Raw genomic sequence first — 57671 nt, 5'->3', positions numbered from 1 at the left:
CACGCGTCGTTGGTGTAGCGCCCGTACTCCTTGTCGCCGCCGGCCACATAGGTCGAGGCCATCGTGATCGGTACGTTGAGCGGCTGGTCGGGCTCGTGGGCCGGCCGCCCGGCGTGGACGGCGATCGTGGCGGGCTTGTGATCCATGCCTTCGACCCTATTGCCCCCTCCGTCGACGGGTCTCACACGCCGCGCGGTTACGGGTCGGCGTACGGTCCCGGATAAGGTTGCGGCCGTGTTGACGACCCTGCTGGATGGACGTGCCTTCGGTGAGAAGCACGGCAAGGATGCTGCCACCGTCGTGGCCCTGCACGGCTGGGCCCGCAACCGCAGCGACTGGGGATCGACGCTCGAGGGCCTGGACGCGCTCGCGCTCGACCAGCCCGGATTCGGCGCCACGCCGGCTCCGGACGAGGTCTGGGGGTCCGAGGACTACGCCGCATGGCTGGCCCAGATCCTCGAGAGCCTCGACCGTCCGGTGCTCGTCGGTCACAGCTTCGGCGGCCGGGTGGCCGTCCAGCTCGCCGCAAGCCGTCCGGAGCTGGTCCGTGGCGTCATCCTCACCGGGGTGCCGTTGTTCCGCCCGAAGACCGGTGGCAAGCCCAAGCTCGCCTACCGGATCGGCCGCTGGCTCCACTCCAAGGGGTTGATCCCCGAGTCCAGGATGGAAGCGCTGCGCGAGAAGTACGGCTCGACCGACTACCGCAACGCCAAGGGCATCATCCGCGACATCTTCGTGAAGGTCGTCAACGAGTCCTACGCCGAGCAGTTGGCAGCCATCCCGAAGGACCTCCCGGTCCGGCTGATCTGGGGCGAGAACGACACCGCCGCCCCGGTCTGGATGCCCGGTGAGGCGATGGAGATCCTGGGGGACAACGCGACCCTGGAGATCGTCCCGGGCTCCGCACACCTGCTCGACGCCGGGCTGGTCAAGAGCCTTCGAGGCGCCATCGACGAACTTCGTACGAACTGAATCTGAGGGGCTGAAGAAGAAGCATGTGGATCGTCCTGGTCACCTCCGCGCTGACCCTGGTCTCGTACTACCGCTGGCTGCGGGTCGCTCAGCGTGAGCACTACGAGCCGACCCGGCTGTTCGCGATCGAGTGGATCTGGATCAAGGCCCGCCCGGTCGAAGCGATCCTGCTCGGTGCGGTCGTCGTGGTCTGCCTGGCGTCGTTCGTGCTGCCCTACGGTGCGCTCGTGGGCGCGCTGCTGTTCCTCGGCTGGCCCGTGGGCATGTCGTTCACCGGCGCGAAGCGGCTCGTCTGGACCGACCGCGTCAAGCGTCTGGCCGGTGTGCTCCTCGGGCTGCATGCCGTCGTCACCGTCCTGATCGTGCTGTTCGCTCCGGTCGCCGCCGGCCTGCTCCCGATCCTCGCGGTCCCGCTGGCCGAGGCGGCCCTGGCGATCATGTGGCCGGTCGAGAAGGCGATGGCGAAGAAGTGGCAGGTGCAGGCCGCCGCCACGATCAAGAAGGTCAGCCCGAAGATCGTCGCGATCACCGGCTCCTACGGCAAGACCTCCACCAAGAACTACGCCACTCACCTGATGCAGGGCCGCTGGTCGACGCTGGCCTCGCCGGCGAGCTTCAACAACGCGATGGGCCTCTCCCGCGCGGTCAACGACCGCCTCCAGCCCGGCACCGACATCTTCGTGGCCGAGATGGGCACCTACGGTCCCGGTGAGATCGCCGAGCTGACCGAGATCTTCCCGCCCGAGGTCGCCGCGATCACCACGATCGGCGAGGCCCACCTGGAGCGGATGAAGTCCCGCGAGACGATCGTGAAGGCCAAGTCGGAGATCCTTCCGAAGGCCTCGACCGTGGTGCTGAACATCGACGTACCCGAGCTCGCCCTCATCGCCGAGAACCTCCGCGCCAGCAAGCGCGTGATCGCCTGCTCCGCGGTGCCGGGCACCGCCGCCGAGGTCGTGGTGGCCGACGGCAACCTGACGATCGGCAACGAGACGTACGCCGTGGAGCTGCCCGACGAGGTCGGCCACCCGATCAACGTCGCGATCGCCGTCGGCCTCGCTCTCGCGGTCGACGTCCCGATCGAGACGATCACCCAGCGGCTCTCCTCGATCCCGGGTACGCCCCACCGTGCCGAGGCCAACCGGACCCCGGGTGGCGTGTGGGTCGTCGACGACACCTTCAACTCCAACCCGACAGGCGCCGCGGCCGCGCTCGCGAAGGCGAAGCGGCTGGCGGGGGAGTCGGGCACGGTGTGGACCATCACGCCCGGTATGGTCGAGCTGGGCACCGAGCAGGCCGCGCGCAACATCGAGTTCGCGCAGGCTGCCACGGCCTCCGACAAGATGCAGCTGTGCATCGTCGGTCGCACCAACCGAAAAGCGCTGCGGGCGGGGGACCCCGCGCGAACCACTGCGTTCGACAGCCGCAAGGCGGCGGCGGATCATGCTCTGACCGCGGCCAAGGAGGGCGACGTGGTGCTGTACGAGAACGACCTCCCCGATCACTACGCGTAGGACCCCAGGAGCTTCCACCATGAGCGTAACCAAGGCCACCATCGTCTTCGGCGGTCCCAGCGCCGAGCACGACATCAGCATCCTCACCGGCCTGCAGGCAGAGCGGGTCCTCTCCGGTGCCGGCGTCGAGGTCACCTGCCTCTACTGGGCGCGCTCGGACAAGTGGTTCCTGGTGCCCGCCAAGCAGGAGGCGCGCGACTTCCTCGGCGGCGAGCCGAAGGGCTCCAAGGCCGTCGAGTTCCGGCTCGGCACCGAGAAGGGCGACGGCTTCTACACCGTCGGCGGCTTCGGCGGCGGCAAGCGCCTGGAGACCGGCCCGATCCTCTCCGCCTTCCACGGCGGCGCGGGCGAGGCGGGCGGCATCCAGTGGCTCTTCGAGCTCGCCGGCCTGAAGGCGACCGGCGCCACCCCGGCCTCCGCCGCGCTCGGCATGGACAAGCTCGCCTTCGGCGCGGTCATGCTCAACGCCGGCCTGCCGTCGCTGCAGCGCGAGCTGCTCTCGCGCTACGCCGCCCCGTCCTTCGAAGGCCCCTACATCGTCAAGCCGCGCTTCGGCGGCTCCTCGATCGGCATCGAGGTGGTAGACGACTACGAGACCGGCCTCGCGCTCCTCAACACCTCGCCGCACCTGCGTGCCGGTGCGGTCGTCGAGCCGTACCGTCCCGACCTGTTCGACCTCAACGCCTCGGTCCGCACCGCGCCCGAGATCGCGGTCAGCGACGTCGAGCGCCCGCTGCGCTCCGACGAGGCGAAGATGTACGACTACTCCGCCAAGTACGTCCACACCGACGGCTTGTCCTCCTCGCCGCGCGAGTTCCCGGCCCAGGTCGAGGAGTCGGTCACCAAGCAGATCAAGGACCTGGCCGTACGCGTCGTGGAGCTCACCGGCCTGACCGGCATCCTCCGCATCGACTTCCTCTCCGACGGCAAGGGCGAGGTCTTCATCAACGAGGTCAACTCGATCCCCGGCGCGCTCTCGCTCTACCTGTGGCCCGACACCCCGGCCTCCGAGGTACTCACCAGCGCCATCGCCGAGGCCGAGAAGCACGTCCCCCAGGTCACCCGGAACTTCGAGGAGGGCGTCGCCCTCAAGGCCGCCGGCGGCATCGCCGGCAAGCTCACCGGTCTGAGCTGAGGCCGAGTCGGCGCAAGCTAGGGATACCCGGTTGACCGGGTATCCCTAGGCATGACGGGCACTGAAACGGCCGTCAAGCACACGAAGTGACTGTCATGTTGCTCTGACCGTCTCTACCTTTGACCAACTCGGTGGGCCATGGGCCGATCAGTATCCACAACTACACCTCGAGATCGGGTTATCCACAGCGGCAGTTTGGCTGCCCGAAAATGTCGTAGGTCATCGTCAGTGTGATCGGCATGAATCTCGAACCAGATGACGTACGTCTCATGCCCATCCAGCTGCGGCGGGAACTGCTCGCGTCCGGCTACGACGATGCCGCGATCCTGCGAGGCGTCCGATCAGGCCAGTTTTCTCGCGCCCGCCGCGGGGCGTATGTGAACGCTGCGCCGTACGCAGCACTCGACGAGCGCTCGAGGCATGCCGTGCGTGCAAGGGCCGCTGCGAAGCAGGCGAAGACCGAGGTGGTGATCTCCCATGCCTCTGCGATCGCCCTCTACCCAGAAACGGTCCCGACCTGGGGGCTCGACCTGCACCATCTGCACCTGACTAGGCGAGACGGTCGAAGCGGGCGCAAGGAAGCGGGCGTCCAGCAGCATCGTGGGCGCTTGATCGAGAGTGATGTCATTCGCCTCGGTGACGTCGACGTCACTTCGCCGGTGCGGGCGCTGCTCGAGGTCACCACCATGGCACGGGTTGAGGTCGGCCTCGTCCTGGCGAGCTGCCTCCTCCACCGCAAGCTGGTCACGATGGAACAGATCGTCCAGCGGTACGCCGGCACGATCGATCGCTGGCCCCAGACCCTGACCACTGATCTGGTTCTCCGTCTCGCGGACGGACGCATCGAGTCGGTCGGTGAGGGAAGGGTGCTCTATCTGTGTTTTGCCCAAGGCCTACCCATGCCATGCCCTCAGTACGAGGTGAGTGACGAGTCAGGGAACATCGTCGCTCGGCTCGACTTCGCGTGGCCTGAGTACGGCGTGTGGGTCGAATTCGACGGGCGCATCAAGTATCAGGAACTGCTGCGCGAGGGCGAGTCGGTCACTGACGTCGTGCTGAGAGAGAAGCGTCGGCAGGAGATGATCGAGGACATCACCGGTTGGCGGTGCATTCGACTGACCTGGGCTGACCTATCCAACCCGGAGCGGGTTGCCGCCAAGATCCGCGCTGCCCTCGCGCGCTCGGCTGCTTGATGCGTACGTCGACACCCGAATGGCGAGATGCGCGGGGACACGTGACGGGCACTTCGTGGACTTGGTGGGTGTTTCAGTGCCTGCTAAGTCCAGGGATACCCGGTCGACCGGGTATCCCATGCCCGTCCGGGTCAGCGGGCGAGAGCGCGCTTGAGGAGGGCGAGGGTGACCTCGCCCATGGAGGTGCCGTCGTGCTTGGCGGCGAAGGGGAAGACGCTGGTCTCGGTGGCGCCGGGGGTGATGGCGACCTCGAGGACGACGAAGCTGCCGTCGGGGGTGACCATGAAGTCGGTGCGGGAGATGTCGCGCATGCCGAGCAGCTTGTGGGCGCGTACGGCGGTCTCGCCGAGCTCGGTGAGCACCGCGTCGGGGAGATCGGGGCGCCCGAAGCCGACGAACTCGGCGGTGTAGCGCGCCGCGAAGTCGAACTCGTGGCCCTTGCTGAAGTCGATGGCGATCGGCGTCAGCGGCTTGGTGCCCTCGTCGGTCTCGTGGACGACCACGGAGACGTCGATGCCGGCGTAGAAGCGCTCGATGAGCGCCTCGTCGCAGTAGGCGTAGGTCTTGACCAGGGCCGCGGGGAGGGCGGAGAGGCCGTCGACGCCGGTGACGCCGAGCGCCGAGCCGCCGCGCGAGGGCTTGACCACCACCCGCTCGCCCATCCGTGAGATGACGTGCTCCATCAGCACCGGAGCGCCGACGTCGCGGAACGTCGTGGACGACAGCGAGACCGAGTCCGGCACCGGGATGCCCCCGCGGCGCAGGAGCTCGCGGGCAGCGGCCTTGTCGAACGCGACGCGGCAGGAGGTGGAGACGGTGCCGACGTACGGGATCCCGATCAGCTCCAGGAGCGTCTGGATCTCGCCGTCCTCACCGAACTGGCCGTGCAGGGCCGGCAGTGCCACGACCGCCTTGTCGCGCTCGAGGTTGTGCAGCAGCGCCCGGTCGAAGTCGTACGCAGCCACCTCCACTCCCAGCGCCGACAGCTCGCGCACGAGGTTGCGGCCGGAGGCCAGCGACACGTCGCGCTCGTGGCTCAGCCCGCCGGCGATGACGGCGACAGGCCCGGGAAGAGGAGGTTTGCTCATGGCTTCGTTCTAACAGACGGCCGCGACGGGCCGTCAATCTCAGGTGTGGACGACCGGCTCAGATGTGGACGACCGGGCAGGTCAGGGTGCGGGTGATGCCTTCGAGGCTCTGGACGCGAGCGACGACCATCTTGCCGAGCTCGTCGACATTGCGGGCCTCGGCACGGACGATCACGTCGTACGGACCGGTGACGTCCTCAGCCAGGGTCACGCCCTGGATCTTGCCGATCTCGGTGGCGACCTCTGCGGCCTTGCCGACGTCGGTCTGGATGAGGATGTACGCCTGTACGACCATGGTGCTGCTCCTGTTCTCCGTGCCTTCCTTGGCACAACGTCAGGCATGTAACCTATCGCGTTATCTGTCGCTCGACCTACACCGACCCTGGGGATAAGACACGTCATGCGTGTCCCGGTATCTCCGGGCATCGCCGGGAGGGTTGGATACAGGTATGGCTTTTCCGAGGGACACGACACTCGCCGACGTCGGTGAGTTCGGGCTGATCACCGAGATGACCAAGCACTTCGCCCAGGGGGAGCACGTGCTGGTCGGCCCCGGCGACGACGCCGCGCTGCTGCGGGTCAAGCAGGGTCACGTCGTCGTCTCGACCGACCTGCTCGTCGAGGGCCGCCACTTCCGGCGCGACTGGGCCGAGGCGTCCCACATCGGCCACCGGGCGGCGGGGCAGAACCTCGCCGACATCGCCGCGATGGGCGGCGTCGCGCACTCGATGACCCTCGGCCTCGCGGTGCCGTCGGATCTCCCCGCCGAGTGGGCCGTCGACTTCGCGGAGGGGTTCGCCGCGGAGTGCTCGCTGGTGGGCGCCTCCGTCGTCGGCGGCGACGTCACCGGTGCCGACCAGATCGTCATCTCGGTGACCGCCATCGGGGCGGTCGCCCAGGCGCCGGTCCTCCGCTCCGGCGCGGAGCCCGGAGACGTACTCGCGCTGTGCGGTCGCCAGGGATGGGCCGCGGCGGGCCTGGCGATCCTCAAGCGCGGGTTCCGCTCACCTCGGGTGCTCGTCGACGCCTACCGCCGCCCGCAACCGCCGTACGCAGCCGGCCCCGCCGCCGCGGCGGCCGGCGCCTCGGCGCTGATCGACGTCTCCGACGGTCTGCTCTCGGAGGCCAGGCACATCGCCGAGGCCTCGGAGGTCTCCATCGACGTGCACACCTCGGCGCTGACCATCCCCGACGAGCTCAAGGCGGTCGCCTCGGCGACCGGCGCCGACGCGCTCGCGTTCGTGCTGGGCGGGGGAGAGGACCACTCGCTGCTCGCCGCGTTCCCGCCCGAGGTCGAGCTGCCGCAGGGCTGGACCGTCATCGGGTCGATCGGCGAGCCCGGTGGTGAGCCGGTCACGGTCGACGGGGAGGTCTACGAGGGGCCGGCGGGGTGGACGCACTTCTGAGAATCGCGCGACGGTTCGTCTAGGTATGCAGCCGAACCGTCACTTCCCGCGTGGAACTCCGCCGGGGAAGTGACGGTTTCTCTGCATACCTAGACGAACCACCACCACGACCCGCCGACGACAAAGGCCGCCACCCCGAGGGGTAGCGGCCTTCGACGAAGAATCAGCTCAGCGAGCGACCTTGCCGGCCTTGATGCAGGTCGTGCAGACATTCATACGCTTCGGGGTGCCGCCGATGACGGCACGGACGCGCTGGATGTTGGGGTCGAAGCGGCGCTTGGTCGCCTTCTTGGACCACGGCCGGTTGTTGCCGAAGCCCGGCTTCTTGTCGCAGATGTCGCAGACGGCAGCCACCGTGAACTCCTGAGGTTGAATAGATGATCGAGGTCGAATAGATATTGCCGGCGAGCGCGATGAACGGCTGCCCAGCCGAGACAACCGAACAAGCGTAGCCCGTCCGGCTGTGACGAACGAAATCGTCAGTCGCCGGAGCGGCGATCCCGCCACCGGTCCAACGGGGCCGCCAGCGCGGTGGCCAGCTTCCACCGCTTCGACCCGCGCAGATCGTCGATCTCGGTGCGCTGACCGGCCAGCTGCTTGCGCTGCGACTCGAGCCTACGGCGCTGGTCCGCGACGACCTCACGGAGCCGGGCGACCTCCTCGCGCAGCTCGAGGCCGTTCTCGACCCAGTCGGGCAGTCCGGGGGTCTGCGGAAGGTCGGGGGAGAGGCCGCGGCGCAGGACGACGTAGAACTCGATGTCGTTCTCCGGGACCGGCAGGATCTTCTCGACCGACCAGCCGGTCAGCCCGAGACGGCGCAGCTCGGCGATGATCTCGGGGAACGAGCGGTCGGTGTAGGTCCACACGTGGCAGTCGACGTACTCGCCACGGCGGGCCCGCTCGACCTGGGCCAACGTGTAGCCGAGGTCGTGGATGCAGGTCTCGGCCTCGCTCGGACCGCGGTGGTGGAGCCGCTTGGGGTCGTGGTCGACCGCGGCGCGGTGGTGGTCGAAGACGGCACGTACGGACGGAATGGTGTCGCCCGCCTCGTGCGCCTGCAGGATCTGGCCCATCGTCGTGGGCGGGCGGTGGGCGTCGAAGGTGTAGCGCCGGTCGGGGACGACCAGGACCAGGGCCCCGTCGGGGGCGGTGACGGCCTCGACCTGTCCCAGCCATCCGACCAGGTCGGGTACGTGCTCGACGACGTGGCTGGCCAGTGCCCAGTCGAAGGGCGCGCCCTGCTTCGCGGCCTCCTCGAGCGTACGCATCCGGACGCCGTCCCACATCGGATAGTCGATCTCGGGGATGGCCTCGCGGGTCACGTTGGGGTTGTCGGTGTTGGTCTCGTAGAGCCGGTTGCGGTCGTAGAGGTCGAGATAGGACACGTCTGCGGCGCCGCGGGGGACGAGCGGCTTGTGCAGCGGTCCGATCTCCAGGCCGTGGCCGGTGGAGAAGTCGAAGATTTCGGCGACGCGACGAGCGCGTGGGGACGGGGTCGGGATCGACATCCGGAAGTCCTTCGGCGTAGGGAAGTCTCCACACTAGGGATGAATCGTCACCCGTGCGGGGCGCGACCCGGCAGAACTTGTTACTCGCTCGTGTCTTTGCTGCAGCCTCGGATTTGTTCACCCGTCGTTTACCCCGTACCCAGGCACGGCCTAACCTTGGGGCCGCGACGCCGGGAAGTGTGTTCGGCGTCACAGTGTCTGGCTGGATGCAGGGTGTCGAGGAGTAGGGAGGCAGAGTGGCCGAGGTCAAGCTCGATCTGTTCCGCCGGTTCGGCGACCTGGCGACCGACGCGCTCGCGTCGCACCGCGAGGAGATCGACGCGCTCAACGTCTTTCCGGTGCCCGACAGCGACACCGGCACCAACCTCTACCTGACCATCGCCGCGGCCCGCGACCGGCTGCGCGAGTTCACCGGATCCGACTGGCGGGAGGGGCTGCGCGCCTTCTCGCGGGGCGCGCTGCTGGACGCCCGCGGCAACTCCGGGGTGATCCTGGCCGAGATGATCGGCGCCCTGCTGCGCCGCCTGATCCAGGCCACCGCGGAAGAGCGCACCGCCGTCGTCTTCGCCGACGCGCTGCGCAACGCGGCCAACGCTGCCTACGCCGCGGTGGGGGAGCCGCAGGAGGGCACCATGCTCAGCGTGCTCCGCGCCGCCGCGGACGCGGCCGAGGCGTGCGTCGAGATCGACGACTCCGCGCGCACCCGCGACGTGATGTCGGTCGCGGCCAGCGCGGCCCGCGCCGCCCTCGCCCGTACGCAGGAGCAGCTGCCCACGCTCGCCGCCGCCGGGGTGGTCGATGCCGGTGGCCGCGGGATCTGCGTCCTCCTCGACGCCTTCGACACCGCCCTGACCGGGCGCCGGCCGAGCCCGCAGGCACCGACCCCGCACATCCCCATCCCGATCCGGGCCAGTCCGGCAGGTCTGGCCGGGGCGGACGGTCATGCGCTGGAGCCGGGCGGCCCGGCCTACGAGGTGATGTACCTGCTCGATGCCGAGGACGCGGCCATCCCGGATCTCCGCAAGCGGCTCCAGCCGCTCGGCGACTCGCTGGTCGTCGTGGGTGGCGAGGGCATCTGGAACGTGCACGTCCATGTCGACGACGTCGGCGCCGCGATCGAGGCCGGGATCAACGCGGGCCGGCCCCACCGGATCCATGTGACCCACTTCGCCGAGCAGATCGCCGGCCAGGCCCACCGGCACGCGACCCGCAGCGGGCGTGCGGTGATCGCGTTCGCCGCGGGCCCGGGGCTGGCGGAGCTCTTCCGTGGCGCCGGTGCGATCGTGATCGAGGGCGGCCCGCACCGGCGCCCGACGACCTCGGAGCTGCTCGAGGCGATCACCGCCTCCGGTGCGTCCGAGGTGATCGTGCTCCCCAACGACGCGCCCACCCGGCAGTCGGCCGAGGCCGCCGCGCGCACCGCCGAGGACGACCTCGACATCAGCGTCGCGGTGATCCCGACCCGCAGCCAGGTGCAGGGGCTGGCGGCGATCGCGGTCCACGAGCCCGGCCGGAAGTTCGACAAGGACGTGCTGGAGATGACCGCCACCGCGCGACACGCGCGGCACGGTGCGGTCACGATCTCGAACACCCGAGCGATTACCATGGCTGGGCCGTGTATGCCGGGCGACGCGCTCGGGGTGCTCGACGGAGACTTCGTCAAGGTCGGCCAGGACCTGGAGGTATGTGCGACCTACGTCCTCGCCCGGCTCATCGGCGGTGGTGGCGAGCTGGTCACCCTGGTCTCCGGCCTGGAGGACCCCACCGGCGAGCTCGCCCAAGGCGTCGCGGCGTGGCTGGCTGCCAACCATCCGGCCGTAGATGTGATGGTGTACGACGGAGGCCAGGAGCGTTACCCCCTCCTGATGTCGGTCGAGTAGAGGAGAAGAGACGGTGGCGATCACCCTCGAGTCGCCGATCGAGGCCGTGCTGGGCAACAGCAAGCACGCCACGAAGTTCACCAAGGGTCTCGGCCTGCGCACCGTCGGCGACCTGCTCTACCACTTCCCGCGGCGCTACCTGCGCACCGCCGACCTCAGCCAGACCCCGCAGCTGCACGAGGGCGAGATGCTCACGGTGCTCGGCGAGGTGGTCAGGAGCGTGGTCCGACAGCACACCGATAGGCGCACCGGCCGGCCCGCCTATCGCGTCGAGACCCAGCTCAAGGCCGGCACCGCCGACCTGCAGCTGACCTTCTTCTCCAAGTCCCAGCGGATCGCCGAGTGGCGTCGCGGCGTGCTCGCCCCGGGAGTCCGGGGGGTCTTCGTCGGCAAGGCCGGGTCGTTCCGCGGCGAGTGGCAGCTGGCCAATCCGCAGATGGTCGTCTTCGGCGACGACGACGCCGAGAACGCCGCCGAGGCGGCCGACAACCAGATGGCCGTCGAGGAGCTGACCGAGCTCTTCCCGATCTACCCGCTCACCGCGGGGCTGCAGCACTGGGACGTGATGCGCGCGGTGCGGTTCGCCCGGCAGGTCGTCGAGGACGTCACCGACGTGCTCCCGGAGCAGCTGCGGGAGACGTACGACGTGCCGGGGCTGCGCGACGCGCTCGACCTGATCCACGCGCCCCATGAGCTCAAGGACGTCCAGCGCGCCCAGCACCGGTTCCGGTTCGAGGAGGCGCTCGGGCTGCAGCTGGTTCTGGGCCGGAGGAGGCGGGCGCTCCAGGCGCTCGGCACCACCGCCCGCACCGGCGGGGTCCACCACCTGCTCGAGGCCTTCGACGAGCGGCTGCCGTTCACCCTCACCAAGGGGCAGGAGACGATCGGGGAGGAGCTCGAGACCGCGCTGGCCCAGCCCCACCCGATGAACCGCCTGCTCCAGGGCGAGGTCGGCTCCGGCAAGACGCTGGTCGCGCTGCGCGCGATGCTGCGGGTCGTCGACTCGGGTGGCCAGGCCGCGCTGCTGGCTCCTACCGAGGTGCTCGCCCAGCAGCACCATCGCTCGATCACCGCGATGCTCGGTGACCTGGCCGCCAGCGGCCTGGCCGGAGGGCTCTTCGCCGGCGACCAGGAGCAGACCCATGTCGAGCTGCTCACCGGCTCGATGACGAAGACCCAGCGCAAGGGACCGCTGAGCCGCATCGCCACCGGCGAGGCCGGGATCGTCGTCGGCACGCACGCGCTGCTGCAGGACCAGGTGATGTTCGACGACCTGGGTCTGGTCGTCGTCGACGAGCAGCACCGCTTCGGCGTCGAGCAGCGCGCCGCCCTGACCGACAAGGCCGGCACCCCGCCGCACCTGCTGGTCATGACCGCGACGCCGATCCCCCGTACGGTCGCGATGACCGTCTTCGGTGACCTCGAGGTCTCCACGCTGACCGAGCTCCCGGTCGGCCGCGCGGAGATCCAGACCAACCTGGTCTCGCTCGTCGACCACCCCGCGTGGATCGCCCGGGTGTGGGAACGCGTCAAGGAGGAGGTCGAGAAGGGCCACCAGGTCTACGTGGTCGCCCCGCGGATCAGCGGCGACGAGTCCGAGCAGGGTGAGAGCGACCAGCGCGACTTCGACGCCGACGGCAACGAGGTCGCCTCCGCCAAGGGCCAGCTCTCCGCCGTCGACGAGGTCACCGAGGAGCTGACCACAGGTCCGCTGCGCGGGCTGAACGTCGCCAAGCTCCACGGCAAGCTCCCTGCCGAGGAGAAGGAGCGCACGATGAGCGCCTTCGCCGCCGGCGACATCGACGTGCTGATCGCCACCACCGTGATCGAGGTCGGCGTCGACGTACCCAACGCCACCACCATGGTCATCCTCGACGCCGACCGCTTCGGCGTCTCCCAGCTCCACCAGCTGCGCGGCCGGGTCGGCCGTGGCGGCCTGCACGGTCTGTGCCTGCTGGTCTCCCACGCCGAGGCCGGCACCCCGGCCCGGACCCGTCTGGACGCGGTCGCCGAGACCACCGACGGGTTCGCGCTCTCCCGGGTCGACCTCGACCAGCGCCGCGAGGGAGACGTGCTCGGCGCGTCCCAGTCGGGCCGGCGATCGAGCCTGGAGAGCCTGCGGGTGCTCCGTGACGAGGAGACGATCCTGCAGGCCCGCGAGGCGGCCGAGGCCCTGCTGGAGAAGGACGTGGACCTCGCGGCCGCGCCCCTGCTGGCCGAGCGGGTCGGCGAGATCGAGGAGTCCGCCTCCGCCGACTACCTCGAGAAGTCCTAAGGTGTCCCAATGACTCGGATCATCGGAGGCGTCGCAGGAGGGCGGCGCCTACTCGCTCCCAAAGGGGTGCGGACCCGTCCCACCACCGACCGGGTCCGCGAGGCGCTCTTCTCGGCGATCGAGTCGTCCTACGGTTCCCTGGCCGGGCTGCGCTTCCTCGACCTCTACGCCGGCACCGGCGCGGTCGGGCTGGAGGCATGGTCCCGCGGCGCCGGAGTCGTGACCCTGGTCGAGTCGGACCGGCGTACCGCCGGGGTGATCCGCTCCAACGCGAAGGAGCTCGGCTTCCCGCGGGCCAACGTGGTCGCGGCGAGCGTGGCGAGCACCCTGGTGACGCCGCCGGCGGCTCCGTACGACATGGTCTTCCTCGACCCGCCCTACCCGCTCTCGGACGACGCGGTCGCCGAGGACATCGCGCTGCTGGTCAAGCACGGCTGGCTGGTGCCGGGTGCGCTGGTCGTCGTCGAGCGGTCCGCGCGCAGCCCCGAGCCGGTCTGGCCCGACGGGTTCACCGAACAGAAGTCGAAGAAGTACGGCGAGACCACGCTCTGGTACGGCACTGCGCCGGATTGATCGAAGGAGAATCGAAGACATGACGCGTCGCGCGGTGTGCCCGGGGTCGTTCGACCCGCCCACCTTCGGCCACCTCGACATCTTCACCCGCGCTTCGGCGATCTTCGACGAGGTCGTCATCGCCGTCGGGGTCAACCCGTCGAAGTCGAAGCGCCTGTTCACGCCCGAGGAGCGGATGGAGATGATCACCGAGATCACCGCCCCGCTGGGCAACGTCCGGGTCCAGACGTTCACCGGGCTGGTCACCGACTTCTGCGTCGAGATCGACGCCCAGGCGATCGTGAAGGGGCTGCGCGGCGCGCCCGACCTGGAGTACGAGGCGCCGATGGCGCAGATGAACGCCCACATGACCGGCGTCGAGACCGTCTTCCTGCTCAACGACCCGCGCTGGGCCGCGGTCTCCTCCAGCCTGATCAAGGAGATGGCCACTTTCGGTGGGGATGTGTCGGCTTTCCTGCCGCCGGATGTTCTTGCACGACTCACCAAGCGTTTGGCAGAACGTTCCGAGTAAGGGGCACGGTTCGCCGGTATCGTCTATCAGCGCTGCCCGTCATTCTTTCTCTGGAGATCAATGTCCACCTCAGGCCGTTCACCGCTTTCCTTGGCCAAGCAGTCCTACGCCGCTTCCCTCAAGGCCGTCGGTCGCGGGCTGACGAAGACGGGACTCGCGAAGGAGACCGCTCCGCCGGTCGAGCAGCGCTGGCGTCACTGGACCCACTCGCTCACCAAGGTCTACGACTCCCTGGCGATGGCGAAGCTGGACGTGCCGTGGTGGACCTACGACGCGATCACCGCCGTCGACGCCTGGCTGAGCGAGCGTGAGCGCCCGATCCGGGTCTACGAGTACGGCTCCGGCGCCTCCACCATCTGGCTCTCCCGCCGCGCCGACGAGATCCACTCCGTCGAGCACCACAAGGGTTTCGGCGAGATGATGCAGGCCGAGCTCGCCGGGGAGGAGAAGATCTCGCTGCGGGTCATCGAGCCGGTCCCCAACGACAACCCCGTGGTCCCCTCGCAGAAGGAGGGCCACGCCGGCCTCGACTTCGAGGCGTACGTCAACTCCATCGACGACGTCGACGGCGAGTTCGACCTCGTGGTGATCGACGGGCGTGCCCGCGAGGCGTGCCTGGAGAAGGCCAAGGACCGGCTCGCGCCCGGTGGGATCATCGTCTTCGACAACAGCCGCCGCAAGCGCTACGTCGAGGCGATCGCGGCGTCCGGGCTGAAGGAGACCATCCACGCCGGCCTCACCCCGACCCTGCCCTACCCCGAGCGCACCTCGGTCCTGATCAAGGGCTGAGACCCACGTCATCACGGGCGCCCGGCGTGGATCATCCATGCCGGGCGCCCGCTCTCATAGGGTCGCCGTCATGGCGTCACCTGGGGACCTGAGAGCTGATCACGCGGAGCCGGTCGGGACCGTCAGGTGGGCGACGTTCGCCGGCGTGTGCGTGCTGGCGCTGCTCTGGTCGGCCTACTCGGTCGGCGCCCAGAACGGCACCTTCCTGACCCAGGACTTCGGCGCGCAGTACCACCTGGCGAAGATGACCGCGCACGGCGCGATCCCACTGGTCGACTTCGAGCACGGCTGGAACGCCGGCTCCTTCTGGGTCTCCTCGGTCCTCTACGCGGTCGCCTCCGGGTCCCCGACGATCTGGTACTTCCTCTGGGGCCGCCTCCTCGGCGCCGGCCTCGGCGCCGTCCTCGCCGCCGCCATCGGGCTGCGGCTGCGGCTGCACCCGGTCGTGATGGTGGCGGTCGCGCTCGGCGTGCTCCTGCTCGCGACCCCGCTGCACATCAAGTACACGATCTGTCTCCTGTGGGTCTTCATCCTGCTGCCGACCGGTCGGCTCGAGTCGCGGCCACGCCTGGCCGCGGTCGCCCGGGTGCTGCTCCCGGCGCTGGTCTTCTGGCAGTACGTCGAGCTGGCCGTGCTCCTCACCGGAGCCTCGGGTCTCTTCGAGCTCTTCGCCCGCCGGGACGTCGCCTGGCGCACCCGGATCGTCAACTGCGTCCAGCTGGCCGGCGGGTTCGTGCTCGGGCTGGTTGTCCAGGCTGCTGCGTACAAGGTGCTGTGGGGACTCTCCTTCGCCGACTTCAACCGGCAGGTGATCCTCGGCCAGACCGAGACGCACGAAGGATCGCAGTACGCCGTCTGGAACTTCTTCGACCTGCCGACCGAGTCCGGGCGGTTCTTCATCCTGGCGCTCTACCCGTTCGCGCTGCTGCTGCCGTTCGTGCCGCTGGTGTGGCAGCGGATCTCCGACTCCACCCGGCTGATCGCGCTCGCCGGGCTGGTCCTCGTCGTGGTCCCGATCCGGCGCGTCGACAACCCCCACACCACCACCGTCTCCGCTCTCGTCCTCCTCGCCGTGGTCCTCGCGGTGGCGGAGCTCTATCGCCCTCCGTCGGTGTCGAAACCAACGCGGTCACTCATCGCGTTACCTCTCGGCGTGGCCGGCGCACTGTGGGCGGCCGCGACCCTCTGGATCGGGTTCGGTCTGCAGAGCATGACGGGCGGGGTGCTGCTGGTGGCCCTCGCGGTCGCCGGCGCGGTCCTCGGATCGACGTTCCTGCGCGGGACGGTCGCCGCGGTCTCCGCCGGTGCCCTCGTCGTCCTCGGCTGCGTACCCGCGCTCGCCTCCGTCGACCACCTCGACGACCTGCGCCGTGACGCGAAGTCCTTCCAGGTGACCGACGCGATCACCCGCTGGGCCGGTCCGGAGTACGACCGCTGCAGCGGCGGCACCCGCGAGGCGCTGGTCATGCCCAACTATCTCGAGCTCTACGACACCCTCGACCTCACCAACCCGACGCCCTACTACCTGTTCCACTACGACTTCGCGCAGTACGAGGACGTGCTGGTGCCTCAGCTCGAGGACGGGTCGATCCCGGTGATCATCGAGACGATGCCGCTGCACACGCCGCAGCCCTGGCTCACCGACGCCATCCACGCCAACTATGTCCCGTGCTCGATCGTGAGGATCGAGAAGCAGGCGACGACGGTCACGATCTGGACCCACAAGTCTCGGGGGAGTGTGGAGCGGCGTGATCTCAGTGTTCGGGGTGGGGAGCTCGTTCCGACGCGCTGATTCGGCTGTTCTTTGTGGTCGGTGTTTGCCGCGGGGGCCCTGGGTTGGGTAGGGGCTTGGGCTCTGGGGTGAACGAACTTTCGTTCACCTGCTGTTGCGGCCGGGCCCAAGGGTGGCTCGGTCCGTGAAAGAAACTCTTCCTTCACCTCGGGGAGCGCTGGGCGGGTTGGTCGCGGGGTGAATGAATTTTCGTTCACCGTGGAGGGCCCACCTCCCGAGGAGCGACTGGCCCGCGGCCACACTGGGGCGGCCCAGACCCGCCCCGAAAACAACAGTCGTTGGACACGCTGAGCCAAGCAGCGCAGGCGCGCGTAGCCGTCATAGGCTCGCCACCCAAGCCCCCTGAGCCCAGCCGAAGGTCGCGAATGCCCCGATCCACACACGAGGACGGTGCCGGCGTACGTCTCCCGAGACGGATCCTGGCGGCGATGGTGCTGGTGGCGATCTTCGCGCTGAGTCTGAGCAGCTACGTCGCGCTGACCCGGTCGCTCCAGTACCAGACCCGCGACGAGGGACCGAACGCCGGCTACGCGGTGGAGCTCGCCTCGGGGCGGCTGCCGACGATCGACACCACCGTGACGACGGATGCGCGGCGTTATCCGCAGGTCGTCGAAGGGCTGGAGACCATGGTCGACGAGCCGCACCGCCACATCTGGACCGCCAACCACCCGCCGCTCTACTACCTGATGTCGCTGCCGTTCGTGGCCGCTGCCGGAGCGCTCGATGCACCCCAGGTGATGGTCGTCGGGATGCGGATGATCAATGCCGTCGGCTCCGCGCTGTGTGTGCTGCTGGTGGGCCTGATCGCCTTCGAGGTGACCCGGAGGGCGGCGACGGCGTTCCTGGCCACGGGGATCAGTGCCTCCTGCGCCGTGCTGGTGACCTCGGGCGGTCACATCGCCAACGACGGGGTCGCGGTCGCGGCCTCCTCACTGACCCTGCTGGCCACGATCCGGATCCTGAACCGAGGCCTGTCGCCGGGGCGCCTGGTGCTGGTCGCGCTGGCCGGGACCGCCGCGGCCGGCGCGAAGGCGCCCGGTGTGCTGACCGTCGTCCTGTGCGGCGCCGCCATCGCCGTGGGTCTGCTCCTGCAGGACCGCTCCTGTCGAGGGGTGCTCCGCGCGCTGGCGGCGGCCGCCGTGGCGACCGGGGTTCCGGGGCTCGCCACCGGCTGGTTCTACGTACGCAACATCGTGCTCTACGGCGACCCGACCGCCTCCGAGGCGCTGCTGGAGAAGTTCGACCGGGAGCCCAACGGAACCTGGTGGCAGGTGCTGACCGACGGCTCGCTCTGGCTTGACTGGTACGAGCGGCTGTGGGCGCCGTTGCTGGCCGAGGGGTACGCGGTGGTCGCCGACGTGCTCGCGATCGTCGCGGTGATCGGGTTGATCGTGCTGCTGCTCCGCCGGTGGGTCGCCGGGCCGGACCAGCCCGCGTCACGTGCCGGATGGCTGCTGCTCACGGTCCACGCCGCGGTGATCCTGGCGAACCTGGTCGGTTTCGTCGCGGGCGGCGGGAACCCGAACGACCGCTACCTGCTGCCGCTGATGCCGCTGCTGGCCACGGCGCTCGCGGTCGGTGTCACGGCGCTCGTCGATCTGGTCCCGGTGGGCGCGCGGGAGTCGCGGGCCCACCTGGCGGCAGCCGCGACCACCCTCGCACTGGGTCTCTACGCATTCCTGATCTTCAGGTGGTTCGTCGACTCGGTGACGTACGTGGGCCGTCTCCCGAACTCCGAGTCGCGGAACGCGGAGCTCGTGGTCGCCGCCGGGCTGGTCTGCGGTCTGGTCGCCGTCTGCCTGGCGGCCCGGCCTCCCCACCCCGTCAGGACGTACGCCGCCCGGCAACCGCTCCGAGACCGGCCAGCACCACGTCGGCGATGAGCAGGAGGACGCGCGAGGCGAGCGCGACGGTGAGCGCCTCGGGGACTCCGATGATCGGGCCGAGGGTGAGCGCGAGCAGCGCCTCACGGATCCCGGCGCCGGCAGGCGCGGGGATGAACGCGATGCCCGCGGCCCAGGCCAGGGCCATCCCGCCGGTGGCGGCCGCGGCCTCGAGCAGCCCCACCGAGGCGTACGACTGCATCATCACCGCCAGATGAAGACCGAAGGCGACCCAGGCGAGCACCGCCCAGCCGATGGCGGTGAAGAGGCCCCGCGCGGTGAGACGTACGCCGAGGGGTTCTCGGCCGAGCCGGGCGAACAGCCAGTCGAGCATGCCGGGGACGACCCGCGGGTGCAGACACACGGCCAGCGGCACGAGCAGGAGCAGCAGCCACCAGTAGCGGCTGAGGCCCTCGGAGGAGGACCAGGGGAGCAGGAGGGCGCCGACGCCGATGCCGCTGGCCACGACGATGCCCATGAAGAGGATGTTGGCGCCCAGCATCGTCCGGCGAGCGACGCCCCAGCGCAGCCCGAACTGCATCTGGGCGACGACCGGCCACACCGAGCCGGGCAGGTATTTGCCCAGCTGGGAGACGTAGAAGACCGAGTGGGAGTCGCGTAGCGAGGGGCGGATGCCCATGCCGTGCAGCAGGGCCACCCAGATCTGGCCGATCAGCATGGTGCCGACGATCGCCAGGACCCCTGCGATCGCGAAGCGGCCGACGCTCAGCTCCTGGACCGCGGTGGCCAGGTCGTCGCGCTGGCGCCAGACGAGATAGGCGCCGCCGAGCACGACCACGAGGGCCAGACCGATCTTGAGCAGCCGCTTCTTGAGGCTGGGTGTAGCCGACGACCCGGCCCCCGTAGCGGAGACCGGGTCGGAATGGGTCGCTGTCACAGGCTGGTCGTCCACGTCTCGCCGGACTGGGCAGTCGCACGCGCCTTGGTGTGCGGCAGGTCGAACTCCGCGACCGAGGTCTGGTCGCGCAGCATCTCGGTGCCGGACTTGCCGAAGCGCGCCTTCTTGGTGTGCTCCAGGTCGTCCTCGATGAGCACCCGGTTGGTGCGGATCAGGTCGGAGATGACGCCGAGCATCGCGGACATGAAGGCCAGGTTGATCAGCACGCCGCCGAGCAGCAGCGACTGGATGTGGTTGCCGTTGTCGCCGCTGAGCCACAGCACGAGGTAGCGGACGAACGGGATCGCGCCGAGGATGAAGAAGAAGGTGGTGAGCCAGACGAAGATGGCGTACGGCTTGTACATCATGTAGCTGCGCACGATCGCCGCGCCGGACTTCATGATGTGCTCGGGCATCGACTTGAACAGCCGCGACTCACGCGTCTTGGCGTTGGTCTCGATCGGCACCGAGGCGATCTTCATCCGCTTGTTGCCCGCCTGGATGATCGTCTCCATGCAGTAGGAGAAGCGGGTCACGGTGTTGAGCAGCATCAGCGACTCGCGCGAGTAGGCGCGGAAGCCGCTGGCCGCGTCGGGCAGGTCGGTCTCGGCGGCCATGTTGACGACCTTGGACCCGACCTTCTGCAGCTTCTTCTTCAGCCCGGAGAAGTGCTCGATCTGGTCGACCTGGCGGTCGCCGATGACGATGTCGGCCTGGCCGTTGATGATCGGCTGGACCAGGTCGGCGATGCGGTCCTGCGGGTATTGGTTGTCGCCGTCGGTGTTGACCACGATGTCGGCACCCAGCTCGAGCGCGCGGACCACGCCGTCGTGGAAGCTCCGGCCGAGACCCTGGTTGCGGGAGTGGTGCACGAACTCGCGCACGCCGTGCTCCTTGGCCACCTCGACCGTCCGGTCGGTGCACCCGTCGTCGACGATCAGGATCACGATCTCGTCGATGCCGGGGATCTGCTTCGGAATCGACTCCAGGACGGACGGGAGCGTCTCCTCCTCGTTGAGGCAGGGGACTTGAACGACAAGCTTCACAGGGACCTCAGGGCAAGTAGTGGGACCGAACACAGAAATTCGGGGTTCGTGAGGGGCTTCTGAGCGGCCACATTACCGCGTGGATTCCGCGGCCCCACGCCCCCTCGCGGGTGTCATCCGGCGTATGTGCTAAGGAAACCTGGTGTTCAGGACGGGTCCACGCGGCGTCTGCCGCGACGGCGATCCACCAGCCACGGAACGAGCACCAGACCCAGCGTCACCAGGGCGCCGAGGAGCGAGACCACCGCACCCGTACGCAGCCCCGGAGCCTCGTAGCGCAGCGTGACCGTGTGGGTGCCGTCGGGGACGGGCACGGCGGCCAAGGCGTGGTTGCCGGCGACCAGGTCCACCGGGCGGCCGTCGACCGTGGCCGACCAGCCGGGGCGGGCGATCGAGTCGGCGACGACCAGATAGCCGGCACCGTCCGCATCGACCTCCGCTGAGATCGTCTCGGGCTCGTCGCGGCGTACGTCGACCCGGGCGGTCGAACCGGACGCGGCAGGCGTCGAGGAGTCGTCGAGGAGCACCGTGCCGGGTTCGACGCCCTCGGTCAGCCGCTGCACCCGGGTCGCGCCGTCGGTGACGACCTCGCTGGTGCCGGCCCAGCGGATCCGGGGCAACGCGCTCGCCCGTTCGTAGACGACCGCGCCGGCCGAGGCGTGCACGACCCGGAGGCCGTCGCCCTTCTCGGGCCTGACCGCCGCGCAGATCACGGAGCCGTCGGTGCGGCCGGCCAGGTGGACGGGCTTCCGCTTCCCGGCGAACGTGATGGTCACCGGCACCGGACCGGTGGTGAAGCGGTGCTCGGGCATCGCGACGCGCAGCTTCTCACCGCGCTTGAGCGGCCGGTTCACGGCGACGGCCCGCTCGGAGGTGACCTTCTCGGCGCCGGTCCCGACGCTCACCCGGACGACGGTCGGCTGCTGCGCCCGCGGCTTCAGGCCGTCGGGAACGGTGACCTCGATCCCGCGCAGGTCGCCCTTCGGGATCTGGCACATCGCCTGCTGGCCGGGCATCACCGTCAGCGCCCGCCGTTTCGCGGGCGGCACCGGAGTCGGCTCGGCCGCACCGATGACCTCCTGCGGCTGGGTCACCCAGTAGCGCACCGCGAGCTGGTCGAGCACCGGCAGACGCCCAGGCGTGGGCACACCGGAAGGGAAGTCGCTGTAGGTCGTCGACAGCTGCGCGTCCGGGCTGACCGCCGCGATCAGCTCCTTCCACTCCGGCGAGGTGAACTCATGTCCCGTCGGCGTACGCAGCCGGTAGTGGTCGGCGACCGCGGAGTGCTCCCAGCCGGAGGCGCCGTAGCGCTCCTCGCCGAGGTGCTTCTTCAGGAACGCGTGGGCGGGGGTGACCGGGTAGAAGTCGTCGCGGTCGGTGAGCGGCAGCACCTCGCGGGCGAACATCGTGCTCTGCGCGACCACGGCCAGCACGAGCACCAGCGGTCCCAGCAGCCGCAGCCGGCCACGCAGCAGCAGCGTCGCCGCCACGGCGAGGAGCGAGACCACCAGCAGCAGCGCCGGCACCCGCAGCTTCGCGGCGACGTCCGGGATCGGCCGCTCGGCGCCGTCGATGAAGGCGTAGGCGGCATACAGGACGTACGCAGCCACCCCGACGGCAGCGAGCAGCACCAGCAGCGACACCACCAGGCGCGGCCGCCAGGACCGGCTCGCCGTGCGCGATGGGTCCGCCTCCTCGGCGCGCTGGGCCAGTCGCTCCAGCCCGATCCCCGCCAGGACCGCGCACAGGAACCCGAAGATGGAGTTGGCCCGCCCGAAGCTGTTGGAGCTGTAGCCCGGCAGCTTCTGGAGCAGCTCGAGCGGCAGCCCGCCGATCCACAGCAGCCAGACGATCGCGGCCACGACGACCGCGAGCAGTGCCGGTGTCGACGGACGGCGACCGCCGGGCAGCCGGACGACCAGGGCGCACAGGACCAGCACCAGCGCCGCGACCCCGATGAAGGCGATCGACTCGATCGGGTTGTCCTCGCCCGCCCAGAGCCCGTCGACGCAGGTGCCGTAGACGTCGGGCGCGACGGTGGTGAGCGCAAGGCTGGCGGGCTTGACCTGGTTGGGGACCCGCTCGTCGATCCCGAGCGCGCTCATGTTGAGCGCGAACGGAAGGACCTGCACCGCGGAGAGCGCGACCCCGAGCCCGACCCCGCCGGCGGCGATGCCACCGCCGATCAGCGTGCGCCGGACGTCCCGGAGCGCGAGCGCCCGGACGACGACGTAGATCCCACCCAGCGTCAGCGCGAACATCGTCACCGCCGGGAACCCGCCGAGCAGCATCGAGGCGACGACCAGGCCGACGGCGGCCAGGTCGCGCGCGCCGCGCTCGTGGACGGCTCGGTCCAGCGCCCACAGCAGCAGCGGGACCAGGCAGGCGACCTTGGTGTGCGGCCAGTTGGTCCACATCATCATGAACCCGGAGGTGAAGAAGACCAGCCCGGCGACCAGCGCGATGCTGCGCCGCACCCCCAGACGGCCGAGGAACAGCACCATCCCGACCAGCACGAGCACCAGCTCGGTCAGCTTCACCCACGCGGGCGCCAGCCACATCGGCATCACCCAGTAGGGCCACGAGACCGGGCTCAGCACGGCGTGGTTCGGCAGCGAGGCCAGGGGAGCGCCGCCCACCTCGTAGGGCGCCCAGGTCTGCCAGTTGCCGTGGCGTACGCCCTCGACGATGTTCTCGACGCCGGGCAGGTAGTAGTCCCAGGTGTCGCCGCGGCACCACAGCGTTCCCTGCGGGATCGGGCCGTCGGCGGCGTACGGCATCATCGCGTGCAGCCAACCGGTGTCCAGCAGCATCCCGCGACCCACGAGCGCGGGGCCGAAGGTCACCGCGACGAAGAGGACGAGAAGCGCCAGCACGACGCCCGAGCGCCACCGATCCGATGAGAACACAAGCCGAAAATCTATGAGTAGTCGGAACCGGGCGCCGGTAGCGCACGCGGCAGTTCGGTCAAGTCTTCTCCGGCGGCGGGATCAGTCACGTCGGGTCGCGACGGCCACCAGTCCGGTGCCGGTGTCGGGGCGTAGCCGCTGCAGGGCCATGAAGGGGCTGGTCGCGAGGGCGATGGCGGCGCCCCTGAGCCGGCCGCTCGGCTGGAACGTACGGCCCGTTGCCCGGGTGAGCTCCTCGGGTGTGAGGTCGCCCACCTTCTCCAGCTTCCGGGCGTCGATCCGGTTGCGGACCGCCTCCAGGGCGTAGCCGAGCGGCCAGCCGTAGACGGTGATCTCGACGTCGCCCAGGCCGGCCTCCTCGAGCCGGGCGGTGAGCTCTGCGGGGCTGTAGCGACGGAAGTGCCCGGCGTGCCGGTCCATCGGGCCGAACCGGTCCTGGAAGGCCGGCACCGAGAGCACCAGATGTCCGCCCGGGCGGACATGCGTGACCCACTCGGCCAGCGCCCCCTTGTCGTCCTCGATGTGCTCGAGGACCTCGAAGGCACAGACCAGGTCGTACGTCGCCCCCGGCTCCAGCTCGGAGGACATCGCGTTGAGCACCCTGCCGCCCATGCACGTGATGCGCTCGTAGGCCACCGTGAACGAGTCGGCGTCGGGCTCGACGCCGAGGTAGTCGGCTCGCATGGCCAGGCGCGCCCCGAAGGCTCCCTGGCCGCAGCCGATCTCCAGCGCTGTCGTCGGAGCCAGCCGGTCGATGATGCGGCTGACGACGTCGTAGCGCAGCCAGGCGCGGGGTGCGAGCGGTGGCAGCGGGCGGTCGGTGGCGGTGAGCGACATCTGGTTCCTGGGTCGGGGTGGAGTCAGGTGAGACATTCGATGAGGGGGGAGGCGACGGCTTGCGGCGTGTAGTGCTCCTTGGCCTGCTCGTAGGCGGCCTCGCGCAGGCGCTGGGCCTCGTCGGGGTCGTCGGCGAGCTTGGCCAGGGCGGAGGCGAGCTCCTCGGGGCTACCCGGGGAGACCAGCATGGCCGAGCTCTCCAGCATCCGTCGCTGAGGTGCGGTGTCGGAGGTGACGACCACCGCGCCGGCCGCGGCGCCCTGGAACGCCTTGTTGGGCACCACCCGGCGAGCCTGCGGGACGGTGCCGAAGATGCCGAGGCTCACGTCGAACCCGGCGACGAAGTCGGGCAGGTCCTCGGCGTCGACCCAGTCGACCCAGGAGACCCGCGGGTTGCCGGCCGCGAGGCGACGGGCCTCCTCGTACTGCTGGCCCTGGCCGACCATCGTCACCTCGATCCGCTCGTCGTCGGCGAGGAGGTCGAGCGCGTCGGCGATCACCGGGGTGCCGTGGGTGGGGGAGAAGAGGCCGACGAAGACCGCCTGCAGCGGGGCTTCGGTCGGCCGCTCGAGCGCCCGGGCGCCGGCGTCGAACCACTCCGTGGTCGCACCCACCGGGCAGACGACCGAGTGGGGGCGTACGTCCTCGGGCAGTGCCTGCTGCTGCTCGACCGTGTCCACGATGACCACGTCGGCCCGCTTCAGCGCCATCGCGTCGATCGCCTTCATCAGGCGCAGCTTGAGGCCGCCCGAGCCGGCCAGCCGGCGGTTGGTGGCCACGCCCGCAGCCGAGACCATGTGGTCGAGCAGGATGGTCGAACGGGGATGGAGGAGCCGGGCCAGGTGCACGTCGAAGTGACCCAGGTAGCCGACCAGGACGGCGTCGGGACGCCCGTGCCGACGGCGTCGCAGCGACTGCGCGACCAGCCCGCTCCAGCACACCAGCAGGCGGAGCACGAGCAGCGGCAGCCGCCACGGTTGTCGCAGGATCGCCACCCTCGCCGCGGTGTCCAGACCCAGCGGCCGGTTGACCTCGGTGACCTCGGCGCCGCAGGCGCGTAAGCCCTCGATGAGTACCGCGACCCGCGGATGGGAGGCCACGTCGTAGGTGCCGAAGGCGACGATGTGCATCACCTCAACGTTAGGGTCGAGGTCAAGGAGAGATCGAGCAGCACACCCCGCATCTGAGATGTCGGCACCCGAGAAGTGCTGCCTGGGAGGACCTGTGGGCCGAGGCTGGACGAAGGTGGCGCCGCTCAAGGCGGTGGTCGTCGCGATCGTCGTCGCGGTCGCGGCCTACGCGATCCACCGCAACTGGGACGCGCTCGTGCGGGGCTTCCAGGAGCTCCCGCTGTGGGTGCTGGCGGTCGCCTTCGGCCTGACCGTGCTCGCCCAGGGCGTCGCGCTGCTGATGTGGCGGGTGGTGCTGGCCGATCTCGGCTCGCCGCTGCCGCTGGTGCCCGCGGCCCGGATCTTCTACGTCAGCCAGCTGGGGAAGTACCTGCCCGGCTCGGTGTGGACGATCGTCGGTCAGATGGAGCTCGCCCGCGCGGAGCGGGTGCCGCGGCGTACGTCCCTGACCCAGGGTGTCCTGGTGCTGGCGATCGCCGTCGGTGCCGGGGTGATGGTCTCGGTGCTGCTGATGCCGTTCCTCGGGCGGGAGACGTTCGCGCGCTACTGGTGGGCGGTGCTGCTCCTGCCGCTGATCCTGGTGGCCCTGCATCCGCCGGTCTTCGCGAAGGTGGTCGACACCGGGCTGCGGCTGCTGCGGCGGGAGCCGCTCGAGGTGCTGCCGACCTGGCGGGGGATCGGCAGGGCGTTGGCGCTGCAGGGCCTGGTCTGGCTCCTGCTCGGGCTCCAGGTCTGGGTGGTCGTGGTCGGCCTGGGCGGTGACCCGCTGCCCTCGTTGCTGGTCAGCGTCGGCGGCTACGCGCTCGGGTTCAGCCTGGGCATGGCCGCGATCGGGCTCCCGGCCGGCGCCGGGCTGCGCGAGGCGGTGCTGGTGGTCGCCCTCTCCGGTGTCCTCACGCCAGGGCTGGCGCTGCTGGTCGCGTTGCTGGCTCGCGGGATCGCTGTCCTGGCCGATGTCGTCGTCGCTCTCCTCGCCGCCCTCCTGACCCGTCGCGCCGGCGACCTGCCGCCACCTGCTCAGCCATACGACAACGAAACACTCGGGAGATCTCTGTGCCCACCCCACGGCCCACCGCACCGCAGCTCTGGACCGCAGGCCTGATCGCCAACCTCATCACCTGTGCCGGCGTGTGCGCCGGCTACGCCTTCTCCTCGCCGCTCTACGGCACCAAGGACGAGGCGGCCCACGTCGACCACGCCTACCAGCTCTGGCACGGAACTCTGATCGCCATCGGCGAGCCGATGCGGATGCCGCAGATCTGGGGCTACACGCTGCCCTTCGACTGGACCGGCCAGCATCCCCCGCTCTTCTACCTCTTGCTGGCACCCGTGGTCGGACCGCTCACCGACGCCGGCCACCTGCTCGCCGCCGGGATGGCCGCCCGCGGCGTCGCCCTCGTGATCACCTGCCTGGTCGTGGCGGCGGTGATGTGGACGACGCGGCAGATCGTTCCCAGCCGGCCCGAGGTCGCCGTCGCGGCGGGCCTCGTCACCGCACTCAGCCCGGCGCTCACCAGGCTCGGCGGCGTCGTCTTCAACGACAACCTGTTCGTCCTGTGGGTCACCCTTCTGGTCGGGCAGACCGTCTGGCTGCTCCGCCACGGGCCGCGGAGCCGCGGCCTGGTGCTCTTCGGTCTGTACGCCGCGGCGGCGCTCGGCACCCGGCTGCCCGGTGTCGTCTTCATCGGCCTGTGCGCGAGCACCCTGGGCCTCGTCTGGCTGTTCACCGGCGGGCGCCGCGACTGGGCGGGCGTGCTGCGCCTGGGCGTCGCGGTGCTCCTCGCCGTCGCCGCCAACGCGTGGTTCTACGTCCGCAACTTCCGTGCCACCGGCAACTGGTCCGGCATGCAGACCGACCTGGTCGGAAAGGCGGGCGGCCCGCTGCAGGAACGGGAGGTACGCACCGTGCTCGACCTCGCCACCGACCCGGACATCTGGCACCAGCTGCTGATCCCGCCGGCGCTGCAGGAGCACGTGGTCGTCGGTGCCGTGCTCACCGTCGGCCCTCTCCTGCTCGGCCTGGTCGTCGGCCTCCGCGCCTTCTCGCGGGAGCGTCGGGAGCCTGTCCGCGTCGCCACGGCGCTGCTGCTGCTCGCCCTCACCGCCGTCATCGTCGCGGTCCAGCTCAACTACGCGGCCGGGGGCGGGGGAGCGTACTGGCGCTATCTCCTCCCGCTCACGATCGTGACCAGCCTGCTCACCGCGCTCGGGCTCACCGTCACGCCCCGCCTGGCGGGGCCGTTGGTAGGGGTCTGGGCGGCGGCGACGTACGCCGTCTTCGTCGCCCACATCGCCCCGCCGAACCCCGCTGGCGGCGACCTGGCCACCGCCCCGGTCTTCCAGAACGCGGCCTGGGTGGCGGCGGGCGTCGCGGGGGTCGCGTGCGCGGTCGGCGTGGCGACCGTCCTTTTGGTCGCCGTCGCCCGGTCCCGTTAAGATCTATCTGATCTGTCGTGCCCTCATCCGGAAGTGAAACATGACTGGCCTGGACCCGAGAGCGCCGCTCGTGCTCGATACCCGCGAGCTCGGCCGCCGCCCGGGGTCCGAGCGTCACGTCGAGCTGACGGTGCCGGCGCCGGCAGATCTTGGTATCGAAGTCCTCTCTGTCCCCGAGGGATCGCCGGTCGAGTTCGACCTGCGGCTCGAGGCGGTCATGGAGGGTGTGCTGGTCACGGGGACGGCTTTCGCCGGCCTCGAGGGCGAGTGCGTGCGGTGCCTGGAGCCGATCGACGACGAGGTCGAGGTCGACATCCAGGAGCTGTACGTCTACGACGACTCTCGTGACGGCCAGGACCCTGACGAGGACGACGAGACCAGCCGGACCGAGGGCGATCTGATCGACCTCGAGCCGGTGCTCAGGGATGCGGTGGTGCTCGCGCTGCCGTTCCAGCCGATGTGCCAGGACGACTGTCCGGGACTGTGCCCCGAGTGTGGGGCGCGGCTCGCGGACGAGCCCGGGCACAACCACGGCGACAAGGTCGACCCGCGCTGGGCGGGGCTGGCTTCGTTGAAAGACGACTCCAGCAACTAGGATCACCCAGCACAACAGGCTTCAGTAGCCGGTCGAGATCCGGCCGGTCGAATTATGAGGAGATAACAGTGGCTGTTCCGAAGCGGAAGATGTCGCGCAGCAACACCCGCCACCGCCGCTCGGCCTGGAAGGCCGTCGCGCCGACCCTGGTGACGTGCGCGAACCCCGCCTGCGGCGCCAAGCACATCCCGCACCGTGCGTGTGGCGAGTGCGGCCAGTACGGCGCTCGCGCCGAGCGTCGCCAGGTCCTCTGATCTGACACGCGGTTAGTCTCCTGACCAACTACGCCGAGCTACGCAAAGCGCTCGGGGATCCGATTCTGGACCCCGAGCTGCTTGAGCGTTCGCTGACTCACCGGTCCTACGCCTACGAGAACGGTGGCCTGCCCACCAACGAGCGCCTGGAGTTCCTGGGCGACTCGGTGCTCGGCGTCGTGGTCACCGAGACCCTCTATCGCACCCACCCCGACCTGCCCGAGGGCAAGTTGGCCAAGCTGCGGGCGGCGGTTGTGAACGCCCGCGCCCTGGCTGAGGTCGGTCAGGCCATCGGCCTGGGCCAGCACATCAAGCTGGGCCGGGGCGAGGAGGCCACCGGTGGGCGCGAGAAGGCGTCGATCGTCTCCGACACCGTCGAGGCGGTGATCGGAGCGGTCCACCTCTCCGGCGGCATCGAGGTCTCCACCGTCCTCGTCCACCGGCTCTTCGACCCGCTCATCGAGAAGGCCTCCGACCTGGGGGCCGGTCTCGACTGGAAGACCTCCCTGCAGGAGCTCGCCGCCGAGCGGGCCCTCGGTGTGCCCGAATACGTCATCACCGACGAGGGCCCCGACCACATGAAGACCTTCACGGCGAAGGTCCGGGTCGGCGACCAGCTCTACGGCAACGGCGTCGGCCGCTCCAAGAAGGAGGCCGAGCAGGCCGCCGCGGAGACGGCCTACGGCGAGATCCAGGCTTCCGCCTCCTCCTCCGCCTAGATGCCTGAGCTCCCCGAGGTCGAGGTCGTACGCGCCGGCCTCGAGCGCCACGTACTCGGCGCGAGGATCGTCGCCGTCGATGTCCTGCATCCCAGGCCTGTACGCCGCCACCTGGCCGGTGCCTCGGCCTTCGCCGACGAGCTGAAGGGCCGCGTGCTCACCGGTGCCCGCCGGCGCGGCAAGTACCTGTGGCTGCCGCTCGATTCCGGCGACGCCCTGATGGCCCATCTGGGCATGAGCGGCCAGATGCTCGTCCAGCCTCCGGCCTCGCCCGACGAGAGGCACCTGCGCGTCCGCATCCGGCTCGAAGGCGCCGCCGAGGGCCGCGAGCTCCGCTTCGTCGACCAGCGCATGTTCGGTGGCCTCTCGATCAGCCCCGGGGGAGCCGAGCTCCCTCCCGAGATCGCCCACATCGCCCCCGACCCGCTCGAACCCGCCTTCGACGCCGAGGCGGTCGTCCGGCGGGTCCGGAGATCGGCCAGCGGCATCAAACGCATCCTGCTCAACCAGACCGTGATCAGCGGCGTCGGCAACATCTACGCCGACGAGGCGCTGTGGCGCTCGAAGCTGCACGGCGAACGGCCGGGGGAGCGGCTGACCGCCCAGAAGGTGCGCGAGCTGCTCGGCCACGTACACGACGTGATGACCGAGGCCCTCGCCCAAGGCGGCACCTCCTTCGACGCGCTCTACGTCAACGTGAACGGCGAGTCGGGCTACTTCGATCGGTCGCTGGCTGCGTACGGACGTGAGGGTGAGCCCTGCGACCGCTGCGGAACCCCGATCCGCCGCATCGCCTTCATGAACCGCTCCTCCTACTTCTGCCCGAAGTGCCAACCCGCTCCTCGGGCCCGGAGGGTCACGGCGGGATAGCCCGTTCGGGCTATTGCCCACGGCCCCTTTGGACCCCGCCAATGTTGCGGGCGCATGTCAGTTCCCCGTTTCCTCATCGTTCGTTAAGGATTCAGGATTCGGGTGGGTTAAGGTTCGGGTCGTTCGTCCTGGGTGCAGCGATCTGCACTCCGCGCAAGGCGGACGACACACCGCTGTGTTCGGGCCGGCGGTTCAAGCCGGGTGGCGACGTGGTCACCCGGATCTCGGGGACGAAAAACCAAGGCCCTCCTCCACCGGCACAGGCGTGAACCACACTCCCAGCCACCGGGGCGGTCAAAGCTCGACAAGGACAACAGGTGGCTCCCCACAAGCTCGCCGTATCCGATCAAGCGCCCACGAAGCGCCCGCAGGATCTGGACTTACCGCAACCCCGTACTGACGCTGGCCAGCCCGAGCAGACCCGGACCATCCCGGTCGCCATGGCCGCCGACCTCAACTACGCCAAGCCGATGTCCGTGGCGATCACGTCGCTGCTGGAGAACTCGGGCACGGACACCGGATATGACCTCAGGATCCTGGTGGCTGAGGAGTTTCCGGCAGACGTACGCGACCAGTTCCTCTCCTTCGAAAGTCGTTATCCGGGCAACACGATCTCGTTCGTCGTCGTGGACGGCTTCGCCGACGTCAAGGTCAGCACGTCACACCTGACGGCCCCGGCGTACTTCCGGCTCAAGCTGCCGGATCTCTTCCCGGACGTCGACAAGATCATCTACCTCGACGTCGACACCGTCATCGAAAGCGATCTGTCGCCGCTCTACACGCAGGAGATGGATGACGTCTATGTCGCCGCGGTGCCCGCCGCCGCCTACCATCTTCGCTCCGCGGAGGCCGCTCAGGCGATCGGCCTCCCGTCCTTCGACCGCTACGTCAACTCCGGCGTCATGCTGATGAACCTGAAGCAGATGCGGGAGCACGGCCTGGTCGCGAAGTTTCTCGAGCTCTCCTCCAAGGGGTTCGACTCCGATGATCAAGACATCATCAACATCGTCTGCTACGACCGCATCCGCCATCTTCCGCTCCGCTTCAACCTGATGACGAAGTACGGCCCTAAGAACGTCGAGGAGTTCTGGAGCAGACCGGCCGTCCAGCGGGTCTGGTCCCGTGACGAGTACGACGAGGCGATGAGCTCGCCGGTCATCATCCACTTCGCCGACAAGCGCAAGCCGTGGGTGGACGTCTCGGCCGACTTCGCGGAGCGGTGGTGGCAGTACGCGGCGATGAGCCCGATGTGTGGCGAGATCGTGGCTGTCTACCTCGCCGACGCGGTCGCGGCAGCAGCCGGCGTCACCTCGGCCGTCCGCAAGCGGCTGAGAAGCCGAGTGGTCAGCCTCGAGCAGGAGCTCCAGGGTCGTGACCAGGAGCTCGCCGACACCCGCAGGTCGGTGTCCTTCAGGATCGGCTCCTTGATGACGTCCGGACCTCGCGTCATCCGCAACTCGCTCAAGCGGGACCTCCGTCCGCCACAGCCGCAGATCCGCGTCATCGAGAAGTAGTCCGCATCGTCGCGGGCCATGCGCCGACTCGACCACAACCAGACCAACCGCGGGACGGCCCGCACTTTCGTCACCCCAGAAACACAAGGAGGAACCATGCCTGCCGGTATGGGCGACCAGCCGACCAACAAGCTCGGGCTGCGTCATCGGATGGTGCGCGTCGCAGAAGTGGATGGGGAGCACAAGCTTGTGCTGTTCGGCCGTCCGACCAGCGGCGGTCCGGTCGTGTCCCGCTACACCCGCCTCCTGGACCGACAGTCGGGCCTGAACGCGAAGATCGAGCGGCTCCGTGCCCGCCTCGGGGAGACCCCGGGCGAAGATCTGGAGACCGGGCGGCCGTACTACCTCAAGCCAGACAGCCTAGAGCGGCTCAGCGTCGACGAGATGGTCGACAAGCTGGCCGCGTACGACGTGGTCTCGTTCGATGTCTTCGACACGGCGCTGTACCGAGCTGTGGAGTTCCCGAAGGATGTCTTCCGGATCATGGGGTCGAGGCTCGGTATCGAGAGGTTCCCGAGCATCCGCAGGCAGGCCGAGGATCACGCGCGTCGCGAGAACGACAACCACAAGGGCTCTCGCGAGGTCACACTGCGTGACATCTACACCGTGATGGCGGAGCGGTACGGCGCGGATCCTGCATGGGAGGTGTACGAGCAGAACCTCGAGATCGAGCTGTCCGAAGCGAACCCGTATATCAAGGAGGTCTTCGATCGGCTCCTCGCCAAGGGCAGGACCATCGTGTTCACCTCTGACATGTACCTCCCCCGGGAGGTCATCGAGGAGATGCTCGTGCGCAACGGGTACACGGGCTACGAGAAGATCTACCTGTCGAACGAGTACCTTCGTCGCAAGGGTGACGGGACGCTGCAGCAGGTTCTCCTGGAGTACTACGGCAGCGAGACGTCGATCGTGCACGTCGGTGACAATCTCGAGGCGGATGTCGAGCAGTCCGAGCGAGTCGGTCTTCCGGCGGTGTACAACGAGGACCAGCGACGGCTGGTTCGGGAGCCGTACATGGAGGTTCTGGCCGGCAGTTTCTACGGGGCGCTCCTCAACAACACGATCGGTTCAGGCGCCTGGACGGAGGGTCTGCATTACACCCACGGGTTCCGCGTCGGCGGCGTCTTGGCCGCGGGGTTCTGCGAGTTCCTCGAGACGGTCGTCCGTGAGAAGGGCATCGACCGGATCCTGTTCTGCGGGCGCGACTGCGACGTGATCTCGCGTGTCTACGACCGCTTCTACGGCGGCGCCGACAGTGCCTACATCGACGTCTCGCGCTACGCAGCGGCTGGTATCACTCTCGATCTGAACTTCGACGACTTCGTCGGGCGTTCCTTCTTCCGCTGGTTCAAGGAGTCCAACAACACCAAGACCATCGAGCAACTGCTGATCGACACCGGATTCGACTACCTGCTGCCCTATCTGGACCAGGCGGACATCGAGCGGTTCCTGTTCCCGGCGAGTGCCACCAGGCGGCGCCTGGAGCGGTTCTTCTGGGACCACAAGCACGTCATCGAGGAGCACAACCGCACCAGCGTCGATGCGGCGAAGGAGTACTTCACCGAGGCCGTCGGCGATGCCCGGCGGGTCCTGATCGTCGACATCGGTTGGAGCGGCACCTGCATCACCACCCTCCGCCACTTCTTCCGCACTGCGATGGCTGACCGCGAACTCGAGGTCTCCGGTGCGCTCATGTGTACGAGCCGCACCGAACAGGTCACCGACATGGTGTCCGATGGCTTCATCAGCGCCTACTCGTACTCGCCGATGGCGAACCTGGACCTGGCGAGGTTCATGATGCCTGGCGGACCGAAGGCGGCACGCAAGACGGATCTGCTGCACCACCCGCTCGAGTACCTGTTCACCCAGGTTGCCTCCAGCGTCGTCGGTTATGGGTTTGACGACCTCGGCCGGCCTGTCGCTCTTCGGGGGAACAACGCTCCGCGCAACGTCGAGCAGATCACCGAGATGCAGCGCGGGATCATCGACTTCGTCGAGGCCTACCTGGAGCGGACCAAGAACTATCAGGACATCCGCCCGATCTCTCCCTACGTCGCGTTCAACCCGCTGAAGGCGGCGATCGAGAACGAGTCGTACTCCCACGAGGTCTACAAGGACTTCCTCTACGACGCGACTCCAGCTCTGTTCGGTGAGGAGACGCACACCGAACGATTCGGTGACCTGTTCGACCTCAGCGGACCGATCCAGGCGCTAGAGCCTGCGGGCACGGCGCATGACATTGCTCAGGTCTCGCGGTCGCGACGCATCGTCTTCGTGTCGCCCGAGATGACGTACACCGGCACGCCCCGAAGCCTCCACCGGATGTGCAAGGTCGCGATTTCCCTGGGGTACGAGCCGGTGGTCTGGACTGCGAAGCCCGGTCCTTTCTCGAAGGAGTTCGCGGCACTCGGCATCGCGGTGAAGGTGGTGCGCGCCGGTCAGCTGGGCCCGAAGCGGATCAACAAGCTCATCGAGAGCGGCGTCGAGCTCGTCGTCTGCAACACCGTGGCGACAGACGACTACGTACGAGTCTTGGAGGGCCGGATCCCGCTCGTCTGGTACGTGCGCGAGGCGACCAACCTGCCGGACTTCTTCGCTGCAGCTCCCGAACGTCAGGAGACGCTCCGCCAGAGCCGCAGCATCTGCGTGGTCAGCGAGTACGCCGCGGCTGCGGTCGCGGAGCACGCAGACGGTCCCGTCGAGATCGTGCGCAACAGCGTCGTGGACGTGTCCGAGTACGCACAGCCGTACGAGATCGCGGCCGGTGGCACGTTCAAGTTCGTCCAGCTCGGCACCATCGAGCACCGCAAGGGATACGACGTCTTCATCGCCGCCTTCAAGGCGATGCCGGCGGAGTATCGGGCTCGCGCAGAGCTGCACTTCGCGGGTGGGTTCATCAACAGTGGTACGTCGGTCACGTCCTACGTGTTCGCTCAGATCGCGGGAGAGGAGAACATCCACTACCACGGCGTGATCTCCGACGAGCGCAAGAAGATCGAGCTGCTCTCGCAGATGGACACCGTGGTCGTCGCGTCACGCGACGAGTCATGCTCCTTGGTCGCTCTCGAGGGAGCGATGCTGTCCAAGCCCCTGATCGTGACCGAGAACGTCGGCGCCAAGTACATGGTGAGCAGCGCCAACGGTCTGGTGGTCGACACGGGTGACGTGATGTCCCTGCGCGACGCATTCATGTCCATGATGGACAAGGAAGCGGCGGCGCTCGAGAAGATGGGCAGCGCATCCCGCAGGGCCTATGAGGAGCGGGCCAGCATGGACGCGTACACCAAGGACCTCGGAGCCCTCTTCGAGCGGCGGATCGCCGCCGGCACCGGTCGGAGGCTCCAGCCGGCCAGGTCGACGACCGAGCGAGGACGTGGACCGGCTTCGTCAGGCGCACGGGAGGTGGTGGTGTCGCTCACCTCGATTCCTCACAGGATGCTCAGCATCGGTCAGTGCATCGACTCCCTCGTGGAGCAGACGAGGCGGCCGGACAAGGTGCTCCTGTGGCTTTCCACCGAGAACTTCCCCAACCGAGAGGCCGACGTACCGGCCGAGGTCCTCGAACGTCGAGATGCCTGCTTCCAGATCCGCTGGGTGGAGGGCGACCTCGCTCCGCACAAGAAGTACTTCTACGCGGTTCAGGAGAATCCCGAGGCACTCATCGTCACCGTGGATGACGACGTCATCTACGACGACAACCTCGTCGAGACGCTGTATGAGGGCCACCTGGCCAACCCGCACGCCATCATCTGTCAGCGGGCGAACCTGGCCTTGTTCCGCCCGGATGGCACCCTTCGTTCGTACGACGGGTGGGTCTATGACTGCAACTATCTGCGTGGCAAGGCGAGCTACCAGCTCCTCCCCACGGGGATCGGTGGCGTGCTCTACCCGCCGCACTCGCTGCCCGCGGCCACCTTCGACGTCGACGCGATCTCCAAGACTTCGCTGTACGCCGACGATCTGTGGCTCAAGGCGATGGCGACAGCCAACGGCTACCCGGTCTGGATGCCGCGCGAGCGCGCCGGCTATCAGCAGATCCAAGAGGCACAGGCTGTCGCACTCTGGCGCCGCAACGCGTTCCAGGGCAACAACGACCTCGTGCTGGAGAAGGTTTTCGACCACGTCGAGAACAGCGTGGGGGTCCCCCGGGATGCGCTTCTGCAGCGGATCCGAGGTGTCGCGGATGACGGTCGTGTGATCGGCCCGGACGACATCGACATGGCGTCGCTTCTCTGACGATGATGACGGTGCACGTGGACAGGCGCGTTTCATGACGATCCTGACGAGTACGCAGCCGGCCGATGCGCCTGCGGCTGCCGACGCGCAGGCCCCGGCGGAAGGGTTCCGGCCAGACATCCAGGCGTTGCGGGCGATCGCGGTCCTCTCCGTGTTTGCCTATCACCTCGCTCCAGGGCGTCTGAGTGGTGGGTACATCGGGGTGGACGTTTTCTTCGTCATCTCGGGCTTCCTCATCGGCAGTCACCTGCTCCGGGAGGTCGAGACGACCGGCCGCATCCGCCTGGGTGCGTTCTGGGCCCGGCGAGCGAAACGGCTTCTGCCGGCTTCGCTCCTCGTCCTGCTGGTGAGCGCCGTCGCGACCTTCGTCTGGGTGCCGCGAAGCCTCTGGTCGCAGTTCCTGACCGAGATCGCCGCCTCGAGCCTGTACGTCGAGAACTGGCGGCTCGCCTGGGCGAGCGTGGACTACCTGGCAGCCGACAACAAGGCTTCCGCGGTTCAGCACTTCTGGAGCCTCTCCGTCGAGGAGCAGTTCTACGTGTTCACACCGCTCCTGTTGCTCGCGGTGGCGCTGCTTTCCCGGTCGATCCGTCCCGGGTCGTACGTCACCACCCGACGACTCGCCGGCTCGTTGTTCGCCCTCGTCGTCTGCGCTTCCTTCATCTACGGGGTCTGGCTCACCGGGAACACCCCGGAGGCGTACTTCTCCGCCTTCACGCGGGCGTGGGAGTTCGCCGCCGGAGTTCTCATCGGAATGCTTCCGGTGATCGGGTCGAGAGCGGCGCGCGCTCTCGGGGTTGCGCTGGGCCTCGCGCTGATCGCAACGGCGGCGACGCAGTACACCAGCGCCACTCCCTTCCCGGGGGTCGCCGCCCTTGTTCCGGTGAGCGGCGCCGCACTCGCCATCTGGCTCGGTCGTGGGACGTTTCTCGCGCGAGTCGGGTCATGGCGACCCGTATCCATCGTCGGCGACACCTCCTATGCCATCTACCTCTGGCACTGGCCGCTCATCGTCTTGGTGCCGTTCATCACCGATGCACCCCTGAACGCGGGGACGAAGCTGGTGATCCTCGGTGTGACGTTCCCCCTCGCATGGCTCAGTACGACGCAGTGGGAGGACCGTGTGCGCTTCTCCGGACGCCTTCTCGGTGGACGCTCTCCGGTCACGGTTGGCCTGTGGAGCGCTGGGGCGATGGTGGTCGTGCTTGCCGTGGTTGCCACCGGACTGGCCGTCAAGGCGAGCGGCGCAGCCCAGTCGGAACGGAAGGTGAACACCCTGCTCGCCCAGAACATGTCATGTCTGGGCGCAGCCAAGCTCGCGGATCCGACCTGCGAAAACCCCGATCTGAAGGGCGTCCTCGTCCCAGACCCGTCCGAGCTCGCGACGGACGAGGCCAACAGAGCGGAATGCTGGTCGAGTTCGGCCGCCAAGACCGGGGAGGTCGTCATGTGCCGGCTCGGCCCGAAGAATGGCTACAGCAGGCGACTGCTTGCGGTTGGCGACTCCCACAACGACCAGTTGGTCGGGGCGTACGAGGACATAGCGAAGGAGTTCGGCTGGCGGATCGATGTTGCCGGCCGAGTCGGCTGTTATTGGACGGAGGCCGACCTTCAGAAGAACAGCACCGCAGACCAGCTGATGTGCGAGGAGTGGCGGCGCAGCATCAGTGCGTACGTCGAAAAGGCTGATGACCTGGATGCCATTCTCACCTCCAAGGCGCGGAACTCGTCTCCGATCCTGGCCGACGACAACGTGACGACCTCGGTCGCTGTGACGGCTGAAGGGCTGGCTCGTGCGTGGGCGCGCCGGCCGGCACCTCGAAAGGTGCCGGTGATCGCGATCGAGGACAACCCGGCGATGCCAGAGGGAACGATGGCGTGCGTGGAGGCGCAGCGGCTGGACGCAGCCACAGCGTGCGCACAGCCTCGCAGAAAGGTCCTTCCACCCTCGGGCCTGGCAGAGGCAGTTGCCGTCGACCCGAACGCGGTGCTGGTCGACTTGACGGACCTCTACTGCGAACCGAAGGTCTGCCGGCCGGTCGTCGGTCACGTGATCGTCTACCGTGACGACGGTGAACACCTGACGCTCACCTACACGCGAACTGTCGCGCCGTACCTGGGGCGCGCCATCGATGATGCCTTGCGACAACGCTGACGGCGTCGAGGCACCTGTTCCGTCCCATCCTTGCGATGCGAAAGTGATCACCAATGTTTGACAGCACGATGTCTCCGGCCCCCATGACCACGATCGAGGTCGGGGGACGGAGCTATGCGGTCTGCGTCCCGCACGCCGAGGCGGACTACATCCAGTCGAACCTGGTGAGGACCGGCCGCCCGTACGAGGAACTGATGCTCCAAGCGATGGTCGCCGCTCTCGAGCCCGGAGACCTCGTCGTCGATGTCGGGGCGAACATCGGCAACCACTCCTTGTACCTGGCGGTGGTCGGAGAGCTTCACGTCGTCGCTTACGAGCCGAACCCCGAGTTGGTCGCCGGAATCTCCGCCAGCGTGGAGGCGAACGGCCTCAGTGACCGTGTCGTCATTCGTGACGTCGGCGTCCACGCGAGCTCCGCACGCGGCACGATGGCCAATCTCGACGCGACGAATCTGGGAGCGCAGTCGGTGGCGGTCGCGGACGAGGAGGGCGACTTCGCTGTCGTCGCTCTCGACGACGAACATTTTCCGGCCCGCGTGGCGGCGCTCAAGATCGACGTCGAAGGGGCGGAGATCGACGTGCTCGAGGGGGCGACGGCACTCATCGAGAGGGACCGACCTCTCCTGTACGTCGAGTGCGGAACGCTGGCGGGATACCAGAAGGTCTCCTCATGGATGATTCGGATGGGCTACGCCCAGACGGGCACCTTCAACCTCACTCCGACCCATCTGTTCCGGCCCGCCTCGGGAACGCCGGAGGAGGCAGAGGTGGTCGCGGCCCTGGTGATGGCGACCGAGGAGATCTACCGTCTGAACTCCCTCAAGGCGGCCCTCCGGGCGCAGCTCGAGGAGCAGGGCGTCGGAAGCGGATCGGCGTGACCGACTGGCGCCAGCTGACCGAAGCAGGAGTCCGTCGGGCGAGGGACCTCCTGCGGGGCAGGCCGACGCTCAGCGTGGTCGTGCCGGTCTACAACGTCGCCGAGTACGTCGAGAAGAGCCTGCGCAGCGTCCTGGACCAGCCGCGCGACGAGATCTCGAGGCTCGAGGTGATCGTCGTCGACGACGGCTCGACCGACGGTTCGGCGCAGATCCTGCGGCGCATCGCCTCGGAGGAACCCGGCGTCACCGTCATCACCCAGGCGAACTCGGGGGTGTCGAGAGCCCGTCACACCGGGATCGACGCGGCGACCGGGGACCTGCTGACGTTCGTCGATCCCGACGACATCCTTCCCTCGGACGCATGGTCGGCGATGGTGCGGTCGCTGCGGCGTACGGGCTCGGACTTCGCGGTCGGCGCCGCGGAGCGGGTCAGTGTCGACGGCGGGGTGGAGCGGAGGTTCATGACGCCGCTGATGCGCCGCAACCATGCGGAGGAGCGGCTCAGGTGCCGGATCGAGGACGCGCCGCTGATGCTGGCCGACATCTTCGTGTGGAACAAGATCTTCCGGCGGTCGTTCTGGACGAAGAACGCGATCGTCTTCCCCGAGCGCACCCGCTACCAGGACCAGGTGGCGCTCACGCAGGTGTTCCTCGCCGCCGACTCCTTCGACGTCCTGACCGAGATCGTCTACGACTGGCAGGTTCGCGCCGACCGGTCCTCGGCGACGCAGAAGCGTGCGCAGACGGCCAACCTCGTCGAGCGGATCGACACCAAGCGCCAGACCGTCGAGATGGTCCGCGCGGCCGGTTCGGCGAAGCTGATGGAGACGCTGCTCGTCGAGATCCTGCCGATCGACATGTGGGAGCACTTCCGAGCGGCGGTTCACCCCGACACCGAGGATCCGCGGCGCTACTGGGAGCTTCTGCGCGCCGCCGTCCTGGAGTTCTGGTACGACGCCGGTGTCCCGTTCGAGGCCACGACGGTCCCGCCCGTTCAGCGGCTCATGGCCTGGCTGGTCGCCCAGGACCGGGCCGAGGACCTCGCCGCGCTGATCGTGATGATCGACAGATACGGCGCGGGCAAGGCGTTTCGCCAACATCCGTGGCGTGAGGATCCGGCGCTACCGCCGCAGCTGCGTGACATCGAGAAAGTCGATGGGAGTGCCCTGCTGACGCGGCAACCAATGCGTGGATAGGCTCGGCCCCGTGCGAGAACGTTTCCGGTTGTCCCCAGGCGGTCGTTACCCCCACGAGCCTTGGTTCCACATCGGTTCATTGGGGGTGACCACGACATGGCTCGTGGTCTTCGCGAGCATCGTCGGACTGGTGCTCTTCGCCATCCTCGGTGGCGGGGGCGTGCTCGGGCTGGCCCTGGTCCAGCCCAACATCGCCGAGCTCAAGCTGTGGACGCTGCTGACCTGGCCGTTCGCCTATCCGCAGTTCGGCATCTTCGACGTACTCGCGATCTTCTTCTTCTGGTACTTCGGCTCCGACCTCGAGCGCAACGAGCTCGGCCGGGTCCGGTTCGCCTGGCTGCTGGTGGCGTTCACCGCGGTGCTCTCGGTCCTGGCCGTCTTCTTCGGCGCCGTACTGGACCCCTCCTACGCCCTCTTCGGCCTAGGCATGCTCGAGATGATGGTGGTGCTGCTGTGGATCGCGCAGTGGCCCGACCGGATGTTCATGTTCAACATCCCGGCCTGGCTCTTCGGTGTGATCCTGGTCGGGATCCAGCTGATCCAGTACCTGGGCTACCGCAGCTTCGTGATGCTGCTCGTCTTCGTCGTCGGCATGGCCGTGAACGCATTCGTCGCGCGCCAGTTCGGACTGCTCGACAAGTTCGCCTGGATCCCGCGGGTGGCCGGTCCGGCCCAGCCGAGGGCGCCCAAGCCGGCCAAGGCGAAGAAGCGCAAGTCCGGCCCGACCGTGGTCACCGGCCCGTGGGAGTCCTCGACCGTCTCCAAGGACGACCAGCGGATGGACGAGCTCCTCGACAAGATCCACGCCCAGGGCGCCGACTCGCTGACCAGCAAGGAGAAGAAGGAGCTCATGCAGCTGCGTGAGCGCCGTCGCCGTGGGTGACCGGTGATCGGGGCGAAAGTTGAGTGCGAGGCACTCAGGTTTCGCCCCAAAATCGGCCTTTGCATGGTCAGAGGTCCCGGCTTTGGACGCGCGACGTTGACGCTTGTCGATAACGGTGTCACTCTTGTAGACGGCCCGGTATCGCGGGAACTTCTAGTGATTCCAACGAAGGAAACGTATTCATGGCGAAGGCGCTGATCGGTTACATGAGCAGCGACCTGCGGACTCCCGCCCACCTCACAGCCGAGAATGCTCGGCTGCGTGCACGTGTGCGTGAGCTCGAGGATCTCGTTCTCTCCCTCAAGACTGAGAACGACGCACTGGTCGCGGCCCACACCGCGGACCTGGACACCTCGATGCAGGAGATGCAGCCCGCCTGACCTGCGGGCACTCTGCAACACCACGGGCGAGAGCTATTTCCTGATCAAGACTGGTCTCGCTCAGGGGGAACCGACTCTGGTATCAGAGTCGGTTTCGACCTTTTGGAGGGGCGTACGCACTGGTCTCCGAGTGTTCATCTGAGGTTCGGCCGACGGGCGCTCGGGACAACCCGGCGTCGCTACGCTCGCGCGGTTCGCCACCACAGGGTGGCTGTCCGTCTCGTGATCCCCCCAGGAGCCCCCGTTGTCCTCGTTGCGCCATCACCCGGTCCTCCGCTCCGCAGCACGCCGCCTGCCGGACCCGCTCAAGCAGCAGATCAGGGCGGCCCTGGCCCGCCGCGAGCGGCGCGGGCGCAAGCCGGTCATCGGGCTGGCCGGGTTCTTCGGTGCCGGCAACTACGGCGACGAGCTGTTCCTGTCGGTCTATGAGCAGTACTTCGGCGAGGAGTTCGAGCTGCGGGTGCTCGCCGACAACATGACCAAGCCGTACTACGACCGGCCGCTGCCCGAGATCGTCGACGAGGTGGACGCCATCCTCATCGGCGGCGGGGACATCCTGCAGCCGTGGCAGGCGGACCCGCGCTACTTCAACCACAAGATGCTGGCCAAGCCCGTCTTCGTCGTCGGCATCGGAGTGCCGATCTACCGAAACACCGAGATCAAGCCCCACATCATCGAGAAGCACAAGAAGTTCCTCGAGCACCCGAACGTGAAGTTCATCGGCGTCCGCGACCAGCAGACCGCCGACTGGATCCTGGGCAACATCTCCGCCGACCTGGATATCAGGGTCGCCCCGGACATGGTCTGCTCGCTGGACCTTCCTGCGGCGACCAAGCCCGAAGGTGCGCCGATCCTGGGCGTGGTCACCCGCTACCGGCCCAACCTGGAGGAGCCCGACGACTACTCGCGCGTCGAGGAGATGGCAGGCAAGGCGATGGCGGACGGCTGGCGCGTACGCCACCTCATCCTCGGCACGATGGAGGTCGGCCGTCGCGACGTGGCCAACGCCGACGACCTCGACATCCCGGGCAAGGAGGTCGTCTACACCGAATCGCTCGATGACCTGACGCGCGCGATCGGGGAGTGCAGCGCGTTCGCGAGCATGAAGTTCCACGGGTCGGTGGTGGCCACGATGTACGGCGTGCCCTCGATCGTGATGATCGCGACCAACAAGAACCGCAACTTCATGAAGCGCATCGGCCTGGACGCCAACGTCTCCGCCTTCGACGCCGCCGACCTGGCCGAGAGGTTCACCGAGCGGGTCGTCCCGGATCCCGAGGCGGTCGCCGGGCTGCGTACGGCCGCGGACGCTCACCTGCGGGAGCTGCGGGCCGAGGTGAAGCAGACGCTGGGGCTCTGAGACTCTCCCTCGAGGTCCGCGGATCGCGACGCCCGGCGGGTTATCCTCGACCCGCTGGGGTTCCCCTGAGCAGCGACGATTAGATTTGCTGGCTCACCTCAGCCACGCTGATGTGTTGCGAACTGTGTACGACCACGTGGTCCTGAGCCGGGGGAGAAGTCGATGTACCTCAAGCGTCTGACGCTGAAGGGTTTCAAGTCGTTCGCCTCCGCCACGACCCTCGAGCTCGAACCCGGCATCACCTGCATCGTCGGGCCCAACGGCTCGGGCAAGTCCAACGTCGTCGACGCGCTCGCCTGGGTCATGGGCGAGCAGGGCGCCAAGAGCCTGCGCGGCGGCAAGATGGAGGACGTCATCTTCGCCGGTACGTCCGGCCGCGCCCCGCTGGGCCGGGCCGAGGTCTCGCTGACGATCGACAACACCGACGGCGCGCTGCCGATCGAGTACGCCGAGGTCACCATCTCGCGCACGATGTTCCGCAACGGCGGCTCGGAGTACGCCATCAACGGCAGCCCGTGCCGGCTCCTGGACGTCCAGGATCTCCTGTCGGACTCCGGCATCGGCCGCGAGATGCACGTCATCGTCGGCCAGGGCCAGCTCGACACGATCCTGCGCGCCACCCCCGAGGACCGGCGCGGCTTCATCGAGGAGGCAGCCGGGGTCCTGAAGCACCGCAAGCGCAAGGAGAAGGCGCTGCGAAAGCTCGACTCGACGCAGGTCAACCTGGACCGGCTCCAGGACCTGCTCGTCGAGATCCGCCGCCAGCTCAAGCCGCTCGGCCGCCAGGCGGAGGTCGCCCGGCAGGCGCAGACGGTGCAGATGGACGTACGCGACGCCAAGTCCCGCATCTACGCCGACGATCTGGTCACCGCGAAGACCGAGCTCGACAAGGAGCTCGCCGACGAGGGCGCGCTGCTGGCCCGCCGCGCCGAGGTCGAGGAGACCATCGCCGAGGGGCGCGAGCAGGAGGCGGTGCTCGAGGCCGCGCTGCGCGAGGATCTGCCGGCGCTGGCGGCCGCGCAGGAGACCTGGTTCGCGCTGAACTCCCTGCGCGAGCGGCTGCGCGGCACCCAGTCGCTCGCCTCCGAGCGGGTGCGCAACGCAGCCGGCTCGGAGGATCTGGAGGTGCGCCAGGGGCGCGACCCCGAAGAGCTCGAGGCGCAGGCCGAGATCGCGCGCGAGCAGGAGGAGGCCGCCGACGCCGAGGTCGAGGAGCTGCGCTACTCCCTCGAGGAGGCGGTCGAGGCCCGCAAGTCTGCTGAAGATGCTGCCGCCGAGGAGGAGCGCCGGGTCAAGGGCCTCGAGCGTGCCGCCGCCGACCGCCGCGAGGGGCTGGCCCGGCTGACCGGCCAGGTCAACGCGCTCAAGTCGCGCGCCGCTGCCGCCGACGACGAGGTCGGACGACTCACGGCCGCCCGTGAGGAGGCGCTGGCGCGCGCGGAGCGGGCCCAGCGGGACTTCACCGCCCTGGAGACCAAGGTCGCCGGGCTGGACGCGGGGGAGGAGGGCCTCGACGCCGAGCACGAGGCCGCCGCCGCGGCGCTGGAGGACATCGAGGAGCGGCTCGCGAAGCTGCAGGCCGAGGCGCAGCAGGCCGACCGTGACCGCTCGACGTTGGCCGCCCGCAAGGACGCGCTGGAGATGGGTCTGAACCGGAAGGACGGCGCCGGCGCACTGCTCGGTTCCTCGCTTCCGGGGGTGTTGGGTTCGGTCGCGTCGCTGTTGGCGGTGCGCTCCGGCTACGAGGCCGCCGTGGCCGCCGCTCTCGGGACCGCATCGGACGCGGTCGTCGTCTCCTCCTCCGAGGAGGCCATCGGGGCGATCGAGCATCTCAAGGCCGAGGACCTCGGCCGTGCCGGACTGCTCCTGGGCGGCTCGCCCGAGGAGACCGGCGGCTGGCCTGCGTTGCCTGCGGGTGCTGCGTACGCGCTGGACGTGGTGGAGTGCCAGTCGGTGCTGCGGCCCGCGGTGGCGCGGCTGCTCGACAAGGTCGCGGTGGTCGATGACCTCACCGCCGCCCAGGCGCTGGTGGCCACGGAGCCCCAGATCACCGCGGTGACCCGCGAGGGTGACCTGATCGGCGCCCACTTCGCCGCCGGCGGCTCCTCCAGCGTGCCCAGCCTGATCGAGGTGCAGGCCGCGGTCGACGAGGCCACCGCCCAGCTCGCCGAGGCCCACGCCGTCTCCGAGCGAGCCACCTTCGAGACCTCCCGCCTGGAGGCCGAGCGGCTGGCCGCTCAGAAGCGGGTCGACGTCGCGCTGGCCAAGCTGCACGAGTCCGACGCCACCCTCGCCGCCGTCGCCGAGGAGCTCGGCCAGTTCGGCGCCCAGTCCCGCGCCGCGCGCGGTGAGGCCGAGCGGCTGCTGGCCGCCGTCGAGCAGGCCCAGGAGGCCCGCGAGAACGCCGTCGCCGGGCTCGCCGAGCTCGAGGAGCGCCTCGCCATGGCCGAGGAGGAGCCCGAGGACGAGCCGGACCTGAGCGCCCGCGACGGCCTGGCCGAGGCGGCCCGTAACGCGCGCCAGCGCGAGATGGACGCGCGGTTGGCGCTGCGTACGTCCGAGGAGCGCGCCCGCGCGCTGGCCGGCCGTGCCGAGGGGCTGCTCCGCGCGGCCCGGCAGGAGCGGGAGCAGCGCGCCAAGGCGGCCGCCCGTCGTGAGCAGATGCGCCGCGAAGGAGAGGCCGCGCGAGCGGTCGGGACCGCGGTGGCGTACGCCCTGGACCGGCTGGAGGTCTCGGTGCAGCAGGCCGCCAAGGCGCGCACCGAGATCGAGGAGTCCCGCGCCGGGCGGGAGCAGGCGCTGCGCGAGTGCCGCTCGCTGCTGCGCAACCTCGGCAAGGAGCTCGAGGAGCTGGTCAACTCCGTCCACCGTGACGAGATGGCCCGCGCCCAGCAGCGGATGCGGATCGAGCAGCTCGAGGAGCGGATCCTCGAGGAGCTCGGCCTCGACGCCGAGGCGATCGTGAAGGACTACGGCCCCGACCAGCTGGTCCCGCAGCACCCCGACGAGGACGGCAACGAGGTCGCGCCGATTCCCTACGTCCGCGCCGAGCAGGCCAAGCGGCTCAAGATCGCCGAGAAGAACCTGCGCGCTCTGGGCAAGGTCAACCCGCTCGCGCTGGAGGAGTTCGCCGCGATGGAGGAGCGCCACAAGTTCCTCACCGAGCAGCTCGAGGACCTCAAGCAGACCCGCAAGGACCTCCTCGACATCGTCAAGGAGGTCGACAACCGCGTCGAGCAGGTCTTCACCGAGGCCTGGGAGGACGTACGCGTCGCCTTCGACCACGTCTTCGCGCGGCTCTTCCCGGGTGGTGAGGGTCGCCTGGTCCTCACCGACCCGGAGAACATGCTCACCACCGGCATCGAGGTCGAGGCCCGGCCGCCGGGCAAGAAGGTCAAGCGGCTCTCGCTGCTCTCCGGTGGCGAGCGGTCGCTGGTCGCGGTCGCCTTCCTGGTCTCGCTGTTCAAGGCCCGGCCCAGCCCGTTCTACATCCTCGACGAGGTCGAGGCCGCGCTCGACGACACCAACCTCGGCCGGCTCCTGGAGATCTACGAGGAGCTGCGCGAGAACTCCCAGCTGATGGTGATCACCCACCAGAAGCGCACCATGGAGGTCGGCGACGCCCTCTACGGCGTCACCATGCGCGGCGACGGTGTCACCACCGTCATCTCGCAGCGGCTGCGTGACGCGCAGCCGGCCTGAGTGTTGTTTCCGCTGGTTGAGCCGCGAGCGGCGGCGAGTAGCGACAGTGAGACCGTCCTCAACATCGAGGAAGCACGGCCACGCTGGGTTCAAACGGCTGGACAGCTCGCTTCCATGAGCGTATGAACCCGGGACGCCTCGGCGTACGCGCGCTGACCTCAGGCTCACTCGCCGGCTCAGGGGTTCTTGCCTACGTGGCAGCGTGGCAACGCTGGTCTGAGGTGTGCCCGCGTGGCGGCTTCGACGAACCCGCCTGCCTCCAGCGGCAGGACCACCTCTACGACTACCAGTGGCCAGCCAGCCCGTGGCAGCCGATCGGGCATGCGGCCGAGATCTACGGGCTGTCGGTCCTGCTGCTGGCCGTCGCCGCGTTCACGCTGCCGTTTCTGCTGATGCCCGTCTTTCGTCGCCACACGCTGTGGCCGCTCGCCGTCATTCCGGCTGTTGTGCTCGTCGGCATCGGCGTGCTGGTCCTAGCCTCAGGGATCGCGGGCAGGCCGGTCGCCGTTCCAGGCTTCGACCTGACGGCACTCATTGTCGTCGGGGTGCTGTGGCCCACCGTGCTGATCATCTCTGCCGTGATCGCAGCGAGTGGGTATGGCCCGGATGGATGGCCAGAGGCCGCCGAAGACCGGCCGTCCACCGCCCGGTCCGTGAGCACGGTGGTCACGGTGCTCCTGATCGCCGCGACGACTGTGCTGCCGACATACTTCGTCGTCGGCCCAATCGCCGCGGCGTACGTCTCGCACGACACTGCCCCGTGGTCTGAGGCTCCGGCTGGTGTGCTTCTCGTCCTCGCCGCCATAGTCATGTGGCCGGCGACGACCCGCATCACCGACCGGAAGCCGACCAGTGATCTTCAGCCCGAACCGACGTGAGTGTCTTGAGTCCGTAGAGCATGGACAATGCTGCGGGCTCGCGCGCTATGCGACGCCCTGATGTGGGTTCGATGAACCGTCGATGAACCCGTGATGAAGGCATGCGGGGAAGCCGTTCGAGTGGTCAAAGTGGGCCCATTTGCCTGCCTAGAATCCTGCGGTCACCGGCCGGACCGGGACACCGGCGAGACATCGTCTCGACGCTCGGGGGATCGTCACGGTTAAGAACTTCAAGGACCCCCACATGCCCTCGACCCTGCTCTCGTTCCCCTACTACCGGAGCAATCCGTACCTCACGATGCTCACGGTGGCACCACGGGCGGCGGGCTGGGACGTCGTCGAGGGAGTGCAGGGTCTGCACCGGCTCGAGGCACGGGCAGCACACCTCGGCCGCGGCGACGTGCTCCACGTCCACTGGACCTCACCGGTGACCAGCGGCTGTGAGAGCGTCGAGGAGGCCTGGTCCAACGCGGCCCGGTTCGAGGACGTCCTGAGCGGCCTCCGCGACCGGGGTGCCGATGTGCTCTGGACCGTGCACAACTCGATCGCCCACGAGGCCGACCACGTCGACGTCGAGCTCGCCGTCGCGAAGGCGCTGGCGAGCTACGCGACCCGGATCATCCAGCTCAACCCGGCCACGATCGAGGAGACCGCGGCCTACTACTCGCTCCCGCCCGACAAGGTCGTCGACCTGCCGCACTCCTCCTATCTCGGCGTCTATCCCGACGGCGGCGACGACGCCGCCTCGCGCGAGCGCATCGGGGTTCCGCAGGGTGTGCCGACGGTTGGCTTCATCGGTCAGATCCGGGCCTACAAGGGCCTCGACGTGCTGTGCCGGGCGGTCGAGATCGCCGCCGAGCAGGTGCCCGACCTGACCTTCGTCGTGGCCGGCAAGGTGGTGCCCGCCTCCGACCTGGAGACGGTCGAGGAGATGCTCTCGGCACCCAACATCGTCAAGCGGCTCGGGTTCGTCGAGACCGCGGACTTCTCCGACTGGCTGCGGGCCAGCGACGTGGTCGCGCTGCCCTACCGGCGGATCCTCAACTCGGGCTCGCTGCTGGCCGCCTGCACCTTCGGCCGCACCGCTCTGATCCCGGAGGACACCCCGGTCGCGCGGCAGTTCGCCGACCAGCCGTGGGTGGTGACGTACGCGCCGGAGCCGGACGAGCCGGTGGCGCTGGCCGCGGCGATCCTGGAGGCCCTCGACGGGCAGGAGTCGCGGCATCGGGCCGCGCACGAGTTCACCCGTGCGTACACGCCCTACGACATGTCGCGCGACTACCTGCGGCTGCTCGACGAGCTGGCCGGCGATCTGGAGGGTGCAGCCCGATGACCACACCTGAGCTCTCTGTCGTCGTCCCGACGCACAACGTCGGCCTGTGGGTCGGGGAGCTGCTCTCCTCGATCCTCGAGGACCAGTCCTCGGCCGCCGACCCGGTGCACCTCGAGGTGATCCTCGTCGACGACGCCTCCACCGACGACACGTTCGAGATCGCCGAGACGTACGCAGCCCGCGACCCGCGCCTGAAGGTGGTCCGTTCGCCCGGAAAGGGCGGGGGGCAGGCACGCAACCACGGCGTCTCGCTGGCGCGCGGCCGCTTCCTCGCCTTCGCGGACGGCGACGACCTGGTCCCGGCCGGGGCGTACGCCGCGATGCTGCGCAAGACGCGGGAGACCGGCTCGGACATGGTGGTCGGCCGGTTCTTCAAGCTGTTCAGCGACCGGGTCTGGTGGCCGGTGCGGGCGTGGCCGGCCTTCGACGAGGAGCGCACCCTGGTGAGGCTCGCCGAGGCGCCGTCCGCCCTGCGCAACCGGGCCTGCTGGAACCGGGTCTTCCGGCGCGACTTCTGGGATTCGGCCGGGATCGAGTTCCCCGACGCCTCGCGCTCCAACGACATCGAGCCGATGGTGCACGCGCTGACCACGGCCCGCTTCGACATCGTGACCGGGACGGTCTACGTCTACCGCGACCGGCCCGGGCCGGGGTCGATGACGGCGAAGTCCCACTCGCCGGCGGGGATCATCAGCTACCTCGAGCAGGAGCTGCGCTGTGCCCGCCGGATCATCGAGCTCGGCGACCCGGAGGTGCGCGCCGAGTACGCCTCGCTGATCTTCGACGCCGACGGCTGGATGGCGATCGTCCGGGCGCTGCGCGGGATGGCCGTGATCGACCCGGTGGCGCTCGAGCCGGCGCGGGTCCTGATCGCCGAGCTGATCGCCCTCTTCGACGACGCCGGCATCGAGGATCTGATCGATGACCTGGAGCGCGACAAGCGATGGGGCTGGCGGCTGGTCTCCTCGGGCCAGTGGGCGACCGCGGCGCGGCTGATCGGAGACGACGTCCGCTGGGGTGACCGGCCGGTCGCCGACCTGCTGGAGACGCTGCAGCTCGTCGCCGACAGCGGCGTGGTGCCGCTGCGTACGCTCCAGCGGCCGCTGGTCAACGCCGTCGCGACGATCTCGCTGGACGACGAGACGCTGGTCGGGGACGACCTCGCCGACCTGGTGCTCAAGCACCGTGACCTGTTCACCGCGGTCGCCGAGGCGGTGGCCGCCGGCGAGGCGGGAGAGGAGCCGGGCTGGCGGCTCGGCCGGATCATGGCCGCCCTCGACGAAGGTCCCGAGCTGCTGCGCCAGGTGGTCTCCGGTGCCACCGATCCGGTGACCGCGACCTCGCTCTCGCTCGTCGACGGCCGTGCCCACCTCCACCTGGCTCACACGATGGTCGAGCCCGTTAGGCTCCGCGTCGTGTTTCTCCACGACCGCCGGCGCCGGACGCTGGACTACGACGCCACCGAGCTCGCCTCCGGCAGCCTCGAGGTCACGCTGCCCACCGCCGCGCTCTCGGGCGGTCGCTGGCGGGTGCGGTTCGAGGGCCGCGACGCGCTGGGCGAGTTCGACGGGCCGGTGATCATCCACGAGGACGCCATCGGCGAGCGGATCGGCGAAGGAGCGCAGATCGTCGAGCTCGACGGTCGCCCGCGTCACGGGATCGAGATCCCGCTGAGCTTCGGCGAGCGCGGCGTCCGCAAGGCCCGCCGGGTGGCGGGCCGGATCGTCCGCCGGGTGCGCCCGTGACCGCTGTCGTCGTCGCGCCCGCCACGGACGGGCAGCCCGGGCAGGCCGGGCAGCCGGTGCGGGACAAGCGGCTGGAGATCCAGGCTCTGCGTACGGCCGCGGTGCTGGGAGTTGTGCTCTTCCACCTCTGGCCGGGGGCGATCCGGGGCGGCTACGCCGGCGTCGACGTCTTCTTCGTGATCTCGGGCTTCCTGATCACCTCCCACCTGGTGCGCGAGGCCGCCAAGCCCGGTGGGGTGCGGCTGGGCGCGTTCTGGGCCCGCCGGATCCGGCGGCTGCTCCCCGCGGCGCTGCTGGTGCTGATGTGCGGCATCGGGGCGACGTACGTCCTGGTGCCGGAGGCCCTGTGGCAGCAGTTCCTGCGGGAGGCAGTCGCGGCCGCGTTCTATGTGGAGAACTGGCAGCTGTCCTGGGCGGCGGTCGACTATCTCGCCGCCGAGGACCCGCCATCGCCGGCGCAGCACTACTGGTCCCTCTCGGTCGAGGAGCAGTTCTACTTCATCTGGCCGCTGCTGATCGTCGCGGTTGCGCTCCTGACCCGGCGACGGCCCACAGTGCGGCTGACGGCGATCCGGGCGGTCTTCCTCGCCGTCTTCGTGGTCAGCTTCGTGGCCTCGGTCTACGTCACCGCGACGAAAGGCGCCGACTCCTACTTCGTCACCTACGCGCGCGCCTGGGAGTTCGCGGTCGGCGGTCTCATCGCGGTGCTGCCGCTCTCCCTCAAGCGCGTGCCAGGGCGCTGGGCGCCGTACGCAGCGATGGCCGGCTGGCTCGGGGTGCTCGGCGCGCTGCTGCTCTTCAACGACTCGCTGCCGTTCCCGGGCTGGGTGGCGCTGCTGCCGGTCGTCGGCACCGCGCTGGTCATCTGGGCGGGCGCGCCCCGCGGCCTCGGGCTTCGGGTCGTCGGCCATCCGGTCGTCCAGTGGATCGGGACGGTCTCCTACTCGCTCTATCTGTGGCACTGGCCGCTCGTGGTCGTGCTCCCCGAGACCGGCCCCGTGCTCGGCACCTGGCTCCGCGAGCCGCTGATCCTCCTGGTCACCATCGGCCTCGCGGCCCTGACCTACCGGTACGTGGAGACGCCGTTCCGCACCGGACCGATCCTGGGGACCACCCCGCGGGCCTTCCTCTTCGGGGTGCTCGGAGCGGCCCTGGTCGTCGCCGCCGCGGTCCCCGGGATCCTGCACGGACGCAACCTGGTCGAGGAGAGTCGCGGCCAGGCTGAGGCGCTCGCATCGGGAGACACCGAGTGCTTCGGCGCCGCCGCCCTGATGGAGGGGTGCCGGAACCCGGAGCTCGACGGCGTACTTCTCCCTGCGCCGATCGCCCGCAAGGATGACACCGGCCGGGCCTACCGGTGCTATCTCCCCGAGATGGAGACGTATGCCGCCGACGCCCGCCCCAAGGTCTGCCACCTCGGCTCCGACGACCCGGATGCACTCCGGGTCGCGCTGGTCGGGGACTCCCACGGCGCTTCGCTGATCCCCGGCCTGACCCGGGTCGCCGAGAGCTCAGGATGGTCGGTCGACACGTTGGTCGCCAACGGCGGAGGGCTGCTCCCCGCCACCGCGGGTGACCCGCGCCGCGCCTACCGCGAGGCGCTGATCGAGCAGCTCGACCAGGAGGCGTACGACGTCGTGCTGGTCACCCAACGCCGCAACCCGAACCTCGCGGCCGGCGAGCCGGACCCGGCCGCCGACCAGCTCGCCCAGGCCTGGAAGCCGATCCTCGAGCGGGGCACGAAGATCGTCGCGCTCGCCGACAACCCGTACCTCACCCCCGGGGCGGCGACCTGCCTCGACGAGATCGAGACGCTCGCGGACGCCGGCGCGTGCGAGATGACCCGCCAGGAGGCGTACGCCACCTCTGACCCGCTCGCCGAGGCGGTCCGCCTGGCGGGGCCGGGCGCTTCCCTGATAGACCTCTCTGCGGCCTACTGCGACGAGGACCGGTGTCCCCTGGTGGTCGGGCACGTGCAGGCCTATCGCGACCGGAGCCACATCACCGCGACCTTCTCGATGACGCTGGCGCCCTATCTGGTCCGTGCGGTCGAGGACGAGCTCTAGGATCTAAGATCGGCCGCGATGAGCACTCCTGACCGCAAGGCCCCGACCCGCGCCGACTACGTGCACTGGCGCACGATCACGACCCGCTGGCGCGACGACGACGCCTACGGTCACCTCAACAACGCGACCTACTACGAGTACTTCGACACCGCGGTCAACGCCTACCTGTTCGAGACGACCGGTGTGAACGTGCGGAAGCTGCCGAAGATCGGGATCGTCGCGGAGACCTCGTGCCGCTACCTGCGCGAGATCGGGTTCCCCGAGCCGGTCGAGGCCGGGCTGGTCGTCGACAAGGTCGGGAGCTCGTCGGTCATCTACCGGATCGGCCTCTTCCAGGGGCCGGGCGAGGAGGCCGCGGCCGAGGGCCGGTTCGTGCACGTCTACGTCGACAACACCGACCCGTCACGTCCGGTGACGCCGATGCCCGACGAGATCCGGGAGGCGGTCATGCCGCTGTGGCGGCAGAATTGACCTTGACAGTTCGGTGAACGTGCGTGGCGCCGTTCACCGCGACTCGGCACTGTGACAGTCTGACCCACTGCCGAAGCACGATCTAGAGCGTCTTGGGGGACCTTTAGTGGACGAAGAGTTGAAGCGCATCGCACGTGGCGGCCTGCGCAGAGGGCGAGACCTGGCCCGCAAGGTCTACAACGACTCGCCTCTCTACAGCCGGGCCGACGACGTGCGCCTGCTCGTCGACTGTCCGTTGTTCGACCACGAGTGGTACGCCGAGCAGGTCGGTCAGCGGCTCGACCGCAAACGGGCCGCCCGCCACTACCTCGAGCAGGACCGCAGCAAGCAGCTGGCCCAGCCCAGCCCGCTCTTCGACCCGGAGTTCTTCGTCGCCCGGTTGACCCCGCGGCTGCGCAAGCAGATGGGCGACCAGGACCCGTTCCTCTACTGGCTGCGCGCCGAGCTGTGGCTGCAGCCGACCCACCCGCTCTTCGACACCGACGGCTACACCGAGCGGCGCAAGACCGAGAGCTTCTACGGCGGCGCGATCGGGCACTACGTCGACCGTGGCGCCCGCAACGGCCGGCGTGCCAACGACTGGCTCGTCCAGGTCGACGGCCGGTTCCCCGACCTGCGTGACTGGATCCGGGACCGACGCGCGGAATGGCAGGCCCGGCAGGGCGTCCCGCGGACGTGGCGGGCGTCGATCGAGCCGGTCCGTGCGGTTCCGGCCGGTCGTGAACCCGTCGGCACCGTCAGCGTCATCGTCGATCTCGGTGCCTCCGACGAGCTCGCCCGGGTGACGCTGGACAGCGTCGCCGCGCAGCACGGTGTGGGCACCGAGGTCATCGTCATCGACCGTGGCCTGACGCCGTCGGTCACCGAGTCGGTCGACGGTGTCGTCCCGGGCGCCCGCATCGTGCCTGGCGACCCGGACCGCGGCGAGCCCGGCGTCGCTGCCGCGTTCGCGCAGGTGAGCAGCGACTTCGTCGCGTACGTCGCCGGGGGAGAGGTCTGGAAGCCCGGTCGTCTCGCGCGGCTGGTCTCGGTGGCCGAGGCGGCCGGGAGGCCGCTGGTCGCCGACGTGCTGGAGCGGCCGTGGTTGCCGGAGCAGCGGTTCGCCGTCGACGTACCTCCTGCTTCGCCGGGGCCCGATGTCCCGGGTCCGCTGATGCGGGCGCTGCTCTCACGACTGCTGATCGCCACGCCGCTGCTGCGAGAGGTCGGCGGGCCGCGCGACGACATCGGCGTCGGCTGGGCCTACGACCTCGCGCTGCGGCTGACCTCGAAGGCGGAGGTCCAGGTCGTGCCCGAGGTCGGCGTCGAGCGACGGCAGGGCATCAACCCGCGCCGTCCCCGTCAGGACCGGCTCCCGCTCGACCCCTTCGACCTGGAGTCGTGGGAGGACGTCGTACGCAACCGCACCTTCGTCGACTGGGACACGCTCGCCGCGCGCACCCCTGACCCGGACGTGGTCTCGGTGGTCATCCCGACCTACGACGACTCGCTGCTGACCGTGGGTGCCGTCGAGGCCGTGATGGAGCACGGTGCGGGGGAGAAGCGGCTCGAGATCGTGGTCTGGGACAACGGCTCCTCGGCCGGCGTCTCGGCTGTGCTCGACTCGCTGCCGCTGCGGTTCCCCGAGGTGAAGGTGGTGCACAGCACGGTCAACCACAACTTCGCGCTCGGCAACAACCTCGCCATCGCGTACGTCACCGGGGAGACCGTCGTCTTCCTCAACAACGACACCACCGCGCTGGCCGGCTGGCTCTCGCCTCTGGTCGATGCTCTCGAGGATCCCGAGGTGCTCGCGGTGCAGCCGCTGCTGCTCTACCCGAGCGGGTCGGTGCAGTCGGCCGGGGTCGTCTTCCCGCCCTACGGCGGGCTGCCCTACAACATGCTCGCCGAGTACCCGCCCGAGGACGCCGCCGGCCTCGAGGGCCACCGGTTCTCGGCGCTGACCGGCGCGGCGCTGGTGCTGCGCTACCGCGACGTCGTCGCGCTGCAGGGATTCGACCCGATCTTCACCAACGGCATGGAGGACGTCGACCTGTGCCACCGGCTCGCGGAGCTGCGACCCGGGTCGTTCCGGGTGGTGACCTCCTCCGAGGTCGTCCACCACGAGTCGAAGTCGAAGGGCCGCTTCGCCCGCGCCCCACGCAACCGGCTGATCTACCTCGACCGCTGGGTCGGTCGCAACGAGCCCCGCGACGACGAGGCCGCGTGGGCGGCCTGCGGCTATCAGGTCGTCGGCCGGGCGATGGCCGGCGAACCGACCGGTCACGCCAAGACGTACGCCGCCACCCGCCCGGTCCTCGCTCCGCTGCCCCGGGTTTCGGTGGTGGAGGGCGTCCCGCAGCTGCGCTGGTCGATCAAGATCTCCGCGCCCGGGGCGCCGGAGGGGGAGCGGTGGGGCGACACCCACTTCGCCCGCGCGCTGGCGCGTTCGCTGCGCAAGCTCGGTCAGTCGGCGGTCGTCGACCACCACTACGAGTGGGAGCGGCCGAGCTCGCTCGACGACGACGTCGTGGTCACTCTGCGCGGGCTCTCGCGCTACTTCCCCGCGCCCGACGGCCGGATCAACATCGGCTGGGTGATCTCCCATCCCGACGCGGTCACCCGCGCCGAGGCGGCGGGCTTCGACCGGCTGCTGGCGGCCGGGCCGCGGTGGGCCGAGCAGATGTCGGCACGCTGGGGGATCCGCGTCGACCCGCTCCTGCAGGCCACCGACCCCGAGCTGTTCAACCCGGACCGGGCCCTGCCCGACTCCGGTCACGCGGTGCTCTTCGTCGGCACCTCGCGTGACGTCGAGCGCCCGATCATCCACGACGCCGTCGCCGCCGGGCTGCCGCTGTCGGTCTACGGCCACGGCTGGGAGCCCTACATCCCGCGCCACTACGTCAAGGCCCAGCACATGTCCAACACCCGGCTCGGCGCCGAATACCGGGCCGCCGGGGTCGTGCTCAACGACCACTGGGCCGACATGCGCGACTACGGCTTCATCTCCAACCGGCTCTTCGACGCCGTCGCCTCAGGTGCCCGGGTCATCTCCGACGACGTCGTCGGCCTCCGCGACGTCTTCGGCGACACCGTGCAGGTCTACGAGACCTCCGAGGACCTGGTGAAGTGGTCCTCGATGCCCGATCCTTCGGTCGTCTTCGGCACCGACGAGCACATTCGCGCCGAGGCCGCCCGCATCCACCGCGACCACGGCTTCGACGCACGTGCCCGCTCCCTCCTCGACATCGCGCTCGAGGAGCGGGCCAAGCGGGACCACGCCTAGCCGAGACGTCGGCCCCGTCGGCCGAGACGTCGCCGGGGTCGGCCGAGGCGTCACCCTCACGGTGCCAGAACCTGTCAGAGTGTCCGCATGACGAAGCTCTCGACGATCCAGCTGCGCGAACGGGACGCGCTGGCCGGCGACCTGAGGTCGCTCGCGCCCGACCAGTGGCGATCCGCGACGCTGTGCGGCGAGTGGGACGTCGAGGAGGTCGTGGCGCACCTCGGCGCGGCCTCGCGGCTCTCCTTCCCGGGCTGGCTGCGCAGCATGATCGGGGCACGGTTCGATCCGGACGTACACAACCGCCGGCGGCTCGAGGAGTTCCGCGGGTCCACGCCCGAGGAGACGCTGGCACGGTTCGCCGTGATCGGACCGATCAGGCTGCCGCGTACGGAGAGCGTCGGCGGGCTGGGCGAGATGATCGTCCACAGCGAGGACATCCGGCGGCCGCTCGGGATCAAGCACGACCCCGATCCCGAAGGTCTCTCGGCGGTCGCGAGGTTCTTCGCGACCAAGGACTTCGCGGTCAACAGCAAGTCCCTGGTCGCGGGGCTTCGACTCCGCGCGGTCGACACGGAGTTGGTGGCAGGCGACGGCCCTGAGGTCAGCGGCCGCCTGCTCGACCTGGTCATGGCGATGGCCGGCCGCCGCGAGGCGGTGGCGGACCTGGCCGGGGACGGTGTCGCTGAGCTTCTCGGCCGGTTGGGCTGAAGCCGTCCGGGTAGTCCAGGGAGTTTCGGTCGCTCTACCGGCCAGTAACGGACGGAAACTCCCTGGACTACCCGGTGGTTCCGCGCCCCCGTAAGGTGTCTGGTGCGATGAAGGCGGTACGGCAGGGACGAGACGGGTCAGGCAGCGACCGGAGCAGGCTCGAGCGGTTGATGCAGGAGTCCGTACGGATCTCCCCGGCGCCCGGAAGCCATTCGCCCGCCTGGCGGGCGAGCGTCACCCTGCTCATCGGGCTCGTGGCGCTGGCCGTGACCGGACACATCGAGCTGGCCGCGTACGCCTGTTTCGGCACCTTCGCCTCGGTCTACGGCGGCCGGCAGCCGCTGCGAGGGCGGTGGCGGACCCAGACCGCGGCCGGGGCGCTGATGTGCCTCGCCGTCCTGTGCGGTGCGCTCGTCGCGACCTCCTCGCATCGTGCCTGGCTCGTCATCCCCGTCGCCGCGGTGTGGGCCGCGGCCGGCTCGATGCTGTCGGACCGGTTCGTGCTGCGACCGCCCGGGCCGATGTTCCCGGTCTTCGCGGTGGCGACGTGTGCGGCGCTTCCGGTGACGGCGTCCGGGGTCGCGGTGGCGGTCGGGGTGGCCGCGGCCGCGGCCCTGATCGCGGTGGTTCTCGGCCTGCTGGAGGAGCGGTTGGCCGGCAGCGGCGCTGCGGTCGAGGTGAGTCGTGG

General features: G+C 69.2%; 45 protein-coding genes (2 of these 45 cut by a window edge). 35 read left to right on the top strand and 10 right to left on the bottom strand.

All coding sequences use genetic code 11. The annotated features are described in order from the left end of the window. On the bottom strand, positions 1-146 hold the beginning of the coding sequence (locus OG984_RS11840) for a trans-sulfuration enzyme family protein (RefSeq protein WP_328531771.1). It extends 922 nt beyond the left edge of the window; the window shows 146 of its 1068 coding nt (coding positions 1-146); its start codon is at positions 144-146; its stop codon lies off the left edge, out of view. 88 nt (positions 147-234) lie between these two features. Here OG984_RS11840 and OG984_RS11835 point away from each other — a divergent pair, with 88 nt between their 5' ends. The 4 genes from OG984_RS11835 to OG984_RS11820 all read left to right on the top strand — a co-directional run bounded on the left by OG984_RS11835 (position 235) and on the right by OG984_RS11820 (position 4814). Beyond that, the gene (locus OG984_RS11835) at positions 235-972 is read left to right on the top strand and encodes an alpha/beta fold hydrolase (RefSeq protein WP_328531770.1); all 738 of its coding nucleotides are present in this window, start codon (positions 235-237) and stop codon (positions 970-972) included. 23 nt (positions 973-995) lie between these two features. Next, on the top strand, positions 996-2486 hold the full coding sequence (locus OG984_RS11830) for a UDP-N-acetylmuramoyl-tripeptide--D-alanyl-D-alanine ligase (protein WP_328531769.1): 1491 nt from the start codon (positions 996-998) through the stop codon (positions 2484-2486). A 19-nt stretch (positions 2487-2505) separates the two neighbouring features. Further along, a complete protein-coding gene (locus OG984_RS11825; protein ID WP_008358334.1) occupies positions 2506-3621 on the top strand; it encodes a D-alanine--D-alanine ligase in 1116 nt (371 codons plus the stop codon). A gap of 239 nt (positions 3622-3860) precedes the next feature. Further along, positions 3861-4814: a hypothetical protein gene (locus OG984_RS11820; protein WP_328531768.1), complete on the top strand. Its 954-nt coding sequence runs from the start codon at positions 3861-3863 to the stop codon at positions 4812-4814. Between the two features lie 131 nt (positions 4815-4945). On the opposite strand, the gene OG984_RS11815 is transcribed toward OG984_RS11820, so the two are convergent. Both OG984_RS11815 and OG984_RS11810 read right to left on the bottom strand, forming a co-directional pair. After that, entirely contained in the window at positions 4946-5902 is a 957-nt protein-coding gene (locus OG984_RS11815; RefSeq protein ID WP_328531767.1) for a D-alanine--D-alanine ligase family protein, read from the bottom strand. Positions 5903-5960: 58 nt separating this feature from the next. Continuing rightward, positions 5961-6197 carry an Lrp/AsnC family transcriptional regulator gene (locus OG984_RS11810; RefSeq protein WP_008358330.1) on the bottom strand — a complete coding sequence of 79 codons (237 nt, stop codon included), beginning with the start codon at positions 6195-6197 and terminating at the stop codon, positions 5961-5963. Positions 6198-6351: 154 nt separating this feature from the next. On the opposite strand from OG984_RS11810, the gene OG984_RS11805 reads away from it, so the two are divergent. After that, positions 6352-7308, top strand: coding sequence for a thiamine-phosphate kinase (locus tag OG984_RS11805; protein ID WP_328531766.1), 957 nt, complete (start codon positions 6352-6354; stop codon positions 7306-7308). 168 nt (positions 7309-7476) lie between these two features. Here the strand turns inward: OG984_RS11805 and rpmB are convergent, their stop codons facing one another. Next, positions 7477-7662: a 50S ribosomal protein L28 gene (gene rpmB / locus OG984_RS11800; RefSeq protein WP_183546560.1), complete on the bottom strand. Its 186-nt coding sequence runs from the start codon at positions 7660-7662 to the stop codon at positions 7477-7479. Positions 7663-7787: 125 nt separating this feature from the next. Beyond that, positions 7788-8816, bottom strand: coding sequence for a class I SAM-dependent methyltransferase (locus tag OG984_RS11795; RefSeq protein WP_328531765.1), 1029 nt, complete (start codon positions 8814-8816; stop codon positions 7788-7790). A gap of 236 nt (positions 8817-9052) precedes the next feature. Between OG984_RS11795 and OG984_RS11790 the strand changes: the two genes are divergently transcribed. From OG984_RS11790 to OG984_RS11760, 7 genes are all read left to right on the top strand, one after another. Beyond that, the gene (locus tag OG984_RS11790; RefSeq protein WP_328531764.1) at positions 9053-10696 is read left to right on the top strand and encodes a DAK2 domain-containing protein; all 1644 of its coding nucleotides are present in this window, start codon (positions 9053-9055) and stop codon (positions 10694-10696) included. A gap of 13 nt (positions 10697-10709) precedes the next feature. Beyond that, complete coding sequence (locus tag OG984_RS11785; RefSeq protein ID WP_328531763.1) at positions 10710-12971, top strand: ATP-dependent DNA helicase RecG; 2262 nt, start codon at positions 10710-10712, stop codon at positions 12969-12971. 9 nt (positions 12972-12980) lie between these two features. After that, a complete protein-coding gene (rsmD, locus tag OG984_RS11780) occupies positions 12981-13544 on the top strand; it encodes a 16S rRNA (guanine(966)-N(2))-methyltransferase RsmD (RefSeq protein WP_328531762.1) in 564 nt (187 codons plus the stop codon). 19 nt (positions 13545-13563) lie between these two features. Continuing rightward, a complete protein-coding gene (gene coaD, locus OG984_RS11775; protein ID WP_328531761.1) occupies positions 13564-14055 on the top strand; it encodes a pantetheine-phosphate adenylyltransferase in 492 nt (163 codons plus the stop codon). A gap of 90 nt (positions 14056-14145) precedes the next feature. Beyond that, positions 14146-14844 (top strand): class I SAM-dependent methyltransferase, encoded by a 699-nt coding sequence (locus tag OG984_RS11770; RefSeq protein ID WP_328531760.1) that lies wholly within the window; start codon positions 14146-14148, stop codon positions 14842-14844. A 70-nt stretch (positions 14845-14914) separates the two neighbouring features. Further along, a complete protein-coding gene (locus OG984_RS11765; protein WP_328531759.1) occupies positions 14915-16636 on the top strand; it encodes a hypothetical protein in 1722 nt (573 codons plus the stop codon). 365 nt (positions 16637-17001) lie between these two features. Then, positions 17002-18519 carry a phospholipid carrier-dependent glycosyltransferase gene (locus OG984_RS11760; RefSeq protein WP_328531758.1) on the top strand — a complete coding sequence of 506 codons (1518 nt, stop codon included), beginning with the start codon at positions 17002-17004 and terminating at the stop codon, positions 18517-18519. On the opposite strand, the gene OG984_RS11755 is transcribed toward OG984_RS11760, so the two are convergent. The 5 genes from OG984_RS11755 to OG984_RS11735 all read right to left on the bottom strand — a co-directional run bounded on the left by OG984_RS11755 (position 18461) and on the right by OG984_RS11735 (position 25339). Further along, a complete protein-coding gene (locus tag OG984_RS11755) occupies positions 18461-19417 on the bottom strand; it encodes a lysylphosphatidylglycerol synthase domain-containing protein (protein WP_328531757.1) in 957 nt (318 codons plus the stop codon). The genes OG984_RS11760 and OG984_RS11755 overlap by 59 nt on opposite strands. Beyond that, complete coding sequence (locus OG984_RS11750) at positions 19414-20463, bottom strand: glycosyltransferase family 2 protein (protein ID WP_328531756.1); 1050 nt, start codon at positions 20461-20463, stop codon at positions 19414-19416. The genes OG984_RS11755 and OG984_RS11750 overlap by 4 nt, the downstream gene beginning before the upstream one ends. 146 nt (positions 20464-20609) lie before the next feature. Further along, positions 20610-23372, bottom strand: coding sequence for a YfhO family protein (locus OG984_RS11745; protein WP_328531755.1), 2763 nt, complete (start codon positions 23370-23372; stop codon positions 20610-20612). Between the two features lie 81 nt (positions 23373-23453). Then, positions 23454-24209 carry a class I SAM-dependent methyltransferase gene (locus OG984_RS11740; protein ID WP_328531754.1) on the bottom strand — a complete coding sequence of 252 codons (756 nt, stop codon included), beginning with the start codon at positions 24207-24209 and terminating at the stop codon, positions 23454-23456. Positions 24210-24232: 23 nt separating this feature from the next. Next, a complete protein-coding gene (locus tag OG984_RS11735; RefSeq protein ID WP_328531753.1) occupies positions 24233-25339 on the bottom strand; it encodes a glycosyltransferase in 1107 nt (368 codons plus the stop codon). 115 nt (positions 25340-25454) lie between these two features. Here OG984_RS11735 and OG984_RS11730 point away from each other — a divergent pair, with 115 nt between their 5' ends. The 23 genes from OG984_RS11730 to OG984_RS11620 all read left to right on the top strand — a co-directional run. Further along, positions 25455-26441, top strand: a complete 987-nt coding sequence (locus OG984_RS11730) for a lysylphosphatidylglycerol synthase domain-containing protein (protein ID WP_328531752.1) — start codon at positions 25455-25457, stop codon at positions 26439-26441. Continuing rightward, complete coding sequence (locus tag OG984_RS11725) at positions 26393-27775, top strand: hypothetical protein (protein ID WP_328531751.1); 1383 nt, start codon at positions 26393-26395, stop codon at positions 27773-27775. The genes OG984_RS11730 and OG984_RS11725 overlap by 49 nt, the downstream gene beginning before the upstream one ends. A gap of 40 nt (positions 27776-27815) precedes the next feature. Next, complete coding sequence (locus OG984_RS11720; RefSeq protein WP_328531750.1) at positions 27816-28370, top strand: YceD family protein; 555 nt, start codon at positions 27816-27818, stop codon at positions 28368-28370. Positions 28371-28438: 68 nt separating this feature from the next. Further along, the gene (rpmF, locus tag OG984_RS11715; RefSeq protein ID WP_008358292.1) at positions 28439-28624 is read left to right on the top strand and encodes a 50S ribosomal protein L32; all 186 of its coding nucleotides are present in this window, start codon (positions 28439-28441) and stop codon (positions 28622-28624) included. A gap of 20 nt (positions 28625-28644) precedes the next feature. Beyond that, entirely contained in the window at positions 28645-29343 is a 699-nt protein-coding gene (gene rnc / locus OG984_RS11710; protein ID WP_165110474.1) for a ribonuclease III, read from the top strand. After that, a complete protein-coding gene (gene mutM / locus OG984_RS11705) occupies positions 29344-30213 on the top strand; it encodes a bifunctional DNA-formamidopyrimidine glycosylase/DNA-(apurinic or apyrimidinic site) lyase (protein ID WP_328531749.1) in 870 nt (289 codons plus the stop codon). It begins immediately after the preceding gene. 440 nt (positions 30214-30653) lie between these two features. Continuing rightward, the gene (locus tag OG984_RS11700; RefSeq protein ID WP_328531748.1) at positions 30654-31727 is read left to right on the top strand and encodes a glycosyltransferase family 8 protein; all 1074 of its coding nucleotides are present in this window, start codon (positions 30654-30656) and stop codon (positions 31725-31727) included. 96 nt (positions 31728-31823) lie between these two features. Beyond that, positions 31824-35963 carry a glycosyltransferase gene (locus OG984_RS11695; protein WP_328531747.1) on the top strand — a complete coding sequence of 1380 codons (4140 nt, stop codon included), beginning with the start codon at positions 31824-31826 and terminating at the stop codon, positions 35961-35963. Positions 35964-35997: 34 nt separating this feature from the next. Then, the gene (locus OG984_RS11690) at positions 35998-38118 is read left to right on the top strand and encodes an acyltransferase family protein (RefSeq protein WP_328531746.1); all 2121 of its coding nucleotides are present in this window, start codon (positions 35998-36000) and stop codon (positions 38116-38118) included. Between the two features lie 83 nt (positions 38119-38201). After that, a complete protein-coding gene (locus OG984_RS11685; protein ID WP_328531745.1) occupies positions 38202-38996 on the top strand; it encodes an FkbM family methyltransferase in 795 nt (264 codons plus the stop codon). Then, positions 38993-40192, top strand: a complete 1200-nt coding sequence (locus tag OG984_RS11680) for a glycosyltransferase family 2 protein (protein WP_328531744.1) — start codon at positions 38993-38995, stop codon at positions 40190-40192. The genes OG984_RS11685 and OG984_RS11680 overlap by 4 nt, the downstream gene beginning before the upstream one ends. Positions 40193-40277: 85 nt before the next feature. After that, complete coding sequence (locus OG984_RS11675; RefSeq protein ID WP_328531743.1) at positions 40278-41075, top strand: DUF6576 domain-containing protein; 798 nt, start codon at positions 40278-40280, stop codon at positions 41073-41075. Between the two features lie 182 nt (positions 41076-41257). Beyond that, complete coding sequence (locus OG984_RS11670) at positions 41258-41455, top strand: hypothetical protein (RefSeq protein ID WP_045548398.1); 198 nt, start codon at positions 41258-41260, stop codon at positions 41453-41455. A 244-nt stretch (positions 41456-41699) separates the two neighbouring features. Next, on the top strand, positions 41700-42815 hold the full coding sequence (locus OG984_RS11665) for a polysaccharide pyruvyl transferase family protein (RefSeq protein ID WP_328531742.1): 1116 nt from the start codon (positions 41700-41702) through the stop codon (positions 42813-42815). 162 nt (positions 42816-42977) lie between these two features. Beyond that, complete coding sequence (smc, locus tag OG984_RS11660; RefSeq protein ID WP_328531741.1) at positions 42978-46517, top strand: chromosome segregation protein SMC; 3540 nt, start codon at positions 42978-42980, stop codon at positions 46515-46517. Between the two features lie 122 nt (positions 46518-46639). Continuing rightward, positions 46640-47395 (top strand): hypothetical protein, encoded by a 756-nt coding sequence (locus OG984_RS11655; RefSeq protein WP_328531740.1) that lies wholly within the window; start codon positions 46640-46642, stop codon positions 47393-47395. Between the two features lie 244 nt (positions 47396-47639). Next, positions 47640-48728, top strand: coding sequence for a glycosyltransferase (locus OG984_RS11650; protein ID WP_328531739.1), 1089 nt, complete (start codon positions 47640-47642; stop codon positions 48726-48728). Next, complete coding sequence (locus tag OG984_RS11645) at positions 48725-50473, top strand: glycosyltransferase family 2 protein (protein WP_328531738.1); 1749 nt, start codon at positions 48725-48727, stop codon at positions 50471-50473. The genes OG984_RS11650 and OG984_RS11645 overlap by 4 nt, the downstream gene beginning before the upstream one ends. Continuing rightward, positions 50470-52539 carry an acyltransferase family protein gene (locus OG984_RS11640; RefSeq protein WP_328531737.1) on the top strand — a complete coding sequence of 690 codons (2070 nt, stop codon included), beginning with the start codon at positions 50470-50472 and terminating at the stop codon, positions 52537-52539. Before OG984_RS11645 ends, OG984_RS11640 begins: the two co-directional genes overlap by 4 nt. 18 nt (positions 52540-52557) lie before the next feature. Then, the gene (locus OG984_RS11635) at positions 52558-53010 is read left to right on the top strand and encodes an acyl-CoA thioesterase (protein ID WP_008358262.1); all 453 of its coding nucleotides are present in this window, start codon (positions 52558-52560) and stop codon (positions 53008-53010) included. A 118-nt stretch (positions 53011-53128) separates the two neighbouring features. Further along, entirely contained in the window at positions 53129-56275 is a 3147-nt protein-coding gene (locus tag OG984_RS11630) for a glycosyltransferase (RefSeq protein ID WP_328531736.1), read from the top strand. 87 nt (positions 56276-56362) lie between these two features. Continuing rightward, a complete protein-coding gene (locus OG984_RS11625) occupies positions 56363-56983 on the top strand; it encodes a maleylpyruvate isomerase family mycothiol-dependent enzyme (RefSeq protein WP_328531735.1) in 621 nt (206 codons plus the stop codon). A 107-nt stretch (positions 56984-57090) separates the two neighbouring features. Next, a protein-coding gene (locus OG984_RS11620) for an FUSC family protein (protein WP_328531734.1) crosses the window boundary here: on the top strand, positions 57091-57671 show its 5' portion. Its footprint extends 460 nt past the window's final position; the window shows 581 of its 1041 coding nt (coding positions 1-581); its start codon is at positions 57091-57093; its stop codon lies beyond the right edge, outside the window.

It is taken from the genome of Nocardioides sp. NBC_00368 (genome assembly GCF_036090055.1).
Classification (GTDB): Bacteria; Actinomycetota; Actinomycetes; order Propionibacteriales; family Nocardioidaceae; genus Nocardioides.
Note: the sequence above shows the minus strand (reverse complement) of the source record. Positions and strands in the feature narration are given on the sequence as shown.

Excerpts from the sequence above, each read along its gene's own strand:
- OG984_RS11735 (WP_328531753.1), bottom strand. The coding sequence starts at position 25,339 with ATGCACATCGTCGCCTTCGGCACCTACGACGTGGCCTCCCATCCGCGG.
- rsmD (WP_328531762.1), top strand. The coding sequence starts at position 12,981 with ATGACTCGGATCATCGGAGGCGTCGCAGGAGGGCGGCGCCTACTCGCT.
- OG984_RS11810 (WP_008358330.1), bottom strand. The coding sequence starts at position 6,197 with ATGGTCGTACAGGCGTACATCCTCATCCAGACCGACGTCGGCAAGGCC.
- OG984_RS11830 (WP_328531769.1), top strand. The coding sequence starts at position 996 with ATGTGGATCGTCCTGGTCACCTCCGCGCTGACCCTGGTCTCGTACTAC.
- OG984_RS11700 (WP_328531748.1), top strand. The coding sequence starts at position 30,654 with ATGGCCGCCGACCTCAACTACGCCAAGCCGATGTCCGTGGCGATCACG.
- OG984_RS11820 (WP_328531768.1), top strand. The coding sequence starts at position 3,861 with ATGAATCTCGAACCAGATGACGTACGTCTCATGCCCATCCAGCTGCGG.
- OG984_RS11765 (WP_328531759.1), top strand. The coding sequence starts at position 14,915 with ATGGCGTCACCTGGGGACCTGAGAGCTGATCACGCGGAGCCGGTCGGG.
- OG984_RS11695 (WP_328531747.1), top strand. The coding sequence starts at position 31,824 with ATGCCTGCCGGTATGGGCGACCAGCCGACCAACAAGCTCGGGCTGCGT.
- smc (WP_328531741.1), top strand. The coding sequence starts at position 42,978 with ATGTACCTCAAGCGTCTGACGCTGAAGGGTTTCAAGTCGTTCGCCTCC.
- OG984_RS11655 (WP_328531740.1), top strand. The coding sequence starts at position 46,640 with ATGAACCCGGGACGCCTCGGCGTACGCGCGCTGACCTCAGGCTCACTC.
- OG984_RS11635 (WP_008358262.1), top strand. The coding sequence starts at position 52,558 with ATGAGCACTCCTGACCGCAAGGCCCCGACCCGCGCCGACTACGTGCAC.
- OG984_RS11690 (WP_328531746.1), top strand. The coding sequence starts at position 35,998 with ATGACGATCCTGACGAGTACGCAGCCGGCCGATGCGCCTGCGGCTGCC.
- OG984_RS11685 (WP_328531745.1), top strand. The coding sequence starts at position 38,202 with ATGACCACGATCGAGGTCGGGGGACGGAGCTATGCGGTCTGCGTCCCG.
- OG984_RS11760 (WP_328531758.1), top strand. The coding sequence starts at position 17,002 with ATGCCCCGATCCACACACGAGGACGGTGCCGGCGTACGTCTCCCGAGA.
- coaD (WP_328531761.1), top strand. The coding sequence starts at position 13,564 with ATGACGCGTCGCGCGGTGTGCCCGGGGTCGTTCGACCCGCCCACCTTC.
- OG984_RS11795 (WP_328531765.1), bottom strand. The coding sequence starts at position 8,816 with ATGTCGATCCCGACCCCGTCCCCACGCGCTCGTCGCGTCGCCGAAATC.
- OG984_RS11625 (WP_328531735.1), top strand. The coding sequence starts at position 56,363 with ATGACGAAGCTCTCGACGATCCAGCTGCGCGAACGGGACGCGCTGGCC.
- mutM (WP_328531749.1), top strand. The coding sequence starts at position 29,344 with ATGCCTGAGCTCCCCGAGGTCGAGGTCGTACGCGCCGGCCTCGAGCGC.
- OG984_RS11740 (WP_328531754.1), bottom strand. The coding sequence starts at position 24,209 with ATGTCGCTCACCGCCACCGACCGCCCGCTGCCACCGCTCGCACCCCGC.
- OG984_RS11650 (WP_328531739.1), top strand. The coding sequence starts at position 47,640 with ATGCCCTCGACCCTGCTCTCGTTCCCCTACTACCGGAGCAATCCGTAC.
- OG984_RS11670 (WP_045548398.1), top strand. The coding sequence starts at position 41,258 with ATGGCGAAGGCGCTGATCGGTTACATGAGCAGCGACCTGCGGACTCCC.
- OG984_RS11825 (WP_008358334.1), top strand. The coding sequence starts at position 2,506 with ATGAGCGTAACCAAGGCCACCATCGTCTTCGGCGGTCCCAGCGCCGAG.
- OG984_RS11720 (WP_328531750.1), top strand. The coding sequence starts at position 27,816 with ATGACTGGCCTGGACCCGAGAGCGCCGCTCGTGCTCGATACCCGCGAG.
- OG984_RS11815 (WP_328531767.1), bottom strand. The coding sequence starts at position 5,902 with ATGAGCAAACCTCCTCTTCCCGGGCCTGTCGCCGTCATCGCCGGCGGG.
- OG984_RS11805 (WP_328531766.1), top strand. The coding sequence starts at position 6,352 with ATGGCTTTTCCGAGGGACACGACACTCGCCGACGTCGGTGAGTTCGGG.
- OG984_RS11645 (WP_328531738.1), top strand. The coding sequence starts at position 48,725 with ATGACCACACCTGAGCTCTCTGTCGTCGTCCCGACGCACAACGTCGGC.